We start from the raw sequence: 57,416 nt of genomic DNA, 5'->3' as shown, positions 1-57,416 counted from the left end.
GCAAGGTCTTGATGGTTGATCCAATAAAATATGGGTTATTGCCTTTCATCGAAAAAAAATTGGGTTACATAAAAATAATAAAATCTAAGAAGCCATGCTAAAGCGGTTTAATAGAAATATATAATATCGACAAACATTCTGTCATGTTTTTAGGTAATTAGATTAGGGAATTGTAATTAAATGGTTACTAATCAAGCCATAATGTTAGCATTACAGTTTCTTGACATTTATTTTGTAGAATGGTCTATATTTTGAGAACAGCAGGTTATGACAAAGATATTGAAAGTATTAATCGTTCTAGGTTTGATCATTGGAATCACTTGGTTTGTTTGGGAAAGGATAAAACCGGCCCCAACTAAAGAGACCAACCATCAAATTTTGGTTGAGAAAATCGAGTCAATGGGGAAATTGGAACTTGTAAAATATCGCCTAAGCGATGTGGTGGAACATAAGAATATGACTGCTTACCTTCCCGACGCAAGTGTGCTGTTGATTATTAAAGCCGATGCAGTGGGTTGTATTGATTTGGGGAAACTAAAAGCGGAGGATGTAAAAGTAATGGATGACTCGGTCACCATTAGCTTACCGAAGCCTGAGATCTGTTATGTAAAAATTGACCACAAATCCTCTAAGGTATATGATACCAAAATGGCATTTTTTAGGGAAGCAACTTTAGTAGATGAAGCCTTTAAGGCCGCCGAGGAAGAAATAACCAATCAGGTTAAGAAATCTGATATTTTGGAGCAGACAAAAAACAATGCCACACATGTATTGCGTCCATTATTGGAAGGATTAGGCTATACGAAAATCAATTTGACTTTTTACTAGAATCGCATGTCGGAAAGAGAGCGGAAAGACGTTTTTAAGGTATATGATATCATTGGGGAGCGCTTCTTTGAAAACAGAAGCCAAAACCTCATGGAGGAAAAGTACCTGGAGTTGATCTGCTCCTTGATTCCGAAGCAAGGTAATATCCTTGATCTGGGCTGTGGATCAGGCAAACCCATCTTTGAATACTTCAAAAACAGAGGTTATCAAGTAGTTGGCGTGGATGCCAGTGAGAAAATCCTGTCGATAGCGAGAGGAAATTTTCCTGAGGATGAGTTTTTTCTGATGGATATGCGACAATTAAAGCTGGAACAAAAGTTTGATGCCATAATTGCATGGCATAGTTTGTTTCATTTAGAAGGCAATGACCAAGAAAAAATGTTCAAGATATTCCAAGAGCAACTCAAACCCAATGGAGTATTGATGTTTACCTCTGGAAACGAGCTTGCAGAAGCTTGGAGTGAAAATTATGGACAGGATTTATATCATGCTTCCTTATCTCCCGAACAGTATCAAGAGCTATTGGCAGCACATCATTTTAAACTTATCCAACATAGTATTGAGGATCCCGAATGTGGCGGTGCCACCGTGTGGATCGCTCAATTAGTTCACTGACTCCTTGAACTTCACTTTCTTCATATTCGGAAGGAAATAAGCCGCAATGCCAATCAGTGGCAGATAGGAACATACCAAATAGATATTTTCCAGCGAGGTATGATCGGCCCAATAACCTAAGATAGCAGCACCTATCCCCCCCATTCCAAATGCAAATCCATAGAACAGACCTGAGACCATCCCTAATTTTCTTGGTAAGAGCTCTTGAGCATAGACCAAAATGGATGGGAATGCAGATGCCATGATCAAGCCGATGATAAAAACCAATATTCCAGACCAAAAGAGACTGGCAAAGGGCAGTAACAGACTAAATGGAGCACAGCCTAAGACAGAGAACCAGATTATATATTTCCTTCCTAAAATATCACCTAAAAAGCCTCCAAATAAAGTCCCTAAGGCAACGGCAATCAAGAAATAAAATAGGTAGACTTGAGCTTGTACATCGCTAATGGCAAATTTCTCCATCAGATAAAATTGCAGGTAGCTGGTAATACTGGCAATGTATACATATTTTGAAAAGATCAATAGCAATAAGATAAAGATGGCGAAATTGATCGTTGCATCCGAAAGATCTGGCAATTTGACCAGTTTTTTAGCTTGTCCTTTTACGGCAGTCAGTACTTGCTTATACCACACGGCGATATATGAAAGTACGATCTGAGCAAATACTCCTACCAGTAAAAACCATAAGATATACCGTTGACCATGCGGTACAACAAAGAGTGCCAATAGTAATGGCGCTAAGGCCGAACCTGTATTCCCACCAATCTGAAATATAGATTGCGCAAGGCTCCTTTTTCCACCGGAGGAAAGAAAAGCCACCCGAGAAGATTCTGGATGGAATATCGAAGAACCAATCCCCACCATGGTAACCGAGAACAGAACGGAATAATAATTATTGGAATATGCCAATGCAATAACTCCAATAATACTGAACATCATGCCGATTAACTGGGAATAAGGTTTGGGGTGCTTATCGGTATAGGCGCCAACAATAGGCTGCAAGAGAGAAGATGACAACTGGAAACAGAAAGTAATCACACCAATCTGTGCAAAGCTCAAATGAAAGTTTTCTTTCAACAGTGGATATGAAGCGGGAATAATCGCTTGGATCATATCATTGGAAAGATGGGCAAGTGCTATAGCAAGTAGGATTGGGTAAGAGGTTTTCGACTGATCGTAGGAGAAAGATTGTTTTGGCATAAACTGACAAATAAATTAAATTGCTGTTAGGCAAATCATTAAAAATCAAAGCATATATCCAGACAATAATATCTTATTGGGAGGGTAAGCTGCACAAATGTAAGGCAATAAATAGCGGAATACCAAAGATTATGGGAGAAATCTGAATAAATAAATGGCCTGTTATAACATCTTACTTTAATTCAATAAAAAAGCGCGGGAACCGCGCTTCTTCTCTCATTATTAGTTCATAAGAGCCAATAGAATGTGAATTATTGACAATAAAAAATCTGCTTTTGAATTAATCCATTTTCAGCGTAGGCTTGATATCCTCGTAAATCGCCATATATTCTAAGCCTGCTTGTCCGGCATTGATTACCTCACCTTGGATCATCACCTGTATATTGCCATCTTGTTGCGGAACCTCCAGGACCTTTGAAATCTTGACATGCCCCCCAACAGGGATTTCGGATTTCAGTTCAGCATTAGGCATGCTGCTTTCTGCAGAAAGGAAATATCCGGATTTTCCGCCATCGGAATGCGTGTAATGATAATAATAAAGGGGTTCTTTGGTAATGAAAATATTGTTTGCAATATCCGCATATTTAGGATCTTTGGTTACATCTCCCTTTTGGCCTGTACAAGCTGAAAAGATCAAGACCGATAAAACAATCGCCAGCCAACTTAAATGTTTCTTCATCATTTGCTAATTCTATAAGTTTTAAAATTATTTTTTCTATTCTCCTATTGATGGCATAAAGGTCCGTATATAGCGCTTAAAGCAAGAAAAAATTGAATGACAAAGCGTATACAGGCGTATTTTACCTTATATACAATATATATACAAGAAAAATAAGTGTACAGAATTGCCCTAAAAGCAATGGGAGTTGAAGAAGGATTGTTGGAAATATTTGAGGTATTGTTGGGGAAGTATTAAGTTATTTTTGCGGCATTTGTCATCATGAGAAGGAAAAATTTGAGCTTAATTTATCGGAAGGTGATTACAGCATGTTGGCAATGAAAATCTATTAGCTCTTTTGTTTTATAAATATAGAACCCCATTTGGGGTTCCATTATTTTAGCAGGCATGGCACGTTAGCCTGGAAGTCGCGCAAAAACGATGTTCGATTAATCGAACATCGTTTTTGCATTAGCCCTATATTGTTTACCATCCATGCTAAAATAATTCATCCCCGCTGGGGATGTATGGTGGAAAACACCCTTTCTTTCAAAGTGTCAAAGTGAAACACAAAGGTTCTTGGAGAAATGGGAACATTCTAAATTTAAGGCTATCATTATTGTATTGGCGAACAGGTTCTAAATCTTCGATTTAGAATGACAGGAAATTGTGGGACATTTCCGTACAGATTCTTCACTCATCGTTCAGAATTGAAAATGAATTCAGTAAGGATTTTCAGAAAAAGATTTCACCCCCGCTAGGGGTTTTCTACAAACATCTATCCTTCCGAAGGAAGTCCTTTAGCCTCCGGCTCATTTCCAGTGGCGGAGAAATGGAAAGAATGCCGATGCCCTGTGCGATGGGATTGGCCTTGGAATGCTTTCAGAAGGTCATCCCATCAAAAGGGATGACCTTCTGAAAGATATTCCCGACAACAAGGCATTCATTTCATGTGCGGATGATCGTGCGAAAAGCCACCTTAAATGGGCCGAAGGTTTTTGGTTACTTTTGGGCTCCAAAAGTAACAATGACACCGGAAATCCTTAAATGGGCCGAAGCGTTACGGACTCGAGTTGTTTTTGGTATCCGTGAGCTCCTTCGTCGGTTTGGTTACTTTTGGGCTCCAAAAGTAACGAAGAGAATTTTGCTGACAAAGATTTCACCCCTTCCAGGTATTCCCCTACAAGCATTTTCCATAAATAAAAAAATGGAAACAATTTGAGTTGTTTCCATTTAATAAATACGCTTATTTTTTCAGTTCTATATATTTTGGAAGAATTGAACCACTTGGTTCAAGTTGGAATCTTTCAAGATGACCTTTTTGTTTTCATCCATTAAATAAATAGTCGGAGTTGCTTTGATCATATACAAGCCTGTGGTCACAACGGTTTGATTTTCATCCAATCCATTGATCCAATTACTTGGAATGTTTTTTTGGTAGCTTTCCCAAATCTCTTTGTTTCCATCAGGATATAAGGCTAGGATCTTTAAGGCTCCTTTTTCCAATACGGCATTGAAACCTGGATTCGATTTAATCTGACCAATTGTTTCTTCACAATTACTGCATCCCGGTTCGTAAAAGATCAGCATGGTAAATGGCGCCTTGATTGCATTTAGTGAAGATGTGGTACCATCAGGCGTTAAGAAATTAAAATCAGCGGCCAGTGTTCCTGGTTTGTTTTTCCTTAACAATGGTAATAAGGTTTCATATTTAATTTTCTCTTCTGGAGAAAGCTTACCGGAACCAATCAAATAATCCAAAAATGTTTCATAGTACAGATCATTGCGCATTGGCGAATTTGGATTAGCTAGATAGTTGTCGAATTGGAACTTAAAGAATTCAAATACGGAATTTTCAATCTTGGCTTCGTTGAACAAGGCTTCAATTCCTTCCTTCAAGGTATCTGGTTGCACTAAGGGGAAATGTCCAATATAATCAGCGACAGCTTGCTCACCATAATTGGGGTCAAAGACTTTGCTGGTGTCCCTAAAATTGAAATTATCCCAGAAGTGATTGAAAACATAGGTGATTTTTGCTTCCTCTCCTTGGATGTTATCAGGAGCTTTAGGTGGAGCATAAGCTGCATTTGCAGGAAGATCATTTATGATTTCAGCATCGTTATTGTTGGAGTTTGATTTTTGATTACAGGCAGTGACCAGGAGAAGACCTGCAAGAAATCCTAAGGTCAATATATTATTTATTTTCATATTCAATTTATTATAAACCAATAGCAAGAAATACTGTGCCAAGGTAAGTTTTTAGAAATAAAATAAGAAAGATAAGGGTAATTTGAGGGCCTAAAAAAAGAGAAGCCTTGAAATCGGGCGAGATCAAGGCTAATTATTAATAGTTAGTGAATCTAAGCTTATCTATTAAGGGTATACTTCACACCTACCGAAGTAGATACGGCCCCTTCAAAATTCCTTCCTCCCACTTCACCATCGAATTCATCACCGTAAAGGTTACCTCTAACATCCAAGGTGAAGTCTAACTTATCCGTTAAACGGAATGTTTGTAGGACACCTAAGTTAGGACTGAATTTCAATGATCCTGGATCTGACAATACGGCTCCAAAACCGATTCCCACATAAGGAATTAAATTGTACAAACGTCCTGGGTCATAACCCAATGCATCATTAGTCCAGTTGAACATAAAATCTGCGTGTACATTAATGAAGTTGAATTTTTGATGCTCTAATGATTGTGCAACATTAAAAACTTCACCAGTCGAGTACATTTTAGTTTGGGTGATACCTTTGTAATTCAATCCGTTCACGCCCAATCTAACTGCAAATTTTTCGTTAATCCATTTACCTCCATATACCTCAAACTGAGGGGAGATTCTTTTTCCGAAATCTAATTGTTTGTCATGGTCACCAAAATATATTTGACCACCCACACTAGCTCCGACAAACCAATGATTCAATTCCGAATTTTCTTGGAAAGCTTTCTTCGCCATGAATTGCGTCTTCCAAGGGTTGTTATTAACTGGTTCCTTCGCGAAACCTGTAACTGCAAACAATGTTGCAAAAACTAAACTACTTAACTTTTTCATTAATGTTGTTTTATGATTAAAAGAAGATTTTTATTACTATTAGCTTATCAATTAGTTAACAAAATCTGCCTCTTCTTTTTTCTATCGCTTCTGAATGTAATTTGTTTAAACTACCTAATAAGTTTAAACACTTAATCTATATAGTTGAAAAATCAATAGTTAGTGTGATTCTATTTTTTTCAATTTTTCTCTGAACAACAGTACGAATATACGTGCTATTTTAACAGGTGCAAATTTCACAGAATCGCTAAATTCCACTAATAATTAATTTTAAAACCCCTAGATTTTATATATTTTCATTGAATATTTAAAATATCTTCAAATACGATGTTTGAGAAGAAACATTTTTGTTGTTTTATGACATGAATTTACTCATAACATTTTTATTTAACAATAAATTGAGATTGACTTTAAATGAATTTGTAAATGTTTATCTACAGGCAAATTTAACTTGGAAAATGGGGAGAATCGGAATGTATAATTGCCTACAGCAAAGGGCTGTCCATGCCGACAGCCCTAAGCAAACTATTATCAACTTTATTATTTTCTTACACAGCGGATGTTCTCGCGACCACCCATTGTAGACTGGAATCCGTGCATCCAAACGTAATCACCGATTATAGGAACAGACCTATTATCACTTACTCTATAACTTTCAACACCTCCTAAGATACCACCCAAAATGGCTGGATCATGCGTCCAAAAATAACCGTCATTTCTATAATCCATTGGACCTAACACGGTCATGAAATAACCTAATTTTAGAATCCTTACTTTATTACCCTGGTAAGGTGCAGCTACCCCGACGGCATCATATTCAACATAGTCCGGTTGCAAATTACGACCTGCAGTTCGATCAGTTAATATCTTTGTTTCAGACTTTGTCGGCATTCTCCACTTGTTCAAAGGATAAACCCGGGTACAAGGATCTTGTTTATTTGCTGCCGATGTCGGGAAAGAAGACCTATACTCCCAAAACTCCTCTCCATCTCTTGGGTAAGAATCAATCTCAATCATATGTCTAAAACGATATGCTTTATCTGCAGTACTGAAATATAGATTTGCTCTCGACCATTGCAAGCCAACTAGTGACAAGGCTGACTCAATTAAATCCATTGAATTAGTCAATCTATTACCCCAGTTAACAGCCGTCATATCCATAGCATATTGGAATGGAGTTGAAAATGTCCTGGTACTGTTATTATCAAGTTTAACGGTAAATGTTTCAACATTTACAGTCATAGGAACTATTGGTGTTTGAGCTGCAGTATAGTAATATGCAACCTTGATTGTATCCTTGGTAGCAACACTATAATTTGTAAAAGTAAGATTACCTACGTCTACTGTTGAAGTATTTTCATATTGTCCAGTAAATACATTTAAGGTTCCCTTTTTAATATAGTCAGTATTAGCAAACTTTGCTGTAATGGTCTGAAGACCTGCGAACATTCCTCTAGCACTCAGTTCTGCACCGATCCTAGCTGTACGGTGTGCAAACCTAACAAGCAAAGGTTTATCAACAGTTCCCGCACCAGTAACAGTTACCGTTCCGCTAGCGTACAATAAAGGCTTATCTACCACTGACTCAATAACCGGTGCTGCTGGATTGGCAACATCTGGAATATTATCTGTCGAATTGTAGGAATAAGCATACCATTGGTATTCTTCATTTTTCACTACCTCAACGTGAGACGCTACACCTGATTCTGCATGTAAAGAGGTTATAAACTTTCCATCTTTATAAAGCAGCAATCTGTATTTTACCCCTCTATCCATAGCAATAGCTTTTGTAGCAGATTTTCCGTTACTTTTTGCAACTTGACTGTTCGAAACGGTTCTGTCGCCTTCAACTTGATCTTGCTGAAGCCTAACTACCGCATCAAATTCTTTGTAAGTAACATCTTTTTCTTCTAAGACACCTGGAGCCAATTGTGTAGAGGTTTTGGAATTAGACGCTTTCATTGCTTTAGGAGCAATATCGACTTCGTTTTCAATTCCTTCAACTTTAATACTAAGTGAAGCAGAAGCGCCAGAACCAGCATTGCCGGAGTCTGCGTTCTTATCACAACTTGTCATTAATCCCAAGGTGACAACCCCTAAAACACAAAATCTAACAAGACTTGTATTTGATATTTTTAGATATGATTTCATTTTCTTATTTGCCCTTAATTCTATAAATCAATTTCATGAGTTTCCTTGGAATCCATCCAATTGTCTATTTCCGGAGTGTAGTTCCCATTGGTTCCATTGCCCGGTGTAAATGTCGCAGAGGACGCAAGGATCCCTTGCTCGAGTTCAATTTTTAAAAGCACAATTTTTGGTGACACATACGCACCCAATACTTTCTTTTTCATAGTTGTTTTTTTTGTTTCCATCCACTTTCATGGTTAGATTTGAAGAGTCCTTGACAATTTGATAATGTTGATGTTGTATTCCCCAATTTGCCCAACAATACCCGCTCAAACACTTCAGTCATCATTTGACTTTTCCCAAGCCTTTGTTAATTAATTATTGATTCAAACTTTAATAAGTAATAAATTTTTATTATTTATTGGCACAAAAATATGCCAACATATTAGGGTATTCATGCATTAGATTCAATTAATTCGGTTATGTAGTAATTACCTTACATCCAGATTGTTACAATAAACTTAAAATAAATAATAAGTTTATTTTTAATAATATTAGCGTAAAAAGAAAGGTTAAAAATGATTTTAACTTAAAATATAAATATCAAACAAACACCCTATTAACAATAACTAAAAATTATTATACATGCATAATATTTATTGAATAAATCCATTATTCAAATAATAGTGACAGTGCTAATATTTAATGACACGACAAGAATTACATTCGATAAATGGATGTTTGCCTAGATAATACTACTCTTATCCTTTTTAAAATCGTTCTAACTAAACATTTCTGCTACGACAGAGGTATATTATTATAGTAGCTCTGCGATTTATGAAGAAGGAATTAAGTAAATTAGGAGTATCAAACTAAGGAAAGGAGGCAAACATGAAGATCATCACTAGGATTTGGCATGGGATAACCAAAAAAGAGGATGCCGATGCATACCTAAATTACCTATTTGACACTGGAATAAAAGATTACCGAAGTATAAAGGGAAATCTCTCCACCAAGGTGTTGCGGAGGATTGATCATGATATATGCCACTTTATGGCCATTACCGAGTGGGATTCGGTGAATAGCATACAGGAATTTGCCGGTGAGACCTTCGAAAAAGCAAGGTATTACAAGGAAGACAAGAAATACCTGCTAGAATTCGAAGAATATGTTACACATTTTGAAACGTACTTGATTGATTAAGCATTGATCATCGGAAGCCTGAAATAAAAGGTACTTCCTACACCCAGTTCGCTTTCGACACCAATTTTGCCGCCCTGATTTTCAATGAAGTCTTTGGAGATGGATAACCCAAGTCCTGTCCCCATCCTTACGCTGCCTGGAATTTGGAAATATCGGTCGAATACCTTCGACCGATAAGCTGAATCGATACCTTTTCCATGGTCTTTGACAGCAAATAACAGATGCTTGTGGTCCTTTTTCAGCGAAACGACAATCTTGCTGTTTACCGGTGAATATCTGATGGCATTGGTAATAAAGTTGGTCAATACCCAAGCCGTCTTTTCTTCATCGACGTATATTTTGGAGATATTATCTTCAATTTCTGTAGTGATTTCAATATGCTTTTGTTCAGCTTGCATCCTAGTAGCATTTAACGCATATTGAATAATTGGCAAAGGATCGGAGATCTGCGAATACAGTTTGATATTTCCAGTCTCTACCTGAGATACATTCAATAACTCGCTGGTAATGCGTAATAACCTTAGGCTATCCTCTTCTATACCTTCCAATAGCTTCTTCTGCTCATCCGTCAGTGAACCCGTACGAGGATGTTTAAGCAACTCCGAGCTTAATTGTATGGATGCAATTGGCGTTCTCAACTCATGGGAAACCGTAGCAATGAAATTGGTCTTTGCCACATCCATTTCCTTGAAGGCAGTGATATTCTTCAAAACGATCAACTCCCCTATCTTTTGGCTCTTTAGCTCTCCTGTAGGGATTATTTCCATAGGAATGACTTCCTTTTCAAAATAGCTCTCCTTATTATCGGTAAAGATCTTGAGTGTCGACTCTCTATTGTTTACATCGATCAGATTGCGGACCAGATCATTATGGTGCACCAGATTATCGATATTACTGTTTAATAAATCTGTGCGTTTTAACCCGGAGACCTGAAGGCATTCATCATTGATCAAGATGATCTTTCTATTTTCATCCAATCCAATAACTGGATCATGCATGCTATTGACCAGGGTCTCAACCCGCTTCTTCTCTTCAAGGATCTGGTCCAGCTTGCTATTGGAATATTCCTGCAGCCTTTCTGCCATACTGTTGAAAGAACTCGCCAGTTCCATAAACTCACTATCCCCTTCGAAGTAAACACGTTGGTTATAGTTTTGACGGGCAATTTCACTGATGCTTTCCGTCAGTTTTTTAATAGGATTGGCGATATTGCTCGGGAGGTTGATAAATAATACAAACCCGATCAAGAAGCAGAGTGCCCCAACAACAGAGATAAACACGAATGCATTGCTGGCCATTTCTTTGGCATGATCGCTTTTCATAACGATGGCATCCATATTAACGGTCATCAGTTTTACCAGATCTGCCCGGAACTCCTTCCCTACCTGAGGGTCTTCTGGGTTTTCCTTTAAGCGGATCAGTTGCTCAGAAAGACGATCGGTGATATTTTTTTCTCCCTGTTCAGTTACATTCTGGCGTTGCCTAGCAAAATTGCTTTCTAGTTGAGCAATGGCTTCCTTATTCAAATGGATCTCATCGGATGCCTTGAGCATATTCCGTGCATATTCCACAGAATTATAGTTTGCAGATAGAACGTTTTCAGTGTCTTTCTTCAAAGAGCTGACAAATATAGTGCTCACCGCAGCAAGGATCAGGATCATTAAAAACAATAATCCGATACCTAAATAGAGTTTAGCTTTAATTTTCATGATAGAATAATGATGTCAACTTGAATCTTTTCTAATTTTTTTAATAGTCTTCTAAAGATACCCATCGACCATAAGATCCTTAGGAACGGCCAATAAGGCCAACCTACGCAAAGGGTCGTGATATCCATCCGAAGGACTTGATCGACGATGCTTTCAGGGACGTCCTTTCCCTGGACTTGGATTACCTGTCCACCTAATTCGGTCGCCAATTTAAAATTATTAATGAGATAACGCTGCTTATCCAGCGCAATTTTATCGGTACTTTCTTTTGGAGTCTGTATATACAAGACAAACCAATCGGCTTGATAATAGCTGGCAAGCCTTGCAGTCCTTCGAATCAGGTTCTTGGCTTTCTTTTCATCAGTTCCTATACAGACCATAAACCGTTCTGCTTTACGCTTTGAATCAGGTTTTTTCTCGCGTTCGTGTTTTTTGATGGCATGGGCAGCTACTTCCTTTAGGGCAAGCTCCCTTAACAAGAGTAACTGTTCAGATTGAAAGAAATTGTTCAATGCTGTTTCAATCTTCTCTTTTTTGTAGATCTTGCCTTCCTTTAATCGGCCAATCAGGTCTTCTACAGAAATATCTACAAAAACAATCTCATCGGCTGACTGAATCACCCGATCAGGGATACGTTCATAGACCGGAACAGACAATAGGTCGCCGACCTCTGCCTGTAAGCCTTCGAGATGTTGGATATTGACAGCAGAAATCACATTTATGCCTGCATCCAACAGCTCCATTACATCCTGCCAACGCTTTTCATTTTTACTGCCTGGCACGTTGGTATGCGCCAATTCATCCACAACTACAACTTCGGGATGCTTCTGCAAGACCAAGTCTACGTCAAGGTCTTCTAATTCATTGCCTTTATAATAGATTTTCTTTCTTGGAAGCAACGGTAAACCGGCCAGCTGCGCAACGGTCTCTTCTCTATTGTGGGTTTCAATATATGCTATCTGTACATCGATACCATTTCGCAAAAGGTTATGAGATTCCTGCAGCATCCTATAGGTCTTTCCTACCCCAGCACACATCCCTAAATAGATCTTAAACTTGCCCCTCCTGGACTGTTTGATCAGTTCCAGAAAGTGTTCAGCCGATTTTCGTTGTTCTTCCATTTTAATAACTATTTAGAATCGCCAACCCAAGGCGGTACTGATGGTAGTGCTGTTGCTTTTTAAATCGGTCTGATCGTTTACAAAGACCTTTTCCGAAGAATTCAAATTTCTTACCTCAGCCCTCCAAATCAATCCTTTATACAAGTCTACATCAAATCCCGCAGAATAGCCAAGAATGTTTGTCCCTCGCTCTCCAAACCTACCAAATACCACTCCGTCTGCATCATTGAAATATTCCAGTCTTGCATTCAGCTTAACCTTTTGACTCAGCGCATAATTTCCTTGGATCCCACTATTCCACCAATGGTAAGTTTTCGCAATTAAAGGCTGCTTTTGCATTCCATAGTCCCAGTTAGCCAAAATGTTCATCTTACCATTTACTGCAACCTGCACATATAAATCATGGAAAAACCTTAAACTATCCGAACCTTCATCGCCTACATAAGAGCTACTGTTCAATACAACCGACTCAAGCGGTTTATATTGGATCTGATGGCCAAATGAAATGTTTTTACTCGTGCTCGGCAATTGTATCCTTTGCCAGCCATTCAGTGCAACAGCTGCAAGGTATAATTTGGAATCCTTAGTAGTATAGGATAATCTTGCACCGGTTTCAAAATAGGGCGAATTCTCAGCGGCTAAGCTTCGGCTCAAGCTGATATTATCCAAACCTATTGCACTCTCTCCACCGATATGCGATGGCAATACCCCTGCATCTATCCATAAATCATGATTCTCCAATAGCTTATAGCCTACATTGGCTTCATATACATTCTTCCAAACACCCTCTTCAGCAGCATAATTCGCATTCATATAGCTACCAACAGCAATCGCCAAATTGCTTCTAACTCGATTTCCATCATAAGCAGCTTTGATCATGGCTAAGTTAACAGAGAACTCATTGCTCCTGTTATGGCTATAGATAAATGCTGGCCTTTTATGGTCTTCAGGTTTATTGAAATCATAAGTATAATACGATTCAATATATCCGGAGAAAGTCAAGTTCGATTTCAAAGTATCGCTTATTTCCTGAGCATCAACCGAACCCATACCTAAAAAGATAGAAGCCGTGCAAAGAAATTTATTGAGCATGTTCTACTCCTTTCTTGTTGGCAATAGCATCTAATGCTAGGTTTAGTTCCAATACATTGACTTTCGCAGGACCGAACATCCCCAAAAGAGGATTTTCGGTATGTTCTTTAATCAAGCTGATTAATTCCGTTTCTGCAAGGCCTCTCAATTTTGCAATACGGGGAACCTGTATTTCCAAGGCATTAACAGAAAGATGGGGGTCAAGACCGCTTCCGCTTGCTGTAACGATTTCGGTCGGAATCTTTTCTTTGGTCACATTCGGGTTATGCGACAAGAAATGTGCGATCCTACCCTCCACCTCCTGTATATATTCGGGGTTAGAACCCGCCAAGTTGCTACCACCTGAGCCAGCAGCATTATAATCTACTGCCGATGGCCTTGACCAGAAGTATTGGTCTTCAGTAAACTTCTGTCCGATATTTTTGTAATATGTCTTTCCATTTCCTTCAACTAGGAACCCTTTTCCTTGGTTAGGACTTAATTGAGCAATAGCCCACACGACGAATGGATATAGTATAGCAAGTAAAATAAAGCTTAAAATACTCATCTTAATTGCTGGTAAAATTTGTGCTTTCATTTCTATTTAAATAAATACTGACAACAATAGATCGATCAATTTGATACCGATGAACGGCACGATTAATCCTCCAAAACCATAGATAAAAATGTTCCTACGCAACAAGGCAGATGCACCAATTGGCTTATATGCAACACCTTTAAGCGCCAAAGGAATCAACATCGGTATCAGGATCGCATTGAAGATAATAGCCGAAAGAATTGCCGATTCAGGACTACTTAATTTCATGATATTCAATGGAGCCAATGCTGGGATCATAGCCACAAATAATGCAGGAATAATCGCAAAATACTTGGCAACGTCATTGGCAATACTGAAAGTGGTCAGTGTTCCCCTGGTCATCAACAGTTGTTTCCCGATCTCTACGACCTCAATCAGTTTTGTAGGGTCATTATCAAGGTCTACCATATTACCGGCTTCCTTAGCCGCTTGGGTACCACTGTTCATCGCAACACCCACGTCAGCTTGTGCCAATGCCGGAGCATCATTAGTTCCGTCTCCCATCATGGCGACTAGTTTACCTTCGCCTTGTTCCCTACGGATGTAGTTCATTTTGTCCTCAGGCTTCGCTTCAGCAATAAAATCATCCACACCAGCCTTTTTAGCGATATATTCAGCAGTCAAAGGGTTATCACCAGTTACCATCACCGTTTTGATACCCATCTTTCTCAATCGTTCAAAACGTTCTGAAATACCGGGTTTTATGATATCCTGCAATTCAACAACCCCCAATGCTTTTTCATTTTCTGAAACCACCAACGGAGTACCACCATTACCAGAAATGCTTTCCACAACTTTCACAACATCATCTGGAAATTGATTGCCTGCAGCTTCTACTAATCTTTTGATAGCGTCAGTAGCACCTTTACGGATACGTTGATTGGCGATATCCAAGCCTGAGCATCTAGTCTCTGCTGTGAACTTGATAAATTTGGATTCTTGTAATCTATAAGGTGCAAGGTCAAGACCGGCCAACTCTACGATAGATTTACCCTCAGGAGTTTCATCACTCATAGAGCTCAAGCTAGCTGCTCGAATCAATTCCGTAGAATCAACACCTGCAGCAGGGTAAAACTTGGTTGCCTTTCTATTACCAATGGTAATCGTACCGGTCTTATCCAATAATAGCACATCCACATCTCCCGCCGTCTCAACAGCTCTACCAGACTTCGTCAACACATTAGCCCGCAATGCACGGTCCATCCCCGCAATACCTATTGCAGATAGCAATCCTCCAATGGTAGTCGGAATAAGACATACAAAAAGTGCAATAAAAGCAGCTATACTGATCGGCACATTTGAATAATCAGCAAAAGGTTTCAAGGTCACACAGACCAAAATAAAGACCAAGGTAAATCCTGCCAGTAAAATGGTTAAGGCAATCTCATTAGGAGTCTTCTGTCTTTTGGCTCCTTCCACCAAGGCGATCATCTTATCCAAGAATGATTCCCCAGCGGTAGCAGTCACCAATACAACGATCTCATCCGACAAAACTTTGGTACCTCCAGTCACTGAACTGCGGTCACCACCAGCCTCTCTAATTACCGGTGCAGATTCACCCGTAATGGCACTCTCATCAATGGTAGCTAGCCCTTCGATGATTTCTCCATCACTTGCAATAATATCCCCAGCAGCACAAACGAAGACATCTCCTTTTTGCAATTGCGAGGAAGGAATTGTTCTACCATCTTTCAATTTTGCTGGAGTCTCCTCTCTAGTTTTACGGAGGCTGTCTGCTTGAGCCTTTCCTCTAGCCTCAGCTAAGGATTCAGCGAAATTCGCGAACAATAGCGTAAGCAATAAAATAAGGAAGACGATAAAGTTATATCCAAAGGAGCCTTGCGATTGATCTCCCAATAATATGGCAATACACACTACTAACATCACCACAGTACAGACCTCAACGGTAAACATGACTGGGTTACGAAGCATTTCTTTAGGATTGAGTTTAATAAAAGCCTGTTTAAAAGCAACTTTTAACAACTCAGTATCAAAGAATGGATTATTTGATTTCATTTTGATTCTCATTAATTATTTGATAGAAAAATACTCTGCAATTGGACCTAGGGTCAATGCAGGGAAGAACGCTAATGCAGCAACAATCACGATCACGGCAAATACCATAAATCCAAAGCTTGCTGTATCTGTTTTCAGCGTTCCTGCACCTTCAGGGATATATCTCTTCTCTGATAAAATACCTGCAATTGCAATTGGCCCAACAATCGGGATAAACCTTCCGAACAACAAGACAATACCTGTACTGATATTCCACCATAAGGTATTATCTCCCAAGCCTTCAAAACCACTACCGTTATTCGCTGATGCCGAAGTAAATTCATAAAGCATCTCAGAGAAGCCATGGAATCCAGGGTCATTGGTAGTACTGGCTCCAATAGCTGGATAGGCAGCAGCAATAGCGGTTCCTGCAAGGATTAAGAAGGGATGTATTAGGGCAACGATCATGGCGATCTTCATCTCCCTCGCTTCTACCTTTTTACCAAGAAACTCAGGTGTACGGCCGACCATCAAACCGGAGATGAATACCCCCAGGATAATGAAGACAAAGAAATTCAGGATCCCTACGCCATTACCCCCATAGAATGCATTGATCATCATGGCGAGCATTTCATTCATTCCCGAAAGCGGCATACTACTATCATGCATCGAGTTTATCGAACCAGTGGAAATCACCGTTGTCACGATCGACCAGAAACCTGAAGCCGCCGCACCAAACCTGATTTCCTTACCTTCCATTGCTCCTAGATCCTGAGTAACTCCCAATCGCTCAATAGCTGGGCTACCATGTGCTTCCATCAATACGTTTGGAATGGCCAGGCACAAAAACCCGATGGTCATCACTCCAAAGATCATTAAGGAGAGTTTTCTACGGTTTATGAAAAAACCTAATGCAAAGACCATAGCTACAGGGATTACAAACTGTCCTATCATTTCAGCAATGTTTGATATATAGCTGGGGTTTTCAAGGGGATGGTTTGAATTCGCACCGAAAAAACCTCCCCCATTCGTACCCACATGTTTTATGGCAACAAAGGCCGCAACAGGACCTCTTGAAACCTCAACGGAATCCCCTTGAAGGTTGATCATCGTATCTTTACCTTCATAAGTCATCGGAGTACCTTGAAAAACTAAAATCATGGCAACGATGAATGATATCGGCAATAATATGCGTGTGCATGATTTCAAGAAAATATCATAGAAGTTTCCCAATAGCTTGCTGCCTTTATCCTTAAAAGCCTTGAAAAGCACAATAGCAGCGGATATACCAACTCCTGCACTCACAAACTGAAGGAACATCAATCCTGTTTGGGATAAGTAACTGACTCCTGATTCTCCAGAATAATGCTGAAGATTACAGTTTACCAAAAAGGAAATTGCTGTATTAAATGCCAAATCAGGCGACATATTCGGATTACCATCAGGGTTTAATGGTAGATAAGCTTGAAACATCAAGATTAACATCCCTACTACAAACCATAGCAAATTAATGGTCAAGAGTGCAACCAAATGTTCCTTCCAAGTCATTTCCTTCTTATAGTCTACACCTGAGAGACGCATAATACCTCTTTCGATCGGACCAAAGATCTTATCCAAGAAACTTGGTTTATCGGAAAAAACATTGGCGATATATTTACCTAGGGGAATAGCAAGAATAATGGTTGCTAAAAACATTGCGATAACGCCCCATATTTCTGTGTTCATTAAATTCATTTTTTCTGTTCCTTAAAATTTCTCAGGATTCAACAATACGTACATGGTGTATAAAAAGACCATGACTGCGACGATTAATAATGCGATCATATCCTTAATTTTCTATTATAGTTTTTACATAAACTGACCTCAGGTCCTTTGGAAAAAAGGTCAGGTGTTTTCTTAAGCTTGCCGGAGATTCGGTCGAAGCCATACGCTCCAGAAACTCATTCTCTATGGCATTCTTCACGTGCAAGGATCCCCCGCCATACAATATCCCGATCACATGGATTGCTTCACGGGTCATCTGCTGTTCATCAGTAGAACCCTCAAAATTTGCCATACAATATTCGGCTACATGTTGAAGAACCTCATATTCAGATTCCAGCGCTCCCCCCTGCACACAGTGCGGAAGCCAAGCTTTAACGGTTGAAATAATTTTACTTTCCATTTCTTTAGATTTTGTCGAAAAAATCAACGGACTTGAAGAATAGAGCAAAGCAAACAATGCCCAAAATCAATAATGCTAGGGTTAAAATCATGTTATTTGATATGTTGAATGATGTAAACTTCCTTTAGACCTTGCGGGAGCTGCGAGATGATCCTGCTCCATTGCTTGCTACTGCATAAATGGTCCATCCTCGTCAAACAGTGCATAAAGAGATATTCTACATGCTGCTTGATATGTTGATCCCCTTTCTGATAAAGAATCCCCACACAGGATAGTATCCTCTGTACATAACTAAAGTTTTTCTTTTGACACAGTTCGCGCATATAACTCACGATCACCTGCATAACCGCAGCCACATTCTCCTCAGATTTAAACCTCTTCAGTTGTGGAGATAATTTCCGGATATGCCTTCCTACATAATTTGCCATCTCTTGGGATGTAATCTTTTCCATAATAAAAAAAATCATATTTACCCCCAGATGCCAATCTCTATTCCAGCGAATGAAACAAAAGGCTAACTAGCTACTTATCAGTGCTATAAAAATATGTTGGAAGAAATAGCAAATAAAAAACCCTATCATTTTGATAGGGTCATTATCATTTTGAGAACCAGGATGCCCTTCGACGCCGCTCAGGGTACGGGATTGGAGGAAGGAACAAGATCATGGAATGAACCAGGATTTCTGGTCACCCCTATTTGGGATGGACAAGGTTAATATCTCAATACTCAAATCTCATATCTCACATCTATATCTTGTACTCCTCAATTTTCCTATACAAGGTTGCGACTCCAATTTCGAGTAATCGTGCGGCTTCGGCTTTATTGCCTTTGGTAAAGGCCAGGACTTTTTGGATATGCTTTCGTTCTATTTCGGCGAGGGCCATTGCGGAAAGGCTATTTGAGGTACCTTCCTGCATACAGAACTCATAAGGCAAGGCATTAGCATCCAAGGTATCACCTTCAATAAGGATTAAACTCCTTTCGATACTATTTTTCAGTTCCCTGACATTTCCTTTCCAGGAATGTTTTTGCAATAGATCTATATAGGAATCATCGATTTTCGGAACCGACATATTCAACTTTGCGGCTTGGAGTGCAACAAAATGTTTAACTAATAAGGGAATATCAGAGGTTCGTTCCTTTAGGGATGGTAAGGTGATGGTAAATACAGAAAGTCGATAATAGAGGTCAGATCTAAACTGCCCGTCTTCGGATTCCTGTTCTAAGTTTCTGTTGGTAGCAGCGATTACACGGACATCGACTTTGGTCGGTCTGCTTTCGCCAACTTTCAGGAATTCTCCGGTTTCTAATACACGTAATAATTTAGCTTGAAGTTCGATGGGCATTTCACCTATTTCATCGAGGAATAAGGTTCCTTGGTTGGCTTCTTCAAACAAGCCTTTTTTATCTTTCAATGCACCGGTAAATGCACCGGCAACATGACCAAATAATTCTGACTCTAAAAGGTCCTTACTAACGGCAGAACAATTCAGGGCAACGAATGATTTGGCGTTTCGCTTGCTATCATAATGGATTGCTTGCGCAAATACTTCCTTACCGGTACCTGTTTCCCCCAATAATAAGACCGTGGCGTCAGTCTGGGCTACCTTCTTGCCTAAGGAGATGGCATTTTGCAATTCCTTAGATTTACCTACCACCTGATCAAAAGAATATTTCTTACCCACCTTTTCTTGAAGCTGCACCAAGCGTTTTGCCATTTCCACTTTCTGAAAGGCTTTATTGATCAATGGGATAACCTTATTGTTGTCATCACCTTTGGTCATATAATCGAAGGCTCCATTTTTAATGGCCTGCACCCCATCAGGAATCTGACCGAAAGCTGTCATCAACAAGACTTCCGCTAAAGGTTGTAGCTTTTTGATCTCCAATACCGCTTCTACCCCATTTCCATCAGGAAGTTTCACATCACATAAAACCACATCGATATCTTTGGTCTTTAGGATCTGATAGCCAGCCTTGAGGTTAGCAGCCTGAAAAACTTCCAGATCATCCCATTCCAACTGGATAATCCTAGCCAGTAATTGGCGGAGTTTATCCTCATCATCAATAAGCAAAATCTTCTTAAGCATGACCTAAATTAGTGTTTCCTGATTAGAATTAAAAAAACCAAACTAAAATCCCAGTATAAATGAAAAATCCCAAGGCGGGGAGCCTCAGGATTTTATCAAACCAATTATTAACCTAAATTATGAAATTTAATTTTTTCTTTGTTGATGATATAACGCAAGTCAAAAACAAAACGCGTCAAGCCACGCTAATATTAACATATTTTAACAAATCAAAAAATCCTTAAAAAACCTTTCCAACTTACAACTAATGGATTATGGGAATCGCTCGGTAATATTCCTGCTATCCTATTTGTCTCGTGGGATGTATTGCTATTTTTGCAGCATGAAGCATCTACTGAAGTTTACCTTCATCCTTTTGTTTATTTCCCAAACTGCCCTAGCCCAAGATTTACTGAAAGGCAAAGTGGTCAGGATCTCGGATGGTGATACCATGACGGTTCTGGATAGCTTAAACCAACAGCATAGGATCAGGCTCCATGGAATTGACAGCCCCGAGAAAGGCCAAGATTATTATCAAGTAGCAAAAGATTATGTGGGTCAACTCTGCTTCCAGAAACAGGTGGAAGTAGACATCCTGAACTATGACCATTATAAACGTGCCATCGGCAAGGTTTATGTGGATGGTTTGGAAGTAAACTTAAGCCTATTAAAAGTTGGATTGGCATGGCACTTTACCCAATTCGATCAATCTGAAGAATATGCACTAGCGGAATCAGAGGCTAAGCTCAATAAAATGAATATCTGGTCCCTCAAGACCGCTACAGCACCTTGGGAATTCCGAAAAATAAAACGCCAACAGCAGAAATTGAAAGCCAAATAGTTAAAACTAATTGGCTTTATTCTTTATCAGCTTAAACAATTCGTTGACAAATAGCGGCACTAAACCAAAACCAAGCACCTTCAACCAATCATTGATACCAATGATCTGAAGTTTAAACGATTCCCTTAAAACAGGCACAAACAACACCAATAATTGCAGGGCAAATCCCAGAATAATCGCAAACACTAAATATTTATTCGAGAATATTCCAACCTTAAAGATGGATTTATGCTCACTCCTGAAGGACAGGGAATAAAACAATTGACAAGCAATAATGGTCAAGAATGCCATAGTGCGCGCATAGGAATGTATCTCCTCAGGTATTTGATCATTGAATGGATTGTAGCCATGTTCAAAATAGCCGATCAAAAACGCTGCGGCTGTCAACAAACCAATCAATATTCCAGCTACAACAACCCGTTGGGTACCACCATGTGAAAAGAAGTTTTCATTCAATTCCCTTGGTTTTTCCTTCATGACGTTCGGATCCCCAGGATCCATTCCTAAGGCCACCGCCGGCAAGGTATCTGTAATTAAATTGATCCATAATAGTTGAGTCGCCAATAGAGGAACAGGCAATCCAGCCACGATGGTCACCAACATGGTAATGACCTCGCCCAAGTTACTAGCCAACAGAAACACGACCGACTTCTTGATATTATTATAGATATTTCGGCCTTGTTCAATCGCACCAATGATCGTCGAAAAGTTATCATCAGCAAGGATCATATCCGAAGCATTCTTTGCCACATCAGTCCCTGTAATACCCATAGCGACACCAATATCAGCCGCATTCAAGGATGGCGCATCATTTACCCCATCTCCGGTCATGGAAACTATGTTCCCCTTCGATTTGAATGCTTTAACGATATTGACCTTATGCTCTGGTGAAACCCGAGCAAATACACGATAATCGCCAATATGCGATTCCAACTCCTCATAAGAAATAGCATTGATTTCCTTGCCTGTTGTTACTTGATCAAAATTTTCGGCAATACCTAATTCTTTCGCGATCGCAAATGCAGTATTGCCATGATCACCGGTAATCATGATAGTCGTTACTCCAGCTTCTTTTGCCTTCTCAATAGAATCCTTAACCTCTTCTCTCGGTGGATCAATCATCCCTACGACCCCTATAAAAACCAGATCCTTTTCAAACTCTTCCTTATCTATCTTAGAATCGCTCTCCTTAAAGGCCACGGCCAAAGTCCTCAATGCTTTTGAGGACATCTCCTCCACAGCATCAGCGATCTGCTTTTTATGTTCCTCGGTAATGGGTTGCAACTCCTCATTCTGGATAATGTATTTACAGTTCGGCAAGAGGCTATCCACAGCCCCTTTGGTATACAAGATATATTTAGAATCATGGTTATGCAGGGTCGACATCATTTTCCGGTCTGAATCAAAAGCCAACTCATCTACCCTCGGCTGTTTATCTTGAAGCTCCTTCCTATCCATCTCCCATTGATCCGCAAGAGCCAATAAGGCAACCTCCGTTGGATCTCCCGTTTGCTTGTCTTCTTCTAATGTCGCATCAGAAGCCAGGACCATCGCTTCTGCCAATAGATTTTCTTCAAATGTATTCTCTCCTTCATCATCCACCGAAATCAAGTCATCACTAAAGGTAAAAGCTTCTTGGACGGTCATCTTATTTTGGGTCAAGGTACCGGTCTTGTCAGAACAGACGATGTTTACCGAACCTAAGGTCTCCACTGCCGGAAGCTTTTTGATAATGGCATTTTGCTTAGCCATTTTTGTAACCCCGATGGATAAAACTATTGCAACAATGGCCGCTAGACCTTCAGGAATGGAGGCAACAGCCAAGGATACCGAGGTCAGGAACATTTCCGTCAAATCTCTTCCCTGAAAATAGGATATAATAAAAATGACCACACAGATACCAATCGCCACTTTTCCTAAGGTCTTGCCCAAATGATCTAATCGAATCTCAAGCGGAGTCTCTTCAGACTCATCGCTTTCAAGGAAGCCAGCTATTTTACCAACCTCGGTCTGATTGGAGGTTCCAATCACCAAACCCACTCCACGACCATAGGTCACTAAAGTCGACATATAGGCCAAGTTGATCCGATCCCCCAATGGAATGTATTCCTCATCAAATTTCGCTTCTGCATCTTTTTCTGCAGCCACAGACTCACCCGTCAAGGCAGACTCATCGATCTGCAAATTGGCCGTTTCAATCAATCGCAAATCTGCTGGTATATACCTTCCAGCTTCCAATAGCACGATATCGCCAGGCACCAGAAGTTCGGAATCAATCTCCACTACCTTTCCATCTCTTTTCACAACGGCTTTTGGATGCGACAGATTTCTCAAAGCCTCAATAGCATTATTCGCACGCACTTCCTGAAAAAGTCCTAGAAAGGCATTGATCAAAATGACAATCAGAATGATGATCCCATCGGTATATTCCCCCATGAAAAAGGTGATACCAACGGCAGCAAACAAAACATAGATCAAGGCATCATTCAGCTGTTCAAAAAATATCCGCCATATAGATTTCCGTTTCTGTTCTTGAAGTTTGTTCTTTCCATATTCTTGTAATCGCTTTTCAACTTCTGAATTCGATAAACCCTCCGAAGGGTTAACTTCCATAGTATTGAGCGCTTCATCTATGCTGGATGAATAAATGCTGTTGCTAATTGATTTTTGTTCTTCTGCCATATAGTCTAAATACTCGAAACCCAAAAATAGTTCTAAATCATCTTCCCTCCGATGATTTCAATCACTTTCACTCTCCATTTTAGTTAAGAAAAGACCCTGTACACAGCTTGCCTAGGCAAAACTTGATTAAGGCCTTTCTTTTGGCTATATTTGGAATACACACATCCTACCGGTAGTATTATGAAAAATGCACTTTTAATTCCAACTGACTTTTCTGAAAACGCATGGGTAGCTACAAAATATGCGGCAAACCTGGCGATCAAATTTAATTGGGACATCCATGTACTCCATGTTTACCAGAAATTTGACCGACTACTTGCCACGACAGAATTCAATGAAGCTGTAGCAAAGCACAATGAAGCTGCCTCCATCGATGAAATGCAGATATTGGAGAACAGGATAAAAGCTGAATTTCCAAAACTAGGATTAACAACGGCATGTATCGACGGTAATTTAACAGAAACGATTTTAAAGGTAGCCACTGAAAACAATGCCCCATTCATCATTATGGGTACCAAAGGAGCAAGTGGATTGAAAGGATTGGTGTTTGGTAGCAATACATTCGAAATTATCCAGGAATCCCCAATCGGGGTTATTGCGGTCCCTGAATCCTACCGGGATTTCAAATTGGAAAAGATCGGAATGCTGACCAATTTCCAAGCAACTGAATTTGACCTGATCGATAGTTTTATCCATAGAACAAGCCCAGCCATTGATTTAACTCTTATGCATGTGCTTGAATCTAATAAAAGCAATGATCAGAACACTATTCTATATTGGGAAGAAAAGATGCTTAAACATACCGGTGTAAACTCGATAACTTTTAGGAGCAAACAGATGATCAATAGAATTGATGTCAAACAACCAATTCCCTATTGCATTGAGCAAATGATCCTGGAAGAAGGAGTAGATTTACTCCTTCTTACGTATACCAGGAAAAGTTTTTTTGCTAGCTTGTTTTCGAAAAGTTTAACCAAATCGATCGCCAATGAATTGACCGTACCAAGCTTCTTTATGCGAGAATATTTTCTCCACCCATTAAGGGATCAGTAATACTTGGTTTACCATTCTCAATGTGGCCTGCATATTTGATGAAAAGATCTGGATCTTGGTCTGAAGTAATTTCAAAATCATACCAGCCATTGGATTTATCCAATTTCCAGCTCTCTTTTTTGCTCTTATTGGCAGCTAGGGTTTTTGCTGCATGTCCATAGGAAGGATCCTGAACTTTTAGATTTACTGGCGAATTCTTAAGCTCCAATTGAAAACCAATATTTGCGTGGCTGCTATTAGCCTTCAAATTTGGAAATGCTGATTTCACTTTTCCCTTAAATGCTCGATAGAACCCATTCGGTCCATGGACTGAAAAACAGAACGTTTCATTCTTTATATCCGCCAGATCTATACTATAGACCAATTCTTCCTTGGATTTAACTGCAAAATTCCAAGTTTTTCCCACCTCATTCTTCGGCCCATAGGCAGTATGTGAAATCAATTGGAATGGTACACCTACCGTTTTGCTATGAGCTAGGTTTCCATATAAACCAAAATGGAAATAAAGTTTTCCATCTTCTACCGATAGGTTCACATCCATATCATAAGGGATAGCACAAGCAGGTTTGGTCCCCTTTTCTTGCAATCCTAAACCGGCATTCATGGAAAGGTTGTTCTTTATATTGGATAGACTATCCGCACTGATCGCTTTGAAGTTTCCAGGAATGGATTTATCCTTCGCGGAGAAAATCCTTTCCACATATTGATCTCTATTGACAAAATCAATTGCTGGGCGCTGATTTTCAGGAATAGGTCTAAAAGCCGAGGTCAAGTTTCCACAAATCAACCTTCTCCAATCGGTTAGGTTGGTTTCTTTGACTTCCTTCTTGTATTTTTTCTGTATAAAATGTTCTAGAAACTGTAATGTCGAGGTATGGTCACAAACTTCTGAATTTACCCAACCGCCTTTTGACCAAGGCGAGGCAATCACCAATGGAACACGGTAACCCAATCCTATCGGACTATCATGAACCCCAGTATTTTTACCCGTTCTTTTATTCTCTTGCTCCACCGTTACATATTCATCTGCTGTATTCATTCCTTTAGGAACAGCTCCAGTTTCTTTTTTGCTGCTCAATGGGGAAATAAAAGGTGCTATATGATCGAAATAGCCATCATTCTCATCATAGGTCAGGATAAAGATGGTCTTCTTCCATACTTCCGGATTGGCAGTCAAGATATCCAAGGTCTCCGAAACATACCAAGCACCATACCATGGCGAACCTGGATGATCCGAAAAACGACATGGTGCCACTAACCATGAAACAGCCGGTAGATTTCCTGATTTCACATCCTCACGGAATTGATGGAATACATCACCTTTAGGCACTTCAATCTCCACTCCATCTTGGCCCTTGATCTTAGAAAGCTGATGATAATTAGGATCCTTTGTATTGGTTGCAAAAGCACGAAGATGGATTTCTTGCTCTTGCTTACTTAGTTTTTTAAAATTCTCAGGAGAATATTGCTCTACATCCTTCTTATACCCTTCCAATTCATTGACCACCTTTTGATAGGCTTCTTGATTAGCAAATTTTGCTACCGTCAATAAATGTTCAATTTCTTTGACTCTCTTCTGGGCAAAGCTATAATAGGCAGGATGGAATTTCACATGGTATTGTTTATGGAACTCCAAGTTATTGTCTGTAAAGTTTGCCAACCAATCTTCTTCTTCACCTTCGAAACCTACGGGCAGACTTAACTCATTTTGGTATACCTTCCAAGGAATTCCAGCTTCCTGTAATCGCTCTGGATAGGTTTTCCAACTTACATCTTTATAATTGATCTGGGAATTGTCGACATGTGCTGTAGATTCCGGATTATGAGGTTCTTCACGAACGGTACCTGACCAAAAATAAGAACGGTTGGCACTCGTACCGGTCAGGGACGAACAGAAATGCTGGTCACATACCGTGAAGGCGTCAGCAAAAGCATAATAAAAAGGGATATCCTTTCTTTCAAAATAACCCATGGTCAATGGGATATGCTTATATTCAGGATCGCCAGCTTGTTTGGCTTCCAACCAAGTGTCCATCTTTCCTTCATTTCGGGCCGCAACCATGTCTCGCCAACCATGTGGAAGGCTTCCCATCCAGGTAATTTTGGTATTCTCTATATCCAAATGAAAGGGCGCATAGATCTCTGCGTTTTTGTTTTGTTGGTACCAGACTGGCAAACCACTGGGTTGCCTCATTGCCCGAGGGTCATTAAATCCACGGACCCCTTTCAAGGTGCCGTAGCAATGATCAAATGATCTGTTCTCTTGCATTAAGAAAACAATGTGTTCCGCATCCAAGTAACTACTTCCTGGTTTGGCATCAATGGCTAAAGCTTTTTGTATTGATTCAGGTATTAGGTTTATGGCAGCAGTGGAACCTGCAAGCATTGAAGCTTTCTTTAGAAATTCTCTTCTATTATCCATTAAAAATCAGTTTAGACGACAAAGCTATCATTTTAATCAGTTTAAACTTTAAGATAGCGAATACATTCATAAGAATTAACCTAAACTTATTATTCACTTAATATTATTACATAAAAAAGCCCAACCTTTCGGTTGGGCCAATCTATAAACTTACCTAATCCTATTCGTATCCAGGATTCTGCAATAATTTAGTATTCCTATTGATTTCATCACGATGGAATGAACTGAAATACATCTTGTCATTCCAACTTCTGTTTTCAATACCAGGATTCAGCGTGTTCACCGTATAGATATACGTATAATTTGCTGGATCATGTTTATAAAGACTAACTGTCTTACCCGGTTTCAATTGTCCGAAAACATCCATGATCGTTACTTTACGACCTAGCGTAGTTGGCGCAATCATCCAACGGCGAGCATCAAAGAAACGGTGCTCTTCGTAAGCAAGTTCAATACGTCTCTCATTGCGGTAGCGATCTTTCAATGCGGCTCCTGTTTCGGTAATTGCTGGCATACCCGCACGGAAGCGGATCTTGTTCAACCAAGTTTTCGCTTCAGCATCCTCACCTAATTCAATACAAGCCTCCACATAATTCAATACGGCTTCGGTGTAGCGCAATAAAGGCCAAGGAATTTGCTGACGTGTGTTTTGGTCAACAATACCTGGATTAGGATCCACAAATTTTCTATAATAGTACCCCGTATAAGAACCGTTCCAATCCTCAATCGGACTATTTCTGGTATCCAATCCGAACACTACCGTTTTCGTTCCTGAACCGTTACCGATTTCATAACGACCTGTTTGGATCTGATTGAATGGATCTCTATTACGAACATCTTCTGTTCTTGGTTTCCAACCCGCACCATCAGCACTGATCGTAATATAGAACCTAGGGTCACGATCGGTATAAGGAGCTGCTTTGTGCGCAGGATTATTCCAATCAAATTTCACACCTGACCTAAACTCATAGTCATCAACCAATAATTGGATTGGGGAGTTTCCTGACCAGTTATGGTAACCGTTAGGACCGTTATCACGGCCTACCCAGCCTCCACGCTCATCCTTCAGATCCACAAAGAAACGTCCTAAGATCAAATCTTTCTTACCATCTGCATTGGCCACTTTACTTCCACCGCCCATAGCGATATCCAAGTAATTAGCCTTTCCTTCTTCAGCTGTCGCTGGAGCAGTCAAGTTCATTTGATAAGCATATTCAGCATGATCTACAACTTTCTTAGCTGCATCTTTTGCTTTTTGCCATCTTGCTCTCCTATCACCAGAAACATAACCCAAGAATTCAGGTTTTGAATAACCGCTGATTACAGCAGATTTACCTTTGGCAGTTGGGATATCATGCAGATCTGAGGCTGCATATGTCAATACCCTCGCTTTTAACGCCAGTGCTGCAACATCGTTGGCACGACCGTTTACTTTCGCTACGCCCGTCAATAAGGTTGTCGCTGAATCACAATCACTCACAATTAAGTTCACGCATTCATCATAGGTACTTCTTTCCTTCATATAATCGGCTTCACCTAATTGGTAAACCTTGGTTACCAAAGGAACTGCACCATAAAAGCGTAGCAATTGCTGATAAAAATAAGCCCTTAGGAAATAAGCTTCACCCAATAATTGATCTGCTTTTGCTTTTTCAATTTCCGGAGCTCTTAATTTTTGGATGGCAACATTGGTTGCACGAATGCGGCTATACATATTGGCATAGCTATAAGTGCCCATGATATAACCTTGATCGGCAGCATTTGAGCGACTTTCGGTTACCGTATTGATACCACGGCCTGGGTGGGTAAATAATGCTTCATCTGTCATCGAAGCCATCTGCTGCTCTTCGAATCCTCCAACCCCAAATCCATTGTAGATCTCATAGATAAAGGCTTGTGCTAATGCGGCATCCGTCCACACTAGTTCCTCAGGCGCTTCGTTTAATGGCCGTGTGCTGACGAAATCATCATTACAGGAAGCCATTAACCCCACAAAGGCCAAGGATATATATTGTAATTTGAATTTAAATTTCATGTCTATCTATTTTTAAAAAGAAACCATTACGCCTGAATTGATCAATCTTGCTTGTGGGTAATAATGCCCAATAGCATTGGTCGATTCCGGATCATAAACTTTCATTCCACTCCAAGTCAATAAGTTCTGTCCACTTACGAATACCCTTAGGCTGCTCACGCCGAATTTCTTCGTCCAGTCTGTTGGTGCGTTATAACCTAATTCCACGTTTTTCAAACGAAGGTAATCGGTGTTACGCATCCAATAGGTATTGTTGTAGGAGAAGTATTGATCGCTACGGTCTGTAATACGTGGATGTTCACTGCTTGGGTTATCAATAGACCAACGGTTTTCATAGAAATCGATCAGGTAGTTTCCGATAGCTCCTGACTCATCCGTACCGATACGGGTCTCTGCTCCCATGGCTCCTTGTAATAAAACAGATAGATCAAAGTTCTTATAGGTAAATCCTAGGTTCAAACCACCTTGGAATGTTGGAACATTGTTCTTATCACGACGTACACGGTCATCCGGGGTAATTTTGCCATCTCCATCATAATCCTGGTATTTCATATCTCCTGGACGTAGATTTCCTGTGATATCGCTATAATCGATTTTGTTCGCATCAATCTCTGCCTGATCTTTGAAGACGCCGTCATAGATATAGTACATACCTGCGTTGATCGCTCTTCCTGTACTTTTTTGCCATTCTGGTGCGCCTGGTGCTTCATCCCAGAAAATGATCTTATTCTTCGCATATCCTCCGTTTACTGAAGCACTGAATCCTAATTCACCGAAAGTCTCACGGTATCCGATATTCAAGTCAAAACCTGAGTTATCTACCTTACCAATGTTCTCTACCGGTAATGTCATCCCTGTACTTTGTGGAATAGATGCGTTTCTTCTCCAAAGGATACTTTCACGGCTGTTTTTGAATAAGTCAAATTCAGCATTGAATTTTCCACCCAAGAATTGGAGGTCAAAACCTAAGTTGTAGTTGTTGGCAACCTCCCATGTGATGAACATATTCGGAACGCGACTTTCTCTTAGGGATTTTACGATCTCATTATTGATAATGTAAGAGTTGAAACCATAGGTATTGAAGTATTGGTATTCTTGTAATGCACCTTCAAAATAGATATTATCGTTACCCATCTGTCCATAGGATGCACGGATTTTAAAATAATTTACAAAAGGCACATTCTCTTTCCAGAAATTCTCTTCGGAAACCATCCAGCCTAACATCGCTCCTGGGAAGAAACCATAACGGGTATCTGTAGGGAACATGTAAGAACCGTCCACACGCCACAATAATTCAGCGATGTATTTGTTCTTATAGTTGTAGTTTAACCTACCGAAATAGTTCAAACGAGCTCTTTCCCAAGCACTACCATTGTTATCTTTTTCTGCATCACCCCCAGCGAATAGATAGTCGATATTATTAGAGATAAAGTATCTTCTAAACGCCGAGAAATTGTCGTTACGGATAGTTTCGCGGTTTACCCCAGCCAAGATATTAAAGATATGGTCACCAATGGTTTTATCATAGGATGCCACAGCACCTAATAAAACGTTCATTTGATCTTCATTACTTTGGTTTAATCTAGGCTCTGCAGGACCTCTTTTTCCAGCTACCAATTTTGGTGTTGTTCCATCGGCTTCGTAGTCACCCTGCCAGGTATATAAGAACCATGGAATCTCCCATCTTTTGGTTCCTCTTACATATTTATCCACGGCAGCAGTACCGGTCACTTTCAATCCTTCCACTCCAGGGATCTTGATCTCGATCTGTCCGTTGGTTTGGAAATAATAGCGCTTATCGCGGTCGTAACCTGTTGCATCCGTAGAAATAACCACTGGGTTTTCCCCGTATTCAATATCAGGTCCCGGCATTCCATTTGGCCAGTAAGCTGGCATGGTCGGGTTACCACGCATCAGCATACGGAAAATGGTTCCTGCACCCTTGGTTGGGAAGTTCCTGTTTTCCTGTCTACCCAATACACCAAATTGTGTTTTGATGTATTTGTTGATATTCGCATCCAAGTTCACACGGATATCATATTGTTTATATCCGGTTGCTGAATTCTTGTAATATCCATCTTGGTTTAAGTATCCCAATGACATTAAATAACGAAGGTCTTCAGTACCACCTTCCAATTGCACATTGTGCTTAGCTTGTGGAGACCAGTTCTTTAATGCTTCCCCGTACCAATCGGTATTAGGGTGCCCCCAAGGATCAGATCCATCAGCAAATAGTTTCTTATCCTCTGGATCAAACGGCGCCGTTATCGAATTACCATTCGGTCGCTTATAGGATCCTGCTGAATTAAAGGCATCCAATGCTGCCCCCCACTCGGCCACTGGAAGTTTATAGATCTCCAGTTCATTTCTCATTTCAGCATATTGGCTAGCATCAGCCAATTTTGGAACGACTGTAGGTTGAGAAAAACCTTGGTTAAAGGTATAAGAAAGCAATGGCTTGCCGGTCTTACCACGTTTAGTTGTTACCAAGATTACCCCGTTTGCCGCACGAGCACCATAGATAGCTGCCGACGCATCCTTCAGCACCGAGATATTCTCGATATCTGCAGGGTTCAATCGATCAATACCACCAGCACGTGCAGGGATACCATCAATTACGATCAATGGTCCTGAATCTCCCAAAGTGTTTGTACCACGAATACGGATGTTGGAACCATCATAACCAGGTTCACCACTTCCGTTCGTCGCTACCACACCGGGAACACGACCTGCCATCGCATTGGATAGGTTGATTGCAGGAGATTTTTTCAGCTCATCCCCTTTTACAGCTGACACCGCTCCTGTAACGGTTTCTTTCTTTTGTGTACCATAACCTACGACTACGACCTCATCGATATTATCGGATGTAGGCGAAAGATCTACGTTGATGGTGGATTGATTGGAGACCGAGACTTCTTTTTTCTCTAATCCCACTGAAGTAAATACCAAAGTTGCTGACCCAGGCACACCTTCCAAAGAATAATTTCCATTTTCATCGGTTGTTGTGGCTTGGTTAGTTCCTTTAATACTTACAGTTACTCCGGCCAAGGGTTGGCCTGTCGAGATATCTTTCACTGTTCCTCTTACAGTTACTTGATTTTGCCAATGCGCTGCAAAATGAGTTGCATGCACTGCAGAATGGGAAAATGCGGACACGGAGGCAATACTGCAAAGCATTGTGATTCCTCCAACCCGAAGCATTTTTAACCCACCCTTTCCATTGAAAAGATGGCGGCGTTTAACCATAGAATTAAGGCGTTTAAGTTATTATAGATTTATGTTTAGTAATCCTAAGATAGTCAAAAGGAAAATAGCTACAAACCTTTTAACCAATAAACCACTAAGAATTTCAGGGAATTTTTCGTTTGTAAAGAATTAACTGTTTAACAAACATTTAACAAATAGTTGCATTTCAATAAATTAAAAATTATTAAACCCTCAATAAAAATTTGACAATATTTTGTAACAATGGATAACAACCAACGAATCGTCCTGTTAATTACAAACCAAACTCCGAATTGCAGTCAATTTGTTCCAAAACGAAATAATAAGAAATAAACAAAAAGTTAATATAAAATTATAGATAAATCATTGATTTTGAACGCTTTTAATATTATCTTGAAAGAAATAATTTAAATAATTAATTATTAACATGAAAACCATCCTCACATTATTAATCTTTTTCAATAGCTTTCTATGGACAGCTATGTACTCCATTAAAACGCAAATCATGAGCAGTGAATGGGCCTTACTATTAGCCTTGCTCATCACCTCGCTATTCCACCTCTATCTCTATAAGGAAAGGTTTAAAAGAGCAGCTCGATATTAGTCTGACCCAAGAACCAAAATACATTATTTCCGAAAGCAAAATTTCCTTTTTTTTGACCATAAAAATGCTGGAATTTATTCGAGACTCATTCGAGACTCATTCGAGACATGTTCGGGAAATGTTCGGGAAATGGCTTAAATTTTCTCTGAAATTATTCTGGGATTTATCGGAGTTTCTTTTGTGTTTTCTTGGCCTTTATTTTTCTGCAAATGCAGAATGCTCCAAGTTCAATTGGATTATAGCTTGAGGCATATTGGGAATTTTGAAAACAAGGTCAAAATAAGGTCAATGTTAAAGTCTGTATTTAAATAAAAACCTTTTTGTGTCACCTTGCCCCCTAAGGGTCTCGGAACTAATCACAATCAATTGAAATGGTTTGCTCATCATACGATTACGGGATGACGAGGAAATGGGACGATTTTGGTAGGGGCGAATCGCATTCGCCCGCCTCATATTTTCCAAAAAGAATGTCAGCCAGTCGGCTGAAAAAATCTCATTAACTTCTGCAAAATTTAATAAAAACAGTTTGCTCAACTTGCGATTCGCAATGACCTCTTCTCTGTTACTTTTGAGGCGCAAAAGTAACCAAACCGACGAAGGAGCTCACGGATACCAAAAACAACTAGAATCCGTAAACGCTTCGGCCCATTTAAGGTGGCTTTTCGCACGATCATCCGCACATGGATAGAATGCCTTGTTGTCGGGAATATCTTTCAATAGATCATCCCTTTTAATGGGATGATCTATTGAAAGCATTCCAAGGCCAATCCCAACGCGCAGGGCATCGGCATTCTATCCATTTTTCCGCCACTGGAAATGAGCCGGAGGCTAAAGTACTTCCTTCGGAAGGATGAATGTTTGTATAAATTGGAAACCCCTGGAAGGGGTGAAATATTTTTCTGAAAATCCTTACTGAATTCATTTCTAATTCTGAACGATCAGTGAAGAATCTGTACGGATCTCCCCCCCCCCTTGATCGTGTCATTCTCCATCGAAGATGGAGGACCTGTACACCAGTACAATTTGTTTGATTTAATAAAAAATAGTTTCCTCGTCTTACGATTACCATGACGAGGAAATGTGACGATTTTGGTAGGGGCGAATCGCATTCGCCCGCCTCCTACAAACCTGAAATAATTTCACCCATTTGGGTGAATAAAAACTTTCTCCACACTTTTAAATCGACAAAAATAGTTTGCTCATCTTACGATTCGTAATGACAATCTCTCTAAGTAAAAAAACAAAAATAGATTCTTCGCTACGCTCTGAATCCCTCCCAAGCACTTTTCTAATTCTGAACGATCAGTGAAGAATCTGTACGGTCCTCCTACCTTGATCGTGTCATTCTCCATCGAAGATGGAGAACCTGTACGCCAATACAATTATAATTTGTATAGTTCCGAGAAACTTCGTGCCTCAGTTTGACACTAAGAAAGGATGGGTATTTACGCTATACATCCCCATCGGGGATGAATTATTTTAGAAATGTTATCGAACGATATAGGGCTAATGCAAAAACGCTGTTCGATTAATCGAACAGCGTTTTTGCGCGACATCCAGGCAAACGTGCCATATCTGCTAAAATAATGGAACCCCCAATGGGGTTCTATATCCCTTATTTCAAGACCTCATTTAAAAACATCAGCGTATGGTTCCAGGCGCGTTTAGCCATCGTAGGATTATAGTCAGGCGATTCAGGATTCGTAAAGGTATGTTTAGAATTGGCGTAGGTTATGATCTGCCAATCAGCTTTCCCTTCATTCAATTCCTTGACCAAGCTTTCATAATGCTCAGGCTTGACGCCTGCATCATCCGCAGGGTGTTCGACCAATACCTTGGCTTTGATTTCGCCATTGGGTCGGTCGGCCGCTTTTGCCAGTCCACCATGAATACAGACCACGGCTTCCACTGGCAAACCTCCCCTAGCAGTTTCTAAGGCTCCGGTACCACCAAAACAATAACCTATGACAGCGACTTTGGTTGCTCCAGCTTTCTTTAGTTCGTCTATGCCAGCTTGTATCCTTTTTTGATAGGCTTGATAATCATTTTTATACTGGGAGGACAATTTTGAAGATGCAGCATTATCCGTAGGGGTATTGCCGACTCCATAGATATCAGCAATTAAGGCTATATAACCTTCTTTTTCAAGGGCTATAGCGGCATCTTTTGCTTCCTGATCAATACCCTTCCATGCAGGGAGAATTAGAACTCCTGGTAGATTTTTACCTGCATTACTGCTGACCATACCTTTTAAAGCTTGGTTACCTTCTTTATAGTCCACTTCTTTGAGCTCTTGCCCAAATGCAGCGTTGCTCAACAGCAGACTTAATAAAATTATAAAAGATTGATTTTTCATAATTTATAGATTTAATTTATGATTCTAAATTTCCATGCTCTTTGATGAACGGGATAATACTCATGACATCCATTGTAGCAAAGCCAGCATCCTTGGCTCCTTGATAGGTTTTAAGGACGTCTTGGGTCAATGGGTAATCCGCACCAGCATCTACCGCCAATTTTACATCTTTCAGCATAAGGTCTACCGAAAAGGCAGCTGGGAATTCATTCTTGATGATAGAAGCGGTTTTCACTTTAGATGCACCACTACCACTTGCGCTTTCATTGATAATGCTCATCATATCTTCCCGGGTGATCCCAAGTTTTTCTGCAAACAAGACAGTCTCTGCCATACCTTGATATAAAATGGACAGGTAATAATTGATACAGAGCTTGGCAGATACTCCCTTTCCATTTTTACCCATATATTTTACTTCCTTACCCATCAATTCCAGATAAGGCATAACGCGCTGTTTGTCTTCTTCCTCAGCACCGACCATAAAAATCAAGGTGCCATCTTTTGCGGGTTGGGTACTACCTGCTACCGGCGCATCGATGAAACTGGCACCTTTTGCTTTCGTAATTTCCGAGATGGTCTTGGAAGCATCTTGGGAAATGGTACTCATATCCACAAACAACTTCCCTTTTATATCCATGCTCAATATCGTCTCGTAGACGGCATGCACGGCATCATCATTGGTCAGCATGGTGAATATGATATCGCAGTTTTTCACGAGGGTTCCGATATCATTGCAAGGGCTGCTTTTTTTAGCAAAATCTTGCATTTTCTCTGGAGTCCTGTTGTATACATAGAGGTCTAATCCAGCTTTTTCTAAATTCTTTGCCATTGGCTTCCCCATATTTCCCAAACCGATGAAGCCGATTTTATCTTTTTTATCCATGCTGCAATTTAAGCATTTGGTACTGGAGCGTGTTCAGAAATAATCTTTTCATGTTTTAGCTCTTCCCAGAACGCACTTGGTATTTTCACCTCAAATGAAGCTGCATTTTGCTTGGCTTGTTCGGCAGAACTAGCCCCTGGAATCACGGAAGAAACGACATCTGGCGCTGCTGAAAACTGTAAGGCCGCTGTCCTGAGGTCCACTTGATGGTTATCGGCAACCTGCTGAAGTTGTTTTAATTTTTCAGCTGCAAATTCCGGAATCTTGGAACCATATAGGTATCGAGGTTTGCCTGCCAAGAAACCTGCGCACAGTGGTGCACCCACCACAATTGACAGTCCCTTTTCTGCAATTTTTGGAAAAACCTGATTCAAGTCGTCTTCATAATGGATCAGCGAGTATTGACAAGCCGACAGGAAAATATCGGGGTCAGCAACTTCCATCGTTTTTAAGATTGGTTCAATAGTATTGACACCCAAGCCCCAAGCCTTGATAATTCCTTCCTCACGCATCTTGGTCAATTCCTTAAAGGCTCCATTCTTTGCCGTTTCAAAATAAGAGATCCAATCCTTGCCCATATCGCCATTATCGGGTGATAGATCATGCACAAACACAATATCCATTGATCCAATACCGAGTCTTTGTAAACTATCTTCAACAGAGCGCCTAGCTCCATCAGCCGAATAATCGTATTTATAAGAGGCATTCATCTGCCCCTTCCACATTAAGCCTTCCTGCTTGTAATTATCGTGCGGCACCAAAATCCTTCCTATCTTGCTGGATATGCTGTATTCCTCTTTATTTTTCTCTTTCAGATACAGACCCATTCTCCGTTCACTGATCCCCAAACCGTACCATGGAGAAGTATCGAAATACCTGACCCCAGCATTCCATGCTGCATCCATTGCCTCGTGGCATGCTAAATCTGTATTATGGTTAAATCCATTTCCTAATGCTACACCGCCAAAACCACTAAGGGTCTTTGGACGAAATCTTCCTGATTGATTGTTATTTTCCATTAAATTTACTTTGCTTGTTGGTCTATTTCCTGCATAGGATTTCCAGCCTAGGGAAAGACTGCCTCCTAATACTAAACCTTGGTTGATAAAATCTCTTCTATTCATTCATTGATTATTTAAAGATTTATTGAAACCCTCTATTATCTGAACAGATAAAATTTGTATTTGTTGTAATAAAACAAAAAAAGCCTATCATTAAGATAGACTTATTTCTTGTATTTATCGTGCAACCCTTTTCCTTCAAGGATCATCGGTTTTATTTTTTCAACCCGACTGAGTTTGGTTTTCTCTTGTTTGGCCTCCTCTATGTACTCGATATATTCTTTCTTCTTTCCTGGCGTCAGTTTATCAAATGCTTCCTGGAATACTTTATCCCTTGCCAGTTCTTCCTTTAAAAAACCTGCCACCTGTTTAGGAGCGGAACGCTCAGGTTTGATTTCCTTTCCATCCTTGATGGTCTGCACAGACTCTTCGATATAGGCTAGGATTTTCTTTTCATCCATATCTTTGATATCCGTAAAACGCCATTGCCTTAATGATTTTGTCTTTCCTTCAGATGCAGTAACCAGAACCTGTTCTTTATCTTCAAGGAAGACTCCATTGTAAAACCATAAGGAAAAGAAATCCTTGAATCCACCCCATCCAATAACATTCTTTCCTTGATAAGTATACACATCAGAACCCCATTTGATTTCTCGCTTGAGAGCTGTTTTATTTTTTAAAACTATTTGGTTCATGAATTCCTGACAATCATTCCATCGTTCATTTTTGGTTTCCCAACTGGGATAGGTTCTTTCCTTTAATTGCTCGGCGTTGAATTGGACGATATCCGAGATCAGTTTCTCGGGTAGAGTTTGATTCAAAGGAATTTGGATGGCACCCTTTGAAGTTTTATAAGGTTTAAGGGCTTCCGCAAAGTGCTCAATGGCCTCGGGGCCAGGATATAGGCCGAGGTGATTTTTGAACATAGCAAAATGAATCAAATTACCATTATAGCGGTAAGTCGGCATCTTGTAATTAATAGTTTCCTTAGATTCTTTTGGAGCTGCCTTTTTGATGATTGCCCGAACATCTTTCAATGTCTTTTGGGCTTCCCCATCAAAGCCTGCAATATACTCATCGATATTGGTAAATGTTGACATAGGTACGTTCGCTTAAGGTTTCATAAAATCAAAAGCACCTTTTCTTAGGTTGATTCCATATTCAAGATAGGCTTTCATGCAAGCTAGGAAATTTGCCCAGCCTTCCGTTTGCCCAATCGCTTGCTTGATACCTTCCTCGGATGGTGGCATATAGCTTTCCTTGATCCTGACCACCGTAAAATTATCATGGTATGGCTCTAAAAAGATCTCTACGACCATCCCTTCTTCACCTCCACTCCAATCGAAGGAGATATAATCGTATGCACGGATAAATTTGCCGGTAACAGGAAAGATATCTTCAAATTCTGGGAATTTCCATTCTACCGTCACCCCTTCCTCCAACCTTCCACTGGAACGTTCAATAAAATAATTGCTCATTTTTGCAGGATCGACGATAGCTTCAAAAACTTCTTCTATCGGCTTTAAAATTTGTATCGATGCCCTCGCACTTAGGTTTTCATTCATAGCTTTTGTTTGTTCGTGTAAAACTCATTCGGACATTTTAGATCCATCTAGGTACATCAGCTAAAAAACCAATGAACCTAGACGTGTTGACGTCCTCAATTAATAATCTAATTTAATATTTAATTTATCTCAGAAAAGATATTATTTATAATTCCATCTATAAGAAGAGAATAAAACAGAAAAGATGATTACATTGTTTTACCATTAGCAATTACTATTTCAACCATTAAAGCAGTATTAATTTAGTATGACGGATAAGATCATTCAGCATCAAGACATCAGTTTATTTACCCAATCATTTGGAAACAGAAGTCATCCAGCCGTAGTACTGATTGCGGGAGCAACAGTTTCTATGTTGTTTTGGGATAGCGAATTTTGCCAAAAGTTGGCTGATAAGGGTTTGTTTGTAATTCGATATGATTTTAGGGATACCGGTCAGTCCACTTCAGTGCCTGAAGGTGAAGCAAACTATGATATAGTTGATTTTACAGAAGATTTGCTGGCTATTATTGATGCTTATGAAATACCGGCTGCCCATTTGGTCGGTATATCCTTGGGTGGTATGATAGCTCAGATTGCAGCGATCAAATACCCTGAGCGCGTAAAATCATTGTGCTTATTCAGTACCATGCCATGGGGAGATCCTGATATTCCAGTTCCTGAAATGGATCCTCAGATATTGGATTTCCATGCTAAAGCAGCGGATATTGATTGGGAGAATGAAGACAAAGTCATCCATTATCTGCTGGAAGGTTCCCATCTGATGAGTGGTTTAAAACCATTGAATGCATTGCGAGCTGAAAATTACCTGCGTGAGTCCTATCGCAGGGCAAATAATTTCAGGAGCCAATTCAATCATGCCAGCATTGCTGGAGGTATGGATTATTACAATCAATTGGATAAGATAAAGGTGCCAGTACTGGTGATCCACGGCACAGAGGATAAGATTTGCCATTTTCAGAATGCCATTTCGCTCATGCAAAAAATCAAGGCGCAAAATCTGGTCGTACTCGAAGGTACTGGCCATGAATTGCATGAGGATGATTGGACTTTGATCATCAATTCGATTTCAAATTTAGTGAAGACTGCATCCCAATAAAATATTTCTTGCCATAGGGCAAGTTGCTATAAATTATTTACCCTTAAATTCGACTATCACAAGAATAAACTATTATGGAAAAGAAAAGAATTCATATCGACACCTTAATTGACGCACCGATCAAGACTGTTTGGGATGCCTACAATAATCCCGAAGATATTAAACAATGGAACCATGCATCGGAGGATTGGCATTGCCCTTCCTCAGAGAATGACTTACGGGTTGGTGGAAAGTTCAAGAATAAAATGGCGGCCAAGGATGGCAGTTTTGAATTTGACTTTGAAGGCACCTATACGGAGGTTACCCCGATGAACAGCATATCTTATGTATTAGGCGATAATCGTGAGACGGACATCAAATTTAAGGATGAAAATGGAAAGACCGCAGTCAGCATTGATTTTGATATGGAGGATTCCAATCCTGAGGATATGCAAAGAGATGGTTGGCAGGCAATCTTGGATAATTTTAAAAAACACATAGAAAACTGAAAATTAACAAAATAGAACAAGATGTCAGAACAGAAATATAAAGCGGGCCAGATTGTTTGGGCAGATTTGACGACCAACCAAGCGGATTCCTTGAAGGAATTCTATAAAGATGTCATAGGTTGGCAGGAATACCCTGTAGCCATGAAAGATGGCGAGGAATCCTATAACGACTATGCGATGCTCTATGATGAAAAGAACCCGGCCGGTGGCATCTGCAACCAACGCGGTATCAATGCGAGCATACCACCACAATGGATCATGTACGTTTGTGTGGATGATGTAGCTGCTACCTTGGAAAAGGCCATTTCTCGGGGTGGAAAGCTAGTCCACGAAAACAAGAAAGCAGATGGCACTTATAATTATGTAATCATTCAGGATCCAGCTGGTGCAGTTTTTGGATTCGGTAAATTCCAATAAAATGAATACGATATATTTTAGCGAGCAGATCAATGCAGACGCAAAAACTGTGCATTCCAAAATGCTAGAAAGAGATAGCTATAGGGAATGGACCAAACCCTTCAGCCCTACCTCAGATGTGAAAGGGAACTGGGAGGAAAATTCGAAAATAAGGTTTCTATCTTTGGATCAGAACGGTAATGAAGCTGGAATGGTTTCAGTGATCGACAAGAATATCCCGGGAGAAATCGTGATCATTAGACATCTAGGGATGTTTGACCAAAGTGGCGAAAAGTATGAGGGTCCAGGAATCGACAATTGGAAAAACGCTTTGGAGATCTATAGGTTCAAAGAAGAAAATGGAAAGACAAATGTACTTTGTTCTTTAGAGATTTCCGATGAAGATGATCTACACATGTTTGATGAAACCTGGCCCGAAGCCTTAAAAATATTAAAAGAAATCTGTGAGCGATAATTATGGCTAAAGTCAAAACGCAATTTACGGCAGATGATGTCTATGCATACATCGATGATTTAGACAATGATCAAAAGAAAAAAGACTCTTTAGCGCTGATTGAGCTGATGGAAGAAGCTACTGGAGAACCAGCAAAAATGTTTGGTCCAAGTATCATTGGTTTTGGTCAATACCATTATAAATACGCAACGGGGCATCAAGGTGATGCCCCGTTGTTGGGTTTTTCACCTAGGAAAGCTGCCATCTCCCTGTATGTGTTTACTGGCTGCGAGGAGCATAAGCATCTCTTGGAAGGTTTTGGAAAATTCAAGATGGGAAAAGCCTGTATTTACATCAAAAAGCTGGATGATATAGACCTGGATGTATTAAAAAACATCATGCAAGAGTCTATTGCTTTTATTTCAGATAAATACGAGAGAATCCTTCCCGAGAAATAAATTTTGCTGGAATCAGTTGACAAACTGTTGTCACTATCGAGCACTAACTTTATCTTGTAATCGAAAGAAAGCTTTATGAAAACACATAGCACGAATTATTACAATACCTTGATCACAGTAGCTGAGGATTGTAAATCTTTAAAAGGAGAAATGCCTCCTGTAAAGATCGACAAATTGACTGTTGCCAATCTGCAGTTTGATAGGTTGATGAAGGAACCGGCTCAAGTTAACTCGGATGATTTGATCTTTGACATCCATGCCCAAAGGAAAGAATTACTGGAAGGACAATTAGCGGAAGAGCGGGAAAAATTCTATTCGAAAGGACAAGCTTGTTTGAGGACTTCTCCCCTAGCAAAAACTTATGGTTGGGGCATTTATTATGATGCCGAGGGAAAGATACTTTTGATCGACAGTGCAACTGAGGAATACCAAAAGATGTTGAAGGATGATTCCATTAAGAAGCTTCCTGCTATGCGTTCTTCTAAAAAATAACTGAAATATTCATTACTTGTCTTATGGCAAGTGGATTCCATGGATAGCGCTGTACCTTAGATTTACTAATTGAAGAAAAACAAAACATATATGCTATGGAAAAGAAATTTCAACATCAGATCAAGGAGAACGAAGTGATCATCACACGGACATTTGAGGCTTCTAAAGAACAAGTATGGAACGCATTTACAGACTCTAACATCCTAGATGAATGGTGGGCTCCAAAACCTTGGAAATGCAATACAAAGTCACAGGATTTTTCAGTTGGTGGAAGATGGCTATATAATATGACTGGCCCTAATGGTGAAATCCACTGGTCATTCATGGATTACAAAGAAATAGACCCACAAAATTATTATTTAGGTGTAGACGGTTTCTGTGATGAAAATGGAAACCCAAGTAAGGATATTCCAAGTTCAACTTGGAGGAATGACTTTTCATTTAAAGATGGCCAATGTACAGTTACTTCTTCTTGTACGTACGATTCGGCAGAGACTTTAAAATCTTACCTGGACATGGGCTTCCTAGAAGGCTATGAAATGGGCCTGAACAATTTGGAAGCATTGCTGAAAAAGCAATAATCTTATTAAGAATTAGACACATTAATTAAATATAAACCAGAAAAATTAAAACATTATGGCAAAGGTTCATGCTTATCTAAACTTTAACGGTGATTGTAAACAAGCTTTTGATTTCTATCAAAAGGTTTTCAAAACAGAGGCACAAGGAACATATTTTTATGGAGATATGCCTGCAGATCCAAACTTCCCACCTCTTCCTGAGGATGCCAAAGGAAAGGTCATGCATACTTCACTGCAAATCAACCCTGAAACCATGTTGATGGGTGCAGATGTTGTGGAAGGTTTTGGCCATAAACTGACCAACGGGAATTCTATTTACATCATGTTGGATGTAGCTTCTGCCGATGAAGCCAAAGATCTTTTCAATTCGCTTTCTGCAGGGGCAAAACATATCGAAATGCCTTTGGAAGAAACTTTTTTTGCTGAACTATATTCTTCTTTCCAAGATCAATTTGGTATCAATTGGATGATCCATTTTGAAGGAAACAAGAAAATGGGTTAAGAGATATTTGATCACTAACAATTAACCAATCAGTAACACATTCAAAAAATGTGTTACTGATTTTTAGGAATTCATTTTATTGCATTGGATCGTATGGGAAAAATTACCCTAAAAGCTAGCAACAATATTGCATTAAAGATTCCACAAGAATTATTTGAAGAGACCTTACATTTCTATCGGGACATTCTCTTGATGGATACGGAAGAAATCCAAGTAAATGGTCCTCAGGTTATCCGATCAGCCAAGATTTCATTTGGTTCCATCTGCCTTTGGCTAGATGCTGTACCGGCTAGAAAAGAACCGAGAATACTATTAGAACTGAGTACGGACCAACTCCAGAAAGCTAGAGCATACTTTAAGGCCAATGATATTGCTTTTGTCAATCCTGAAGAAGAAGGCCTTGAAAATGTAGATTGGATTAAGGATCCTGCTGGAAATATCCTTCATCTATCTGCTGATAATGAAGATTAGAAGAGATATTTCTAATAAAAATCACGCACTATGAGAAAATTAATCGTACAAGAATATATTTCTGTGGACGGATTTGCTGCCGACCGGGATAAGACAACCAGTTTCTTTGATGGTACGCGCATGCATATCGGGAAAGAAGTGGATGAGTATATGGTGGAATTCATCAAAACGATTGACAGCATCCTGTTAGGCAGGAAAACCTATGAAATGTTCCTGGATTTTTGGCCTAATGTGGACCCAATTCAAGAACCAGTCGGACCAGGATTGAACAGCACGGATAAATTTATCTTCTCCAATACATTGGAAACTGTTTCTTGGGGTGATTGGGATTCTGCAACATTGGTGAATGAAAACTATGTTGATTTTATCAATGGCCTGAAAGCAAAACCAGGGAAGAACATTGTTGTCTGGGGAAGCCTAAGTTTAACGAAATCCTTATTTGAAGCTAAGCTAGTAGATGAATTGCATTTGATGGTCTGTCCAGTTGCTATCGGCAAAGGCTACCATTTTTTATCTGAACAGGAAGAGCTTTTAAAGTTAAAATTAATATCGAATAATACCTTTCCATCCTCTGTTGTAAACTCAATATATCAAGTTTTGCATTAGTTACGGAATCCATTAAAATAGCGAAACCATGTCCTTTATCGAAGAAATCATACTCCTAACTCAATTAAACGATATCATAAACTATAAAATAATGGCAAACAAGATAATTCCTTCACTTTGGTTTGATAGTCAAGCCAAAGAAGCATTTGATTTTTATACCGATGTATTTCCAAATAGTTCAATCATAAAAGACAATGGCGTGGTGGTTGAGGTCAATATAATGGGCTTAAACTTTATAGGGATCAATGGCGGTCCAATTTTCAAACCTACTCCTGCCATTTCCTTTATGCCGGTCTTTGAAAGTAAAGAGGAAATTGACCAAGTATGGAACAAATTATTAGATGGCGGGCAAATTTTAATGCCTTTGCAGCAATACCCGTTCTCTGAACATTATGGTTGGATTGCGGATAAATATGGATACAACTGGCAGCTATACTATGGGAAACTGGAAAATGTAAATCAGCAAGCCATAGTACCGACCTTGATGTATTGTGGGGAGCAACAGGGAAAATGTAAGGAGGCATTGAAATTCTACGAGGATCTATTCCCTGACTTTGAATTACAAGGTGTCATGGAATATCCTGAAGGCCCCATAAAAGGTCAGGTTCAGCACACCCAATTCAAAGCCAATGGAGTGACCTTAGCAGCAATGGACTCAGGTGTACCTCAGCCATTTACTTTTAATGAAGCCACCTCGATGACCATTCTTTGCAAAGACCAGGAAGAAATTGACTATTACTGGAATAAAATCACTGAAGTTGGTGAAGAAAGCATGTGTGGCTGGTGTAAGGATCAGTTTGGGGTGAGTTGGCAAGTGGTTCCAAAGGACATCAATAAATTGCTTCAAAATCAGAATGCAGGAGCTGCATTAATGAAAATGAAAAAAATTGAGATATCTTCGTTAGTAAATGCTTAACAAGATCACTAATTATGCAATATATCATCTTCCTAAGGGCGGTCAATGTATCCGGTAAGAACCTGATTAAGATGGCCGAATTGAAGGAGAAGCTTTCTAAAGCTGGTTATCAGGATGTGCAGACCTATATCCAAAGTGGCAATATTTTGCTTAAATCTGATGAAAGTTCGGAAAAGCTTGCTACAGCTATCAATAGCTTGATCAAGAATGAATTTGGGTTGGACATCTCCGTTTTTGCATTAGCTGAAAAAGAACTGCGTAAATCGCTTGATGATTGTCCGTTCTCTGCCGAATTAGCTCCTAATCATGTCTTTATTACTTATTTAGACAAAGAACCAGAAAACACTGTTTTAGAGCTTTTTAAAGGCATAGACTTGAGTCCTGAAGAATATTTGCACAAAGGGAAATTATTCTACTTTTACTTGCCCTCGGGGATGGCAAAAAGTAAGCTGAACAATAACTTTATCGAGAAAAAGCTGAAAGTAATAGCAACAGGCAGAAACTTGAATACCATTAACAAAATGCTAACCCTAATAACAAAATAAAATCAAAACTATTTATTTAACCACAACATGAAATTTTTAAAGTATTTTTTATTGACTGTACTAGGTATAGTTGCATTAATCCTAATTATTGCTGCCTTTGTCCCTAAGGATTTCCATGCTGGTAGCGAGATTAGCATCAATAAACCGAAATCGGAGGTTTTTGATTATGTGAAACTGATCAGAAATCAAGGGAATTACGACAATTGGTCTAGACAGGACCCGAATATTGACCGTAATTATGAAGGTACTGATGGTAATCCAGGCTTTGTTTACACTTGGAAAAGCAAGAAGGTTGGAGATGGCAAGCAAGTATTGACCAAGGTGGATTCTACTGCTGGACGGGTTGAAATGGACTTATTCTTTAACGGAACGGGAGATGCCAACAAATCATTCATGCAAGTCGATGCGATCAGTCCAGAGAGCTCCAAAGTCGTTTGGGAAATTGATGGAAAGATGCCCTATCCGTTTAATATCATGGGATTGTTCTTTGATATGAACAAGGACTTTAAAGCTGGATTGAGCAATTTAAAGGAAATTTTAGAAAAACAATAGATTTGAAAATCATTGCACCTCAAGACTGTGATAACGCTCCAAAGCGAAGGATTATCAGAGACCTCAATATTGCGTTTGCCAAAGGTGATGTAAAGGCGCTCGCGGACCAGTTCCATCAGGACATCGAATGGGAAATGGTAGGAGATAAAACGATATCAGGTTTTGAGGCTGTAGTTGATTATCTAGAAAAAATAAAAAGTTCCAAGGCCGATACTTTGGAGCTTAAACAAATCCTGAGCCATGGAAAATATGCGGCAGCAAGTGGCATTCTTAGCTTTAAAGCTGAGAAAATAGCCTTTCATGACTTCTATGAGTTTTCATCAGCAGGTTCCAGTAAGATCAAGAAAATCAGCAGTATGGCAATTTCCATTTAATTGGATTGCAGTTTTTATTCAAGAATATTATCTATTTTTATAATACTAATTATTGACGGAATGAAAAGATATTTATTCTTTGCCCTATTGTTTGGATCAATCGCTTGCAGCAATAATGCCCAACAATCAAAACAAGACCCTTTAGATACCCTTGCCAATCCTGAATTCGATAAGAACCCCATCGGTACGGAGGCTGGCTGTAAATGGCTAAAAGATAGTATCGAAAGCTATTTTGCAAAAGATAGCGGCCTCGATAGGATGAAATTGCTTACCACCGATGAATATTACAACTTTAAGCTTGATGCCATGAACACTGGATTGGATATCGATAGCAGCATCACCAAATTTGAACTCAATCAAAAATGGGGATCTAAATTTGAAATTGATACGGCGAGTCTAGGCCAAGGTTTTTTAATTTCTGGTCAAGATTGGGGAGAAATAAAGGTCTCTAGCTGCGATCTTCTGGATGAAAATGCTGCTGAATTAAACTTAAAGCTGATCATTTCGGATTGCAAGATGCAAACGGACTATCACCGTGACATTAAACTCATCCTAGACAATGAACAGATCAAGATTGCGAATGTCAAGGAGTATGATTAATGCTCATTGGCATAGGTATCACTAAGCCATTTGAATACCGGCTTTTTCTCCTGTTGCATTAATTGAATATCCAATATATTTAATAGCTCTTCTATAAAAGGGTTGATTTTCTTGTCATCTCTATTCGTAAAAATACTGAGATTGATGTTCTTCTTAGGAATGCTCATCACAAGATTATTGAAGCCGGTACTTTCTCCAGTATGGAAATATACCAAATCACCAAATTGATCTTTAGCAATAAACTTACCGATACTATAAGAGCAATCCTTATTCATTGGAATTAAATTGCCGGTCAAGAAGTCAGCATAAGCAGGATCTTTTTCCAATAATTGAATAAAGGCTTGGTTCCACAATTTGTATTCATTCGCTGAAGTATAAACCCCACCATCACCTTTTGTTGCACTCGTGATACTTTGATCCGCAAAAACAAATTCATCTCCCTTTAAATGATACCCAAAAGCTCTATCCTTGATTTCGTCTTCAGGGTTATATACCAAGGAATTTTGCATATTCAAAGGCTTAAAGAAATGCTCCCACACATATTCGCTGAAGCCTTGTCCTGATACTTCCTCCACGATCAATGCCAAAAGGCAATAAGCGGTATTGCTATAACGGAACTTAGTCCCAGGACTGAAATATACACGATCTAAGGGTTCAATTAATTTCAGCACATCCGAATCGCGTAATTGTTTCTTCAGACCCTTGGGAATGATCTCTTCATAGTCCACAATTCCAGAACTATGGTTCAGAAGCTGAGGAATGGTTGCATTCCTGATTTCTCCTTTTAGGCTTGGGAAGAAATCACTCAACTTCGCAGTATTAACATCTATCTTGTTTTCTTGAATCAGTTGATAAATGGCAGCGGCAGTAACTTGTTTGCTGACTGATGCCATTCTAAAGTTTGTATGGAGATCAATCTTCCTTCCTGTTTTTAGATCAGCAATGCCCTGCCCTTTTGCGAAAATAGTATTATTGTTATTGTCAAAAACTTGCAGTACGATTCCCGGATCATTATCCTTGGGATAATACTCCTTTAAAAGGTCATCCAACTTTGATTTCACATCCCCTTGTGAAAAAGCAAGCTGCATACTGAATATTAAAATGATTGCAATGATGATATGCTTCATAATTTAGGTTTTAATTTCAGCCAATATAATTATTATTAATTGCAAAGACTTGAAACAAAAATTAATTAACTATATCAATAAAATAGGCGTTAATTTTCATTAACACCTATCCCTGACTTATACTTTAGCTGACTTAATTCAATGTAGTTAACTCAGTTTTCTGAAACTTTCTATAGCGATCCACCTCATCGGCAAGTTTTGAAATTGCAAAGCCTACGATAGAAGCATCATCCAGCCATCCCAACACCGGGATAATATCTGGAATAGCATCTATGGGAGAAATCACATATACAATCGTTCCCACGATAATGGACATATTCCATTTGTTCATCTTATATCGACCCGAGAAAGTATCCTTTATCATCGAAATCAATAGTTTGAACTCATTGGTTTTACCTTCTAAATGCTGTGCTTTACCTTCAGCGATCTCTATATCTTCGTTTGTTAATTTTCTATTTTTAAAAGTATTAAACAGTAGCAATGCCCTGTTGAAATAGTTTTTTTTCATTCTGTTTTTCATCAGTTTTTAATATGACCTCACAAATGTAAAACGGTTTAATGAGCAAATCATTATTTTATCCAATATTTTTACAGGTAGATTAGCCTTTAAAAACATTTTAAAAGGAATTAGATAACATTTACACAATAATCTGAAAACAATGGCGTTATAATTATACAAAAGAGGTTATTTTAAAAACCTTGAGACATTAGTTTCAAGAAGAAAAAGTTAAGATAACTTTTTAAGTGAAAAGGTTGACAATCGAAAAATGTCAACCTTTTCTAGTTTATTACAAGTTTTTAAAAATTTTTTTTTAAATAAAAAGCCTGTTTAAGACATCATAGAGGGGTTTATTAAAATTATATTAAAAAAAAGTTAATGAACGCACAATATTCCAAATACTAGGGCGTTTATAATTATACAAAAAAGGTTATTTTATTTTCAATTATGACGTGAGTTATAAAAAAGAAAAAAAGAAGATAACTTTTTAAAAGAAAGAGGCCGACTGTAAAAAGTTGGCCTCTTTTAATTTGTTTAGGAAGGAACCTTCCTTGAATTTTCTCTTTCCCAAATTCTATGCTTCTTCAATGCTTGGATGAAATCGTTTATCCAATTGGATCCAGAAGATTCACAATTTACCGCTGAATCCTTTTCAATAAATGATTTATCCATCAGTTTTTCGGCTGATTTAGCAAAAGCCAAAGCTTTGCAATGCCTATAACCTTCGTTAATAAACTGTAAGTAATCCGGATTCTGAGCTAATTTGTCGACCATATCCCCGTCTGGAGTGTAAAAACCATCAAAACAAACCGAAGCATCTGTTAGATATGAATGTTGAACTTCCTCCATGTCGCCTTCCTTATACTTCAGGCTTCCGACATGTGATGATACCAAGACCACCATCGCCCCTTCTTTCGTTAATGCTTTCCGCATTATATCCACCGACTTCTTACTTACCCCGTCATCAACTAAAAAGGCAATTTTTCTGCTTGCAATAGTGCCTTCATCATCTTTTACTTTCATGCTAAGAAAGGCAGATTTTTCGACTTCTGGTTTATTAGGTTGAATGGGGTAATTAGGATGATTTTGCTTAGCAAACTTAACGGTCAACGGATCCAAGGATTTCGAAGGTTTTAAACCAAGGTTCTTGCCGATAGCATTCGCAAGCGCTGGCTCTACTTGATAAAGAATAGCCAATTCTCTTTTACGGATTTCTTCTTTATTGACCTTTGACAATTCAAAACTGAAGGCATTAATCATGTGATTTTGCTCTTCTGGACTCAAGGAATGGAAAAATAACCTTGCTTGGGTAAAATGATCGGCAAAAGAATTCGATCTAGCTCTTACTTTCTGTCCATCGACCTGTTGTTTCCCGGTTTGATAGCCTACCTCTCCCTTCATCATGGCCTGAAATGGACAGCCATTTCCTTGACTATTTGGGAAATAACTCGAATTCCCTTTTAGGATGTCCATCCTTGCAAACCCATCCTTTTGGTTGTTATATTTTCCATTTATTGGTCTATTGATGGGCAATTCATGGAAATTGGGACCACCCAATCTATAGTTCTGCGTATCCATATATGAAAAAATCCTTCCTTGTAAGAGCGGATCATCAGAGAAATCTATTCCCGGAACTACTCTTCCAGGGTCAAAGGCAGCCTGTTCCGTTTCAGCAAAAAAGTTTTCAGGATTTCGGTTCAAGGTCATGGTTCCAATTATCTTGATAGGCACCAATTCCTCAGGAATTATCTTGGTTGGATCCAGGATATCAAAAGAAAACTTCATTTCATCTTCTTCAGCAATTAATTGAACACCTAGATCCCATTGCGGGAATTGCCCGTTCTCAATGGCTTCCCATAGGTCTCTTCTATGAAAGTCTGAATCAAAACCCGAAATCTTCTGCGCCTCATTCCAAGCGACTGAATGAACCCCCAATTTAGGTTTCCAATGAAATTTAACAAAGGTTGCTTTTCCAGCAGAATTGATAAATTTAAAGGTATGCACTCCAAAACCTTCGATCATCCGAAGACTCCTCGGTATTGCACGATCAGACATGACCCATAAGGACATATGGGCTGATTCAGGCATTAAAGAAATAAAATCCCAAAAAGTATCATGTGCAGAGGCAGCCTGCGGAATCTCATTATTAGGTTCAGGTTTGACAGCATGGATGACATCTGGGAAATTCATCGCATCCTGGATAAAGAAAACTGGAATGCTATTTCCTACTAAATCATAATTTCCTTCTTGCGTATAGAATTTTACGGAAAACCCCCTTACATCTCTCGCCAAATCTGTTGAGCCCTTAAAGCCTGCTACTGTAGAAAACCGTACAAACAAAGGCGTGACGGTTCCTTTTTTGAGGAAGTCGGCCGAGGTATACTCGCTCATATCTGCTGTAGCTTCAAAATATCCATGAGCACCCGAACCGCGAGCATGTACCACCCTTTCAGGAATACGCTCTCGATCAAAATGCATGAGCTTATCAAAAAAGATATGATCTTGCTGTAAAGATGGACCTCGATCTCCTACTTTTAACGTATTGTTATTGTCATAAACAGGAACCCCATCATTGGTCGTCATTACCTTGTTCATATTGTCAACCACATGGCGGTCAATATGCGGTGCATCAGAATTCTTTCTTTTTTTCATGGTGTTATTATTTTAATTAGACATTAGTTATCTTCCAAAAGCGAAGTATGATGACAGTTTATGTTTTTTTCCTTTTAACCAATCCGAGACCATGTCCATTCCTGTTACCGAGAAGGTAATGCCGTTCCCGCCAAAGCCAAGCACAAAATAAGAACGTTTAAAATCCGGATGTGTCCCAATATAAGGCAGGCCATCTTTGGTCTCGCCGAAAGTCCCTGCCCAGGTGAAATCGGTGATAAATGACTTATCCTCAAAAACCTTTTTGAAGTCTTTTTCCAATTTCACTGATTTTTCACCCAATAGCTCATCCCTTTTCTCTGGATTCCGGAACTCTTCATCCTCACCTCCTATTAAAAACCGACCATCATCAGTGGTGCGCATATAGAGGTATGGATCAGAAGTATTCCAAATCAGGTAATCGTTATATTTTTCATATAGTTTTTGATTTACCTCCGAAACAATGGCATAGGTACTCAGAAGGTCTACAAATTTTTCTTTGATAAAATTGGCACTTTCGTAGCCGATACAATAAATGATATGCTTGGCTTTAATCGTAGCTTTCGTATCCAGATGAACCAAATTAAAGCCTTTCTTTTCTTCAACTTTCAGCAGTTCGGTCTTATCAAAAACCTGTAAACCCCTTTTCTGATTATAGTTCAGTAGATCGTGAGCCAATCGAAAGGCATCAACACTGCCACCATGCTTAGAAAGAATTCCTCCATGTGAATCTTTGATCTCAAGCTTTTTCTCAATTTCTTCCCTTTCCAACCAGCTTACATCAAAGCCTGCTTCCTTCCTAGCTTCAAACTCTTTCTTCAACCAGGGAACATCCTTCTTTCTACAAGCATAATAGAGGGACAATTTCTTCCTAAAACCTGATTCAGATTTAATCTTTGAAGCCAACTTGCCTAACTTATCAATGGATTCACAACATGCCTTATAACTCTCAACAGCCCCCTCCTTACCTACCATATCGATCAATTGATATAGAGGAGTATCAATTTCATACTGCAACATAGAAGTGGTTGCTGAAGAACTTCCATTCACGACCTCTCTCTTATCGATCACTACTGTTTGGTAACCATCTTCAACACATTGATGAGCTATCAAACTCCCTGTAATTCCAGCTCCAACAACCAAAACATCACATGCTAAATCATTTCTCAAGGAAGGATAAGACGAAATTATTCCATTCTTGACCAGCCAAAAAGGTTCATTAGACTTTAAATCCATATAAAATTTCAATTAATGTATCACAAGAACAACTCGGACAATATGTCTAACCAACTAAGCTAGCTTAATGTTTTACTTTTTTAATATTCCTATGGTGATTCATGAAATTCTTTAAATAAAAAAATCGCCCATTTGAGGCGATTTCTATTCTTTATTTAATCTCTGCATGGGCAGAGCCAAGTTTTTCATGGAGGAGATCCTCATCCAAGCCTTTTTCATATTTGGCGACCACTATGGTTGCAGTAGCATTCCCAATAATATTGGTCAATGCCCTAGCCTCACTCATAAAACGGTCAATCCCTAAAATCAAGCCTACCGCTTCGACTGGGATATGCCCCACAACGGGCAGTGTGGCGGCAAGCGTCACAAAACCACTTCCTGTTACCCCTGCAGCACCCTTTGATGTTAACAGGAGCACTAAGAGCAACGTGATTTCCTGTTCCAAATTGAGGTGCATATTAAGGGCTTGGGATATAAAAACAGCTGCCATGGTTAGATAGATACAGGTCCCATCAAGATTGAAGGAGTAACCTGTTGGAATTACTAAGCCAACGATCGGCTTAGGACATCCTGCATCTTCCAATTTTTGCATTAAACCCGGTAATGCCGATTCTGAAGAAGAGGTACCCAACACAATCAATAGCTCTTCTTTGATGTATTTAAGTAATTTGAAAATATTGACATTCACATAGAAATACAGGACTGACCCGATCACGCCGACAATAAATACGATACAGGTTCCGTAGAAGCTGAGCATCAAAAGCCCCAAAGACGATAAAGCCTCAATTCCATATTTACCAATGGTAAAGCCCATGGCTCCCATAGCACCGATTGGCGCTAGGTACATGATCATTTTGATGACAGCAAACAAACCTTTTAGAAAGGATTGCAAGACATCAATCACTGGAGCAGAAGCCTTTTCTCCAATCTTCGTAAGTCCAATTCCAAACAGCACTGCAAACAATAAAACCTGTAAGAGGTTATCGGAAGCCACTGCAGCAATCACATTATTGGGGATAATGCTCAGAATAAAATCCATCACACTATTATGCTCCTTGGATTCTTGGATATAATGCGAAACAGCTGTGGGGTCCAAGGTATTTGGATCTACGTTCATCCCCGTGCCTGGCTGTATTAAGTTCACAAATACCAATCCGATGACCAGGGCTATCGTTGTCATGATCTCAAAATAGACCAAGGAACTCAAGCCAATCTTACCAACTTTCTTGATATCCTGCATTCCTGCAATACCAATTACAATGGAGCTAAATATCAATGGAGCGATGATCATCTTGATCAGCTTGATAAATCCATCCCCTAAGGGTTTCAACTTAACTGCAAAATCAGGATAGAATACACCGCATAAAATCCCGATTAGGATTCCTAAAATGACCTGAACATATAAACTGGAGAAAAATTTCTTCATATAACTCTGTAGATCCGTGAATGATTAGAAAATAGGTTTCAAAATTAAATGTAAAAAAAATGAATTCCTATTGCTACTCTTAGCAGCAAGAATTCATTAATTAACAAGTAGAAAAATGATATTCAAAGGGTTATGACAAAACCCTATGTCACAATTTTTCAATAAATTTTGTTAGTGAATCACCCAAGATCCTTTCCCAGCCCGATTCAAAACGTTCTTGGGAAAATTGCTCTCCGGCATCTCTGAAATGTTCCAGACCTTCATGTGTCAAATGCAAAGTAGTCGCTCCTCTCCTCGGAATAAACCTCCAAGTAATGATCGAATTCCCTTTTGTTTGCTTTGGATGGCGCCAAGTAAACTTGAAAAGTTCCTCCGGCTTTACCTCCAAAACTTGACATTGGTGATAATCATTCTTACGTTTTTCAACCTTTGAAAATTCAAATTGCGCGCCCACCTCTGTACTAAAATTAGGGATATCAAAGAACCAGTCCTTTAACTTTTGCTTATCGGTCATAGCTTGCCATAATGCAGCTGTAGAAATTGGGTATGTACGTTCAATATGGATAATGTCGTGGCTCATCAATGACCTCCTTTGTAGTGTACCTAAATATATGAATTTTCAACGCTACTTTATTATAAAACAGTAAACTGAAAGTAAAATAAATGTAAGCTTATTATTAAAACAACTAACTGATTTATAAGTTTTTGTATTCCAGAATTTATTCTAAAAATTAATTTGATTGCTTCATCAACTATATCTTTCCTAGCAACAATTTGATTAGATGATATTTAGGTTAATTTTAATCCGTTTCATTTCTATTTTACATCTTCCGATTTCATAAAAAGCTCCGTATCTTTGTTATTACATGAATGTAAACAAACTGTTAGAGCGTGCCTTGAACTTTGACTTCTTGACAAAAGAAGAAGGCATTTTCTTATATAAAGAAGCGGCAACTGCAGACCTTGCTTTTGTAGCCAACGAACTGCGTAAGATTCAAGTCCCACACGGAAAGGTAACTTGGCAGATTGACAGGAATGTGAATACTACCAACGTATGTATCGCAAACTGTAAATTCTGTAATTTCTTCAGACGCCCAGGCCATGAAGAAAGTTACATCACGGACATTGAAACCTATAAGCAGAAGATCGAAGAAACCTTCCGCTATGGTGGTGATCAATTACTTCTACAAGGTGGACATCACCCTGACCTTGGATTGAGTTTCTACACCAACCTTTTCAAACAACTAAAGGAACTTTACCCAACCCTTAAGCTTCACTCCTTAGGGCCGCCAGAAATTGCGCACGTAGCAAAACTGGAAGGCATGAGCCACCTTGAAGTCTTGACGGCCATGAAAGAAGCTGGATTAGACTCCTTGCCGGGGGCTGGTGCAGAAATATTGAACGACCGTGTCCGTAGATTGATCTCTAAGGGTAAATGTGGTGGTCAAGAATGGTTGGATGTAATGCGTGCAGCCCACAAAATCAATCTTCCAACTTCGGCAACCATGATGTTTGGACATATTGAAACAATCGAGGAACGTTTCGAGCACTTGGTATGGCTACGCGAAGTACAAAGCGAAAAACCAGCCGATGCTTATGGATTCATCGCCTTTATCCCTTGGCCTTTCCAAGATGATGGTACTTTATTGAAACGCCTACGCGGCATTACCAATGATGTTACAGCCGATGAATATATCCGAATGATTGCTTTAAGTAGAATCATGCTTCCGAACATCAAAAATATACAAGCTTCTTGGCTAACTGTCGGTAAACAAACCGCACAGATATGTCTTCATTCTGGTGCGAACGACTTTGGTTCCATCATGATCGAAGAGAATGTGGTTTCTGCAGCAGGTGCACCGCACAGGTTCACTTCCAAATCCATTCAAGATGCCATCACAGAAGCAGGTTTTGAACCCCAATTAAGGACACAGACTTACAAGTTCAGGGAATTGCCTGAACAGATGGAAGAACAGGTTATTAATTATTAAGCATCGTTTTGAAAGATATTATATTAAATATAGAAGCCATCATCTTTGCCTCTTCCGAAGGAATCAGCCAGAAGGACCTACGTGAGGTTTTACAAGATGCATTGGCTATCGAGATCAGCAAGGTAGAGTTGGCAGAATTCATTGGGAAATTAAAGGCTAAATACGAATCTGAGGATTATCCCTTGGCCTTGGTTTCCATCAATGATCAATTACAGTTCTTGACAAAACCAGCCTATCACGATGCCATCAACCAACTTCAGGTCCACAAAGAGCGGAAAAAACTAAGCCAATCAGCATTGGAAACCTTAGCAATCATCGCATATAGGCAACCGATTACCAAATTAGAGGTAGAACAGATCCGTGGAGTCAACTGTGATTATTCCATTCAACGCTTGTTGGATAAAGGCTTGATACAAATTGCAGGCAAGGCTAACAGCATTGGTAAGCCCCTGCTCTATTCGACCAGCGGAGAGTTCATGAACCACTTTGGTCTATCCAGCACCAAGGATCTCCCTCAGCTTAAAGATATTGTGGCTGAAGAAAACAGTATCGGTGAAATCGTTGATTAGATCATGATAGAGCAAGATTCAATTCGTTTTAATTATTTTTAAAAAAAATTTATCAATTGAATTATCTTATATAATTTTACATAACAAAAGAATAATATCATAATAAACAACATGGCTACAATGCAAGCAATTGAAACAGATGTAAAGGTTGATGAAAGAGTGCTCAACTTCAACGGTCCTGATGACGATGATGATGACTTTGATGACGATGATGAATTCGGATTAGATGATATCGAT

General features: G+C 39.4%; 59 protein-coding genes (2 of these 59 cut by a window edge). 26 read left to right on the top strand and 33 right to left on the bottom strand.

Features of this window, described 5'->3' with window-relative positions; translation table 11 throughout:
* Positions 1–49, bottom strand: the 5' end (the start) of a protein-coding gene (locus ACK2WI_RS02090; RefSeq protein ID WP_312698459.1) for a TPM domain-containing protein. It extends 1,460 nt beyond the left edge of the window; 49 of the gene's 1,509 nt are visible here — the first part of the coding sequence; its start codon is at positions 47–49; its stop codon lies off the left edge, out of view.
* Between the two features lie 218 nt (positions 50–267).
* Here ACK2WI_RS02090 and ACK2WI_RS02085 point away from each other — a divergent pair, with 218 nt between their 5' ends.
* Entirely contained in the window at positions 268–828 is a 561-nt protein-coding gene (locus ACK2WI_RS02085; RefSeq protein WP_312698460.1) for a DUF4230 domain-containing protein, read from the top strand.
* Positions 829–834: 6 nt separating this feature from the next.
* Entirely contained in the window at positions 835–1,443 is a 609-nt protein-coding gene (locus ACK2WI_RS02080; RefSeq protein WP_312698461.1) for a class I SAM-dependent methyltransferase, read from the top strand.
* On the opposite strand, the gene ACK2WI_RS02075 is transcribed toward ACK2WI_RS02080, so the two are convergent.
* Complete coding sequence (locus ACK2WI_RS02075) at positions 1,432–2,646, bottom strand: MFS transporter (protein WP_312698462.1); 1,215 nt, start codon at positions 2,644–2,646, stop codon at positions 1,432–1,434. The two genes, ACK2WI_RS02080 and ACK2WI_RS02075, sit on opposite strands and share 12 nt — an antisense overlap.
* Positions 2,647–2,926: 280 nt before the next feature.
* Positions 2,927–3,328 (bottom strand): hypothetical protein, encoded by a 402-nt coding sequence (locus ACK2WI_RS02070; protein WP_139185433.1) that lies wholly within the window; start codon positions 3,326–3,328, stop codon positions 2,927–2,929.
* 852 nt (positions 3,329–4,180) lie between these two features.
* On the opposite strand from ACK2WI_RS02070, the gene ACK2WI_RS02065 reads away from it, so the two are divergent.
* Positions 4,181–4,351: a hypothetical protein gene (locus tag ACK2WI_RS02065; RefSeq protein ID WP_409149602.1), complete on the top strand. Its 171-nt coding sequence runs from the start codon at positions 4,181–4,183 to the stop codon at positions 4,349–4,351.
* A 213-nt stretch (positions 4,352–4,564) separates the two neighbouring features.
* Here ACK2WI_RS02065 and ACK2WI_RS02060 read toward each other — a convergent pair whose 3' ends face one another.
* The 4 genes from ACK2WI_RS02060 to ACK2WI_RS02045 form a co-directional block, all read right to left on the bottom strand.
* Entirely contained in the window at positions 4,565–5,512 is a 948-nt protein-coding gene (locus ACK2WI_RS02060; protein ID WP_312698060.1) for a DUF5106 domain-containing protein, read from the bottom strand.
* Between the two features lie 158 nt (positions 5,513–5,670).
* On the bottom strand, positions 5,671–6,360 hold the full coding sequence (locus tag ACK2WI_RS02055; RefSeq protein ID WP_093096125.1) for a hypothetical protein: 690 nt from the start codon (positions 6,358–6,360) through the stop codon (positions 5,671–5,673).
* A gap of 540 nt (positions 6,361–6,900) precedes the next feature.
* The gene (locus ACK2WI_RS02050) at positions 6,901–8,436 is read right to left on the bottom strand and encodes a hypothetical protein (protein ID WP_312698061.1); all 1,536 of its coding nucleotides are present in this window, start codon (positions 8,434–8,436) and stop codon (positions 6,901–6,903) included.
* A gap of 95 nt (positions 8,437–8,531) precedes the next feature.
* Positions 8,532–8,714 carry a hypothetical protein gene (locus ACK2WI_RS02045; protein ID WP_139185432.1) on the bottom strand — a complete coding sequence of 61 codons (183 nt, stop codon included), beginning with the start codon at positions 8,712–8,714 and terminating at the stop codon, positions 8,532–8,534.
* A 667-nt stretch (positions 8,715–9,381) separates the two neighbouring features.
* Here ACK2WI_RS02045 and ACK2WI_RS02040 point away from each other — a divergent pair.
* Complete coding sequence (locus tag ACK2WI_RS02040) at positions 9,382–9,693, top strand: hypothetical protein (RefSeq protein WP_409149599.1); 312 nt, start codon at positions 9,382–9,384, stop codon at positions 9,691–9,693.
* Here ACK2WI_RS02040 and ACK2WI_RS02035 read toward each other — a convergent pair.
* The 9 genes from ACK2WI_RS02035 to ACK2WI_RS01995 form a co-directional block, all read right to left on the bottom strand.
* On the bottom strand, positions 9,690–11,402 hold the full coding sequence (locus ACK2WI_RS02035; RefSeq protein ID WP_409149597.1) for an ATP-binding protein: 1,713 nt from the start codon (positions 11,400–11,402) through the stop codon (positions 9,690–9,692). The genes ACK2WI_RS02040 and ACK2WI_RS02035 overlap by 4 nt on opposite strands.
* The gene (locus tag ACK2WI_RS02030; RefSeq protein ID WP_312698063.1) at positions 11,399–12,523 is read right to left on the bottom strand and encodes a sensor protein KdpD; all 1,125 of its coding nucleotides are present in this window, start codon (positions 12,521–12,523) and stop codon (positions 11,399–11,401) included. The genes ACK2WI_RS02035 and ACK2WI_RS02030 overlap by 4 nt, the downstream gene beginning before the upstream one ends.
* Positions 12,524–12,535: 12 nt before the next feature.
* Positions 12,536–13,615 (bottom strand): porin, encoded by a 1,080-nt coding sequence (locus ACK2WI_RS02025; RefSeq protein WP_312698064.1) that lies wholly within the window; start codon positions 13,613–13,615, stop codon positions 12,536–12,538.
* On the bottom strand, positions 13,605–14,192 hold the full coding sequence (gene kdpC, locus ACK2WI_RS02020) for a potassium-transporting ATPase subunit KdpC (protein WP_312698065.1): 588 nt from the start codon (positions 14,190–14,192) through the stop codon (positions 13,605–13,607). The genes ACK2WI_RS02025 and kdpC overlap by 11 nt, the downstream gene beginning before the upstream one ends.
* A 6-nt stretch (positions 14,193–14,198) precedes the next feature.
* On the bottom strand, positions 14,199–16,208 hold the full coding sequence (kdpB, locus tag ACK2WI_RS02015) for a potassium-transporting ATPase subunit KdpB (protein ID WP_312698066.1): 2,010 nt from the start codon (positions 16,206–16,208) through the stop codon (positions 14,199–14,201).
* Positions 16,209–16,223: 15 nt separating this feature from the next.
* Positions 16,224–17,912: a potassium-transporting ATPase subunit KdpA gene (kdpA, locus tag ACK2WI_RS02010; RefSeq protein ID WP_312698067.1), complete on the bottom strand. Its 1,689-nt coding sequence runs from the start codon at positions 17,910–17,912 to the stop codon at positions 16,224–16,226.
* A 21-nt stretch (positions 17,913–17,933) separates the two neighbouring features.
* Positions 17,934–18,011: a potassium-transporting ATPase subunit F gene (locus ACK2WI_RS02005; protein ID WP_093097743.1), complete on the bottom strand. Its 78-nt coding sequence runs from the start codon at positions 18,009–18,011 to the stop codon at positions 17,934–17,936.
* Between the two features lie 4 nt (positions 18,012–18,015).
* Positions 18,016–18,351: a hypothetical protein gene (locus ACK2WI_RS02000; RefSeq protein ID WP_093096113.1), complete on the bottom strand. Its 336-nt coding sequence runs from the start codon at positions 18,349–18,351 to the stop codon at positions 18,016–18,018.
* A gap of 92 nt (positions 18,352–18,443) precedes the next feature.
* Positions 18,444–18,803, bottom strand: coding sequence for a hypothetical protein (locus ACK2WI_RS01995; protein ID WP_409149593.1), 360 nt, complete (start codon positions 18,801–18,803; stop codon positions 18,444–18,446).
* 93 nt (positions 18,804–18,896) lie between these two features.
* Between ACK2WI_RS01995 and ACK2WI_RS01990 the strand changes: the two genes are divergently transcribed.
* Positions 18,897–19,067: a hypothetical protein gene (locus ACK2WI_RS01990; protein ID WP_312698069.1), complete on the top strand. Its 171-nt coding sequence runs from the start codon at positions 18,897–18,899 to the stop codon at positions 19,065–19,067.
* Between the two features lie 31 nt (positions 19,068–19,098).
* On the opposite strand, the gene ACK2WI_RS01985 is transcribed toward ACK2WI_RS01990, so the two are convergent.
* Positions 19,099–20,442, bottom strand: coding sequence for a sigma-54 dependent transcriptional regulator (locus ACK2WI_RS01985; RefSeq protein ID WP_093096109.1), 1,344 nt, complete (start codon positions 20,440–20,442; stop codon positions 19,099–19,101).
* A gap of 322 nt (positions 20,443–20,764) precedes the next feature.
* On the opposite strand from ACK2WI_RS01985, the gene ACK2WI_RS01980 reads away from it, so the two are divergent.
* Complete coding sequence (locus ACK2WI_RS01980) at positions 20,765–21,262, top strand: thermonuclease family protein (protein WP_312698070.1); 498 nt, start codon at positions 20,765–20,767, stop codon at positions 21,260–21,262.
* A 6-nt stretch (positions 21,263–21,268) separates the two neighbouring features.
* Here the strand turns inward: ACK2WI_RS01980 and ACK2WI_RS01975 are convergent, their stop codons facing one another.
* Positions 21,269–23,944 carry a cation-translocating P-type ATPase gene (locus ACK2WI_RS01975; RefSeq protein ID WP_409149590.1) on the bottom strand — a complete coding sequence of 892 codons (2,676 nt, stop codon included), beginning with the start codon at positions 23,942–23,944 and terminating at the stop codon, positions 21,269–21,271.
* A 180-nt stretch (positions 23,945–24,124) separates the two neighbouring features.
* Here ACK2WI_RS01975 and ACK2WI_RS01970 point away from each other — a divergent pair, with 180 nt between their 5' ends.
* Positions 24,125–24,997, top strand: coding sequence for a universal stress protein (locus tag ACK2WI_RS01970; protein ID WP_312698073.1), 873 nt, complete (start codon positions 24,125–24,127; stop codon positions 24,995–24,997).
* Here the strand turns inward: ACK2WI_RS01970 and ACK2WI_RS01965 are convergent.
* From ACK2WI_RS01965 to ACK2WI_RS01955, 3 genes are all read right to left on the bottom strand, one after another.
* A complete protein-coding gene (locus ACK2WI_RS01965; protein WP_312698074.1) occupies positions 24,957–27,419 on the bottom strand; it encodes a phosphocholine-specific phospholipase C in 2,463 nt (820 codons plus the stop codon). The genes ACK2WI_RS01970 and ACK2WI_RS01965 overlap by 41 nt on opposite strands.
* 160 nt (positions 27,420–27,579) lie before the next feature.
* Positions 27,580–29,454 carry a RagB/SusD family nutrient uptake outer membrane protein gene (locus tag ACK2WI_RS01960; RefSeq protein WP_093096098.1) on the bottom strand — a complete coding sequence of 625 codons (1,875 nt, stop codon included), beginning with the start codon at positions 29,452–29,454 and terminating at the stop codon, positions 27,580–27,582.
* A 12-nt stretch (positions 29,455–29,466) separates the two neighbouring features.
* On the bottom strand, positions 29,467–32,700 hold the full coding sequence (locus tag ACK2WI_RS01955; protein ID WP_312698075.1) for a TonB-dependent receptor: 3,234 nt from the start codon (positions 32,698–32,700) through the stop codon (positions 29,467–29,469).
* Between the two features lie 406 nt (positions 32,701–33,106).
* On the opposite strand from ACK2WI_RS01955, the gene ACK2WI_RS01950 reads away from it, so the two are divergent.
* Positions 33,107–33,283: a hypothetical protein gene (locus ACK2WI_RS01950; RefSeq protein WP_157739463.1), complete on the top strand. Its 177-nt coding sequence runs from the start codon at positions 33,107–33,109 to the stop codon at positions 33,281–33,283.
* A 603-nt stretch (positions 33,284–33,886) separates the two neighbouring features.
* Here the strand turns inward: ACK2WI_RS01950 and ACK2WI_RS01945 are convergent.
* The 6 genes from ACK2WI_RS01945 to ACK2WI_RS01920 all read right to left on the bottom strand — a co-directional run bounded on the left by ACK2WI_RS01945 (position 33,887) and on the right by ACK2WI_RS01920 (position 39,148).
* The gene (locus ACK2WI_RS01945; protein WP_409149586.1) at positions 33,887–34,039 is read right to left on the bottom strand and encodes a hypothetical protein; all 153 of its coding nucleotides are present in this window, start codon (positions 34,037–34,039) and stop codon (positions 33,887–33,889) included.
* A gap of 859 nt (positions 34,040–34,898) precedes the next feature.
* Complete coding sequence (locus ACK2WI_RS01940; RefSeq protein ID WP_312698587.1) at positions 34,899–35,639, bottom strand: dienelactone hydrolase family protein; 741 nt, start codon at positions 35,637–35,639, stop codon at positions 34,899–34,901.
* A gap of 16 nt (positions 35,640–35,655) precedes the next feature.
* Positions 35,656–36,522, bottom strand: a complete 867-nt coding sequence (locus tag ACK2WI_RS01935) for an NAD(P)-dependent oxidoreductase (protein WP_312698586.1) — start codon at positions 36,520–36,522, stop codon at positions 35,656–35,658.
* Positions 36,523–36,530: 8 nt separating this feature from the next.
* Complete coding sequence (locus tag ACK2WI_RS01930; protein WP_312698585.1) at positions 36,531–37,646, bottom strand: aldo/keto reductase; 1,116 nt, start codon at positions 37,644–37,646, stop codon at positions 36,531–36,533.
* 101 nt (positions 37,647–37,747) lie between these two features.
* The gene (locus ACK2WI_RS01925; protein ID WP_312698584.1) at positions 37,748–38,683 is read right to left on the bottom strand and encodes a DUF1801 domain-containing protein; all 936 of its coding nucleotides are present in this window, start codon (positions 38,681–38,683) and stop codon (positions 37,748–37,750) included.
* Positions 38,684–38,695: 12 nt separating this feature from the next.
* A complete protein-coding gene (locus ACK2WI_RS01920) occupies positions 38,696–39,148 on the bottom strand; it encodes an SRPBCC domain-containing protein (protein ID WP_312698583.1) in 453 nt (150 codons plus the stop codon).
* A 247-nt stretch (positions 39,149–39,395) separates the two neighbouring features.
* On the opposite strand from ACK2WI_RS01920, the gene ACK2WI_RS01915 reads away from it, so the two are divergent.
* From ACK2WI_RS01915 to ACK2WI_RS01845, 15 genes are all read left to right on the top strand, one after another.
* A complete protein-coding gene (locus tag ACK2WI_RS01915; protein WP_312698582.1) occupies positions 39,396–40,247 on the top strand; it encodes an alpha/beta hydrolase in 852 nt (283 codons plus the stop codon).
* A gap of 74 nt (positions 40,248–40,321) precedes the next feature.
* Entirely contained in the window at positions 40,322–40,735 is a 414-nt protein-coding gene (locus tag ACK2WI_RS01910; RefSeq protein ID WP_312698581.1) for an SRPBCC family protein, read from the top strand.
* A 21-nt stretch (positions 40,736–40,756) separates the two neighbouring features.
* Complete coding sequence (locus tag ACK2WI_RS01905; protein WP_312698580.1) at positions 40,757–41,152, top strand: VOC family protein; 396 nt, start codon at positions 40,757–40,759, stop codon at positions 41,150–41,152.
* 1 nt (position 41,153) lies between these two features.
* Positions 41,154–41,606 carry a hypothetical protein gene (locus tag ACK2WI_RS01900; RefSeq protein ID WP_312698579.1) on the top strand — a complete coding sequence of 151 codons (453 nt, stop codon included), beginning with the start codon at positions 41,154–41,156 and terminating at the stop codon, positions 41,604–41,606.
* Between the two features lie 2 nt (positions 41,607–41,608).
* The gene (locus ACK2WI_RS01895) at positions 41,609–42,043 is read left to right on the top strand and encodes a DUF1801 domain-containing protein (RefSeq protein ID WP_312698578.1); all 435 of its coding nucleotides are present in this window, start codon (positions 41,609–41,611) and stop codon (positions 42,041–42,043) included.
* Positions 42,044–42,118: 75 nt separating this feature from the next.
* Positions 42,119–42,535: a DUF6157 family protein gene (locus ACK2WI_RS01890; RefSeq protein ID WP_312698577.1), complete on the top strand. Its 417-nt coding sequence runs from the start codon at positions 42,119–42,121 to the stop codon at positions 42,533–42,535.
* Between the two features lie 95 nt (positions 42,536–42,630).
* Entirely contained in the window at positions 42,631–43,116 is a 486-nt protein-coding gene (locus ACK2WI_RS01885; protein WP_312698576.1) for an SRPBCC domain-containing protein, read from the top strand.
* Positions 43,117–43,171: 55 nt separating this feature from the next.
* Positions 43,172–43,618, top strand: coding sequence for a VOC family protein (locus ACK2WI_RS01880; RefSeq protein WP_312698575.1), 447 nt, complete (start codon positions 43,172–43,174; stop codon positions 43,616–43,618).
* Positions 43,619–43,711: 93 nt separating this feature from the next.
* On the top strand, positions 43,712–44,089 hold the full coding sequence (locus tag ACK2WI_RS01875; protein WP_312698574.1) for a hypothetical protein: 378 nt from the start codon (positions 43,712–43,714) through the stop codon (positions 44,087–44,089).
* Between the two features lie 30 nt (positions 44,090–44,119).
* Positions 44,120–44,695 carry a dihydrofolate reductase family protein gene (locus tag ACK2WI_RS01870; protein ID WP_312698573.1) on the top strand — a complete coding sequence of 192 codons (576 nt, stop codon included), beginning with the start codon at positions 44,120–44,122 and terminating at the stop codon, positions 44,693–44,695.
* A gap of 91 nt (positions 44,696–44,786) precedes the next feature.
* A complete protein-coding gene (locus tag ACK2WI_RS01865) occupies positions 44,787–45,611 on the top strand; it encodes a VOC family protein (protein WP_312698572.1) in 825 nt (274 codons plus the stop codon).
* 14 nt (positions 45,612–45,625) lie between these two features.
* Complete coding sequence (locus tag ACK2WI_RS01860) at positions 45,626–46,156, top strand: DUF1697 domain-containing protein (RefSeq protein WP_312698571.1); 531 nt, start codon at positions 45,626–45,628, stop codon at positions 46,154–46,156.
* Positions 46,157–46,183: 27 nt separating this feature from the next.
* A complete protein-coding gene (locus ACK2WI_RS01855) occupies positions 46,184–46,708 on the top strand; it encodes an SRPBCC family protein (RefSeq protein WP_312698570.1) in 525 nt (174 codons plus the stop codon).
* Positions 46,709–46,710: 2 nt separating this feature from the next.
* Positions 46,711–47,082, top strand: coding sequence for a nuclear transport factor 2 family protein (locus tag ACK2WI_RS01850; RefSeq protein WP_312698569.1), 372 nt, complete (start codon positions 46,711–46,713; stop codon positions 47,080–47,082).
* A 60-nt stretch (positions 47,083–47,142) separates the two neighbouring features.
* Entirely contained in the window at positions 47,143–47,682 is a 540-nt protein-coding gene (locus tag ACK2WI_RS01845; RefSeq protein ID WP_312698568.1) for a hypothetical protein, read from the top strand.
* Here ACK2WI_RS01845 and ACK2WI_RS01840 read toward each other — a convergent pair.
* The 6 genes from ACK2WI_RS01840 to ACK2WI_RS01815 form a co-directional block, all read right to left on the bottom strand.
* Positions 47,679–48,809, bottom strand: coding sequence for a serine hydrolase (locus ACK2WI_RS01840; RefSeq protein WP_312698567.1), 1,131 nt, complete (start codon positions 48,807–48,809; stop codon positions 47,679–47,681). The two genes, ACK2WI_RS01845 and ACK2WI_RS01840, sit on opposite strands and share 4 nt — an antisense overlap.
* Positions 48,810–48,942: 133 nt before the next feature.
* Positions 48,943–49,317 (bottom strand): YkvA family protein, encoded by a 375-nt coding sequence (locus tag ACK2WI_RS01835; protein ID WP_157739459.1) that lies wholly within the window; start codon positions 49,315–49,317, stop codon positions 48,943–48,945.
* Between the two features lie 525 nt (positions 49,318–49,842).
* On the bottom strand, positions 49,843–51,960 hold the full coding sequence (locus ACK2WI_RS01830) for a catalase (protein ID WP_312698566.1): 2,118 nt from the start codon (positions 51,958–51,960) through the stop codon (positions 49,843–49,845).
* A 27-nt stretch (positions 51,961–51,987) separates the two neighbouring features.
* The gene (locus tag ACK2WI_RS01825; protein ID WP_409149577.1) at positions 51,988–53,193 is read right to left on the bottom strand and encodes an NAD(P)/FAD-dependent oxidoreductase; all 1,206 of its coding nucleotides are present in this window, start codon (positions 53,191–53,193) and stop codon (positions 51,988–51,990) included.
* 151 nt (positions 53,194–53,344) lie between these two features.
* On the bottom strand, positions 53,345–54,619 hold the full coding sequence (gene dctA, locus ACK2WI_RS01820) for a C4-dicarboxylate transporter DctA (RefSeq protein WP_312698564.1): 1,275 nt from the start codon (positions 54,617–54,619) through the stop codon (positions 53,345–53,347).
* A gap of 148 nt (positions 54,620–54,767) precedes the next feature.
* A complete protein-coding gene (locus tag ACK2WI_RS01815) occupies positions 54,768–55,199 on the bottom strand; it encodes an SRPBCC domain-containing protein (RefSeq protein WP_312698563.1) in 432 nt (143 codons plus the stop codon).
* Positions 55,200–55,485: 286 nt separating this feature from the next.
* Here ACK2WI_RS01815 and ACK2WI_RS01810 point away from each other — a divergent pair, with 286 nt between their 5' ends.
* The 3 genes from ACK2WI_RS01810 to ACK2WI_RS01800 form a co-directional block, all read left to right on the top strand.
* Entirely contained in the window at positions 55,486–56,610 is a 1,125-nt protein-coding gene (locus ACK2WI_RS01810; RefSeq protein ID WP_093096037.1) for a CofH family radical SAM protein, read from the top strand.
* Between the two features lie 8 nt (positions 56,611–56,618).
* A complete protein-coding gene (gene scpB, locus ACK2WI_RS01805; RefSeq protein WP_093096034.1) occupies positions 56,619–57,179 on the top strand; it encodes an SMC-Scp complex subunit ScpB in 561 nt (186 codons plus the stop codon).
* Positions 57,180–57,299: 120 nt separating this feature from the next.
* Positions 57,300–57,416, top strand: partial view of a hypothetical protein gene (locus ACK2WI_RS01800; protein ID WP_169918963.1) — the 5' portion only. 48 nt of this gene lie beyond the right edge of the window; 117 of the gene's 165 nt are visible here — the first part of the coding sequence; it begins with the start codon at positions 57,300–57,302; its stop codon lies beyond the right edge, outside the window.

The sequence above is a fragment of the Sphingobacterium sp. BS-2 genome (assembly GCF_046161205.1).
GTDB lineage: Bacteria > Bacteroidota > Bacteroidia > Sphingobacteriales > Sphingobacteriaceae > Sphingobacterium > Sphingobacterium mizutaii.
Note: the sequence above shows the minus strand (reverse complement) of the source record. Positions and strands in the feature narration are given on the sequence as shown.

What these genes read in the sequence shown, in the direction of transcription:
- ACK2WI_RS01990 (WP_312698069.1), top strand. Translation starts at nt 18,897, where the DNA reads ATGTTGGAAGAAATAGCAAATAAAAAACCCTATCATTTTGATAGGGTC.
- ACK2WI_RS01985 (WP_093096109.1), bottom strand. Translation starts at nt 20,442, where the DNA reads ATGCTTAAGAAGATTTTGCTTATTGATGATGAGGATAAACTCCGCCAA.
- ACK2WI_RS01830 (WP_312698566.1), bottom strand. Translation starts at nt 51,960, where the DNA reads ATGAAAAAAAGAAAGAATTCTGATGCACCGCATATTGACCGCCATGTG.
- ACK2WI_RS01875 (WP_312698574.1), top strand. Translation starts at nt 43,712, where the DNA reads ATGGGAAAAATTACCCTAAAAGCTAGCAACAATATTGCATTAAAGATT.
- ACK2WI_RS02005 (WP_093097743.1), bottom strand. Translation starts at nt 18,011, where the DNA reads ATGATCGCATTATTAATCGTCGCAGTCATGGTCTTTTTATACACCATG.
- ACK2WI_RS01880 (WP_312698575.1), top strand. Translation starts at nt 43,172, where the DNA reads ATGGCAAAGGTTCATGCTTATCTAAACTTTAACGGTGATTGTAAACAA.
- ACK2WI_RS01995 (WP_409149593.1), bottom strand. Translation starts at nt 18,803, where the DNA reads ATGGAAAAGATTACATCCCAAGAGATGGCAAATTATGTAGGAAGGCAT.
- kdpA (WP_312698067.1), bottom strand. Translation starts at nt 17,912, where the DNA reads ATGAACACAGAAATATGGGGCGTTATCGCAATGTTTTTAGCAACCATT.
- ACK2WI_RS02085 (WP_312698460.1), top strand. Translation starts at nt 268, where the DNA reads ATGACAAAGATATTGAAAGTATTAATCGTTCTAGGTTTGATCATTGGA.
- ACK2WI_RS01945 (WP_409149586.1), bottom strand. Translation starts at nt 34,039, where the DNA reads ATGCTTTCAATAGATCATCCCATTAAAAGGGATGATCTATTGAAAGAT.
- ACK2WI_RS01910 (WP_312698581.1), top strand. Translation starts at nt 40,322, where the DNA reads ATGGAAAAGAAAAGAATTCATATCGACACCTTAATTGACGCACCGATC.
- ACK2WI_RS01840 (WP_312698567.1), bottom strand. Translation starts at nt 48,809, where the DNA reads ATGAAGCATATCATCATTGCAATCATTTTAATATTCAGTATGCAGCTT.
- ACK2WI_RS01865 (WP_312698572.1), top strand. Translation starts at nt 44,787, where the DNA reads ATGGCAAACAAGATAATTCCTTCACTTTGGTTTGATAGTCAAGCCAAA.
- ACK2WI_RS02065 (WP_409149602.1), top strand. Translation starts at nt 4,181, where the DNA reads ATGCTTTCAGAAGGTCATCCCATCAAAAGGGATGACCTTCTGAAAGAT.
- ACK2WI_RS01905 (WP_312698580.1), top strand. Translation starts at nt 40,757, where the DNA reads ATGTCAGAACAGAAATATAAAGCGGGCCAGATTGTTTGGGCAGATTTG.
- ACK2WI_RS01975 (WP_409149590.1), bottom strand. Translation starts at nt 23,944, where the DNA reads ATGGCAGAAGAACAAAAATCAATTAGCAACAGCATTTATTCATCCAGC.
- ACK2WI_RS01860 (WP_312698571.1), top strand. Translation starts at nt 45,626, where the DNA reads ATGCAATATATCATCTTCCTAAGGGCGGTCAATGTATCCGGTAAGAAC.
- ACK2WI_RS02000 (WP_093096113.1), bottom strand. Translation starts at nt 18,351, where the DNA reads ATGGAAAGTAAAATTATTTCAACCGTTAAAGCTTGGCTTCCGCACTGT.
- ACK2WI_RS01935 (WP_312698586.1), bottom strand. Translation starts at nt 36,522, where the DNA reads ATGGATAAAAAAGATAAAATCGGCTTCATCGGTTTGGGAAATATGGGG.
- ACK2WI_RS02060 (WP_312698060.1), bottom strand. Translation starts at nt 5,512, where the DNA reads ATGAAAATAAATAATATATTGACCTTAGGATTTCTTGCAGGTCTTCTC.
- ACK2WI_RS01970 (WP_312698073.1), top strand. Translation starts at nt 24,125, where the DNA reads ATGAAAAATGCACTTTTAATTCCAACTGACTTTTCTGAAAACGCATGG.
- ACK2WI_RS02025 (WP_312698064.1), bottom strand. Translation starts at nt 13,615, where the DNA reads ATGCTCAATAAATTTCTTTGCACGGCTTCTATCTTTTTAGGTATGGGT.
- ACK2WI_RS01835 (WP_157739459.1), bottom strand. Translation starts at nt 49,317, where the DNA reads ATGAAAAAAAACTATTTCAACAGGGCATTGCTACTGTTTAATACTTTT.
- ACK2WI_RS01815 (WP_312698563.1), bottom strand. Translation starts at nt 55,199, where the DNA reads ATGAGCCACGACATTATCCATATTGAACGTACATACCCAATTTCTACA.
- dctA (WP_312698564.1), bottom strand. Translation starts at nt 54,619, where the DNA reads ATGAAGAAATTTTTCTCCAGTTTATATGTTCAGGTCATTTTAGGAATC.
- ACK2WI_RS02030 (WP_312698063.1), bottom strand. Translation starts at nt 12,523, where the DNA reads ATGGAAGAACAACGAAAATCGGCTGAACACTTTCTGGAACTGATCAAA.
- kdpC (WP_312698065.1), bottom strand. Translation starts at nt 14,192, where the DNA reads ATGAAAGCACAAATTTTACCAGCAATTAAGATGAGTATTTTAAGCTTT.
- ACK2WI_RS02045 (WP_139185432.1), bottom strand. Translation starts at nt 8,714, where the DNA reads ATGAAAAAGAAAGTATTGGGTGCGTATGTGTCACCAAAAATTGTGCTT.
- ACK2WI_RS01950 (WP_157739463.1), top strand. Translation starts at nt 33,107, where the DNA reads ATGAAAACCATCCTCACATTATTAATCTTTTTCAATAGCTTTCTATGG.
- ACK2WI_RS02075 (WP_312698462.1), bottom strand. Translation starts at nt 2,646, where the DNA reads ATGCCAAAACAATCTTTCTCCTACGATCAGTCGAAAACCTCTTACCCA.
- ACK2WI_RS02070 (WP_139185433.1), bottom strand. Translation starts at nt 3,328, where the DNA reads ATGATGAAGAAACATTTAAGTTGGCTGGCGATTGTTTTATCGGTCTTG.
- ACK2WI_RS01895 (WP_312698578.1), top strand. Translation starts at nt 41,609, where the DNA reads ATGGCTAAAGTCAAAACGCAATTTACGGCAGATGATGTCTATGCATAC.
- ACK2WI_RS01955 (WP_312698075.1), bottom strand. Translation starts at nt 32,700, where the DNA reads ATGGTTAAACGCCGCCATCTTTTCAATGGAAAGGGTGGGTTAAAAATG.
- ACK2WI_RS02040 (WP_409149599.1), top strand. Translation starts at nt 9,382, where the DNA reads ATGAAGATCATCACTAGGATTTGGCATGGGATAACCAAAAAAGAGGAT.
- ACK2WI_RS01890 (WP_312698577.1), top strand. Translation starts at nt 42,119, where the DNA reads ATGAAAACACATAGCACGAATTATTACAATACCTTGATCACAGTAGCT.
- ACK2WI_RS01965 (WP_312698074.1), bottom strand. Translation starts at nt 27,419, where the DNA reads ATGGATAATAGAAGAGAATTTCTAAAGAAAGCTTCAATGCTTGCAGGT.
- ACK2WI_RS01930 (WP_312698585.1), bottom strand. Translation starts at nt 37,646, where the DNA reads ATGAATAGAAGAGATTTTATCAACCAAGGTTTAGTATTAGGAGGCAGT.
- ACK2WI_RS01940 (WP_312698587.1), bottom strand. Translation starts at nt 35,639, where the DNA reads ATGAAAAATCAATCTTTTATAATTTTATTAAGTCTGCTGTTGAGCAAC.
- ACK2WI_RS02035 (WP_409149597.1), bottom strand. Translation starts at nt 11,402, where the DNA reads ATGAAAATTAAAGCTAAACTCTATTTAGGTATCGGATTATTGTTTTTA.
- ACK2WI_RS01885 (WP_312698576.1), top strand. Translation starts at nt 42,631, where the DNA reads ATGGAAAAGAAATTTCAACATCAGATCAAGGAGAACGAAGTGATCATC.
- ACK2WI_RS01855 (WP_312698570.1), top strand. Translation starts at nt 46,184, where the DNA reads ATGAAATTTTTAAAGTATTTTTTATTGACTGTACTAGGTATAGTTGCA.
- kdpB (WP_312698066.1), bottom strand. Translation starts at nt 16,208, where the DNA reads ATGAAATCAAATAATCCATTCTTTGATACTGAGTTGTTAAAAGTTGCT.
- ACK2WI_RS02080 (WP_312698461.1), top strand. Translation starts at nt 835, where the DNA reads ATGTCGGAAAGAGAGCGGAAAGACGTTTTTAAGGTATATGATATCATT.
- ACK2WI_RS01900 (WP_312698579.1), top strand. Translation starts at nt 41,154, where the DNA reads ATGAATACGATATATTTTAGCGAGCAGATCAATGCAGACGCAAAAACT.
- ACK2WI_RS01920 (WP_312698583.1), bottom strand. Translation starts at nt 39,148, where the DNA reads ATGAATGAAAACCTAAGTGCGAGGGCATCGATACAAATTTTAAAGCCG.
- ACK2WI_RS01870 (WP_312698573.1), top strand. Translation starts at nt 44,120, where the DNA reads ATGAGAAAATTAATCGTACAAGAATATATTTCTGTGGACGGATTTGCT.
- ACK2WI_RS01810 (WP_093096037.1), top strand. Translation starts at nt 55,486, where the DNA reads ATGAATGTAAACAAACTGTTAGAGCGTGCCTTGAACTTTGACTTCTTG.
- ACK2WI_RS01825 (WP_409149577.1), bottom strand. Translation starts at nt 53,193, where the DNA reads ATGGATTTAAAGTCTAATGAACCTTTTTGGCTGGTCAAGAATGGAATA.
- ACK2WI_RS02050 (WP_312698061.1), bottom strand. Translation starts at nt 8,436, where the DNA reads ATGACAAGTTGTGATAAGAACGCAGACTCCGGCAATGCTGGTTCTGGC.
- ACK2WI_RS01960 (WP_093096098.1), bottom strand. Translation starts at nt 29,454, where the DNA reads ATGAAATTTAAATTCAAATTACAATATATATCCTTGGCCTTTGTGGGG.
- ACK2WI_RS01980 (WP_312698070.1), top strand. Translation starts at nt 20,765, where the DNA reads ATGAAGCATCTACTGAAGTTTACCTTCATCCTTTTGTTTATTTCCCAA.
- ACK2WI_RS02055 (WP_093096125.1), bottom strand. Translation starts at nt 6,360, where the DNA reads ATGAAAAAGTTAAGTAGTTTAGTTTTTGCAACATTGTTTGCAGTTACA.
- ACK2WI_RS01845 (WP_312698568.1), top strand. Translation starts at nt 47,143, where the DNA reads ATGAAAAGATATTTATTCTTTGCCCTATTGTTTGGATCAATCGCTTGC.
- ACK2WI_RS01925 (WP_312698584.1), bottom strand. Translation starts at nt 38,683, where the DNA reads ATGTCAACATTTACCAATATCGATGAGTATATTGCAGGCTTTGATGGG.
- ACK2WI_RS01915 (WP_312698582.1), top strand. Translation starts at nt 39,396, where the DNA reads ATGACGGATAAGATCATTCAGCATCAAGACATCAGTTTATTTACCCAA.